We start from the raw sequence: 54,317 nt of genomic DNA, 5'->3' as shown, positions 1-54,317 counted from the left end.
TGCGCATGAAGGCCGCGTTCCCCGACTGGAAGATGCCGCGCGCCTCCTCCTCGCCGTAGGTCGTCACGCCCGCCGGGCTGATGTTGCGAATCCAGCTCGCGGCGGTGTCGAGGGCCTGGGCGGCCTTGGGGTTGTTGATGGTGACCTTGCCGGTGTTGTCCACGATGGTCCCGCCGCCGAAGGAGTTCACCCACTCCAGCGCGTCACAGGTCAGGCCCTCGTAGTTCTTGCCCTGGAAGACGAAGCCCGCGAAGGTCTGGTTCGCCGGGCGCTCGCCGTCCTGGATCTTCTTCGCCATGGTGGCGAGTTCGGCCCAGGTCTTGGGGGGCGCGGAGTAGCCGTACTTCTTCAGCAGGTCGGTGCGGTAGTACAGCAGCCCGGCGTCGGTGAACCAGGGCAGCGAGACCAGCTTGCCGTTCACGGTGTTGGCCTCGACGATGCGCGGGAAGAACTGGTTGATCTCGGCGGCGGGCACCTTGCCCTTGAGGTCCACGAAGTGCTGCGAGAGCAGACCGGGCCAGATCACGTCGAGCTGGTACACGTCGATGTCGCTGCTGCGCGCGGCGAGCTGCTGCTGGTACAGGCCCAGGCGGTCGTTCGTGAGGTTCGGGCTCTCGAAGATTCGAACGGTGTTCCCGGTCTTCTTGGCCCAGCGGTCGGCGCCCGCCTTGCACAGCTCGAGTTCCTGACCCACGGCCCCACAGGCCAGGGTGAGCGTCACGGCCCCGGCGTGGGTGGCGGCGCTGAACGCGGCGATGAGGCTGACGACGGCAATTGCTTTCTTCATGCGTCCTCCGGGGTGGACCCTTGCAGGCCAGAGGCCCGCCGCCTCTCTTCGGAAGCGGTTCCACCCTTAACTCGACTTTGGTCAGTGAAGGCTACACCGCTTTTGCCCCCTCAGTCAACGTGAGGAACGCAACAGATGGGTGGAAACGCCCGGTGGACCGCAGATGGACTCCGCCACGCCTGCCGTAGCCTGGGGTCATGTCCCTGCCCGCGTTCGCGCTGCCCCTGACTGACCCGGCGTTCGTGCGTGACCCCTCCCCCTGGCTGGCGCGGGTGCGCGAGGAGACGCCCGCCTTCCGCGACCCCAGGCTGGGCCGCGTCTTCCTGACCCGGCACGGGGACATCGCGGCGCTGCTGCGGGACCGCCGCTTCGGGCGCAGCGCCCTGCACCGTTACTCGCGCGACGAGCTGGGCTGGCCGCCGCCCGACTCGGCCCAGGCGAACTTCGACGCCTTCAACGGCAACCACCTCCTCGACTCCGAGCCGCCCAAGCACACCCGGCTGCGCTCGCTCGTCAGCCTCGCCTTCACGCCCCGGCGGGTGGAGGCCCTGGCGGGGCGAATCGAGGCACTGCTGGCGCGACAACTGGCGGAGGTAGGGGGGGGCCGCTTCGACCTTGTGGCCGAATACGCCGAGTCCCTGCCCGTCACGGTGATCGCCGAACTGCTGGGGGTGCCGCCGGAAGAACGTAGTCAACTGCGCCCCTGGTCGGCGGCCATCGTGCGGCTGTACGAACCTAGCTACACCCGCGAGGAGCAGGTGGCGGCGGAGCGGGCCGTGCTGGACTTCAGCGCCCTGCTGCGCGATCTCGCCCACCTTCGCCGACAGGCCCCGCGAGACGACCTGATCACCGCCCTCGTCCAGGCCGAGGAGGGCGGCGACCGCCTGACCGAGCGCGAACTCATCGACACCTGCATCCTGCTCCTGAACGCCGGGCACGAGGCGTCGGTGAACGGCCTCTCGGCGGGCGTGCTCGCGCTGTTGCGGGAGCCCGAGAAGTGGCGGACGCTCGCACAGGCCGCCCCGCGCCAGGGCAGCCTGCCCCTCTTCCGCACGGCGCTGGAGGAACTGCTGCGCTTCGACACGCCCCTGCCCCTCTTCGAGCGGTACGCGCTGGAGGAGGTCACTCTGCACGGCGAGACCGTGCGCCCCGGCGAGAAGGTGGGCCTCCTGTACGCGAGCGGCAACCGCGACCCGCGCCGCTTCGAGCGCCCGGACGAGCTGGACCTGACCCGCGACCCCAACCCGCACCTGACCTTCGGGCTGGGGACGCACTACTGCCTGGGCGCGCCTCTCGCGCGGCTCGAACTCTCTCTCAGCCTGCGCGCCCTGGCCCGCACCTTTCCGGGGCTGCGCCTCGCCGACCCGGCCTCGGAGCCCGAGTACGTGGGCGGCTTCGTGATCCGGGGCCTCCGGCGGCTGGACGTGGTGCCGGGGTGAGGCCCGAGGAGGTCGCGCGGGTCTGGGACGTGGGCGCGGTGCGGGCCGTCGCTCCGCTGGGGGGCGGGAGTATCAACGGGGCCTTCCGGGTGTGGGCGGAGGCGGGAACTTTCCACCTGCGCGTCTACCGAAGCACCGAGCAGGCGCGGGTCGAGCGGGAGCACGCGGCGATTGCCCTCGCCGTGGAGGCCGGGCTTCCCACGCCGCCGCCGCTCGTGACCCGGGCGGGGGGCACGGTGGGGCGGTCGGGGGCCGCCCTCGCCGCCCTCTTTCCCGTGGCCCCCGGGGCGCCCGTCGCGCGGGGGAGCCTGACGCCCGCCCACGCGGCGGCCCTCGGCGCCTTCCTCGCGGACCTCCATGACCGGCTCCCCTCCTCCGCGCCGTTCGACGTTCCCGGGCTCGGGGTGTCGAGCGTGGGCCGAGCGATTGAACGGCTGGAGCGCGTGCGCTCGGCCCTCCTCGCCCTGCCCCGCCCCGACGAGGTGGACGGCTGGGCGCTGGAGAGGACGGGGCAGCGGTTGGCGTACCTCGGGGCCTCGCCCTCGCCCGACTACCCTCCCGCCTTTCCCTCACGTTTCCTGCACGGCGACTACCACGACGGCAACGTGTTCTTCGGGGGCACGCGGCCCACCGCCCTGATCGACTGGGAGCAGACCCGCCGCGCCCCCCGCGCCTGGGAGGTCGTGCGCTGCCTGCACCTCAGCCTGGGACTGAACCCGGCCCTGGGCGAGCCCTTCCTGGGAGCCTACCGCGCCCGTCTGTCCCTTCCCGCCGGGGAACTGGCGGACGGCGCGGCCTTCTACGCCCTCGTGCAGGAGCGCAACGTGTGGACCTACGAGAGCGTGTACCTGGAGGGCAACCCGGGCCCGAGGATGTTCATCCGCCCGCCGTACGTTCCCTCTGGAAAGGCCTGGGCAGAGTCGGGGCTGGCCTAGGCGGTCTCAGGTCCCGTCGGCAAAACCCCGCAGCCACACCTCGCCCAGTTCCCCCGCCGTCGCCTCCGCCCGCGCCTCCTCCTTCCGCCCGAGGGCGAGCAGGGCGACCACCCGCGCCGGGCTGCGGGGCAGGCTGCGAGGCAGGGCCTTCCCCGCCGTGCGGTCCGCCTTCTCCCGACTACCGACGGAGGCCTGCGCGTGGGCGAGGACCGAAAGCAGGTGCGCGTCGGCCTGAGTCTCCGCGAGTTCGGCCACCCTCAGCCCCTCGGCGAGGGTGCGCAGAGCGGCGCGCGGGTCGGTGCGGAGGTGCAGTTCGCCGAGCAGGGTGACGGCGGCGGTCAGGGCCCCGGCGTCACCCTGGGCGCGGGCGAGGTGACGGGCGTGCGCGGCGAGGTCGGCGGCGTCCGGCCCCCCGAGCTGCCACGCGGCCCGGGCGCGCAACAGGGCGGGGCGGGCGGCGTCGGGCTGACCGTGCAAGGCCTCCAACGCGGCCCCCGGGTGGCCCAGGCGCAGGTGGGCGGCGGCGAGCGTGAGGGGGTCGTCGGCCCAGCGGACGGCGAGAGACGGCCTGCCCAGGTGCAGTGCGAGCGGGGCCGCCCGGGTCTGCTCGGAGGAGTCGAGCGTCTGCAAGGCCGCGAGCGCAGCAACGTCGTCCCCCCGTGCGAGGGCCGCGTGCAGGGCCGCGAGGCTCACGCCCCCCACCCGAACAGGACGTTCACGGGAGAGGATGCGCGCCGCTCGTGTGGAGACCAGGAGGAGCCGAGCCCCCCCATGCGGCGGCGCTCTGCGGACGCAGCTTCAGGCGCTCAGGCCGAGGTCCAGACCCAGGAAGCGCCACAGCGAGCGCCGGGGCACGCGCAGGCCGCTCGGGTGTTCGACCGCGCCGAGGCGGCCGTCCCGGATCCAGCGGCGGACGGTGCGTTCGTGGGTGCCCGTGAAGTCGGCGACCTCGCTGACCTTCAGGAGCTTCGGGAGCGTCTGGAACTGTTCGGTGAGCGTCAAGGGAAACCTCCGAAAAGCACGCGGGGCCGCCCTGACGGCAGCCCCGACCACGTTCTGCATTGACCGAGCCCACCACCCGGCCCGCCCGCACCATACGGCGGAAGGCAGAGTGGCAAGGCGGCGAGACAGGTCAACTTGGGGGAAGCGTACCACGCCACGCGTCACCCCCACGTCAAGCCTAAAGGGGGCATCAGGGGAGTCCTCCCCCCCGACGAAGTGCAAGGCCCGTCGTCCAGGTCGGGCATGAGGGGAGAGAAGCCCTGTAGTTCCTTGCCCTGTTTCGGGCCTGGGCTGGACCCTTCCCCCCAAGCCCTCGGTGTCACCTCGTGTGAAGACCTTCACAGCCCCCACATCCTGCTCACACCCTCCGCTCTACGCTCCGCCTGCTCCTCCAACTGTTCGTCCGCACGAACGTGTAAGCCCTTTCCCGGGGCTCTTCTGCCCGCGTCCCTCGCCCCTTGACCCGGAGGTCTCCCCATGTCCCGACTCCCCCTCAGCGCCGCTGCCCTCGCCCTGACCGCCCTGCTCGCCTCGTGCGGGGGCCAGAACCGGGAGGCGGGCGTGCAGGCGCCGACCGCCGCACAGGAGGGCGCCGTGTTGCCCGGCGTCGCTGCCCTGCCGCTCGACCCGTACCTCAGCGCCGGGCCGGTGGGCGAGCAGGCGACCGAGGCCTACAACATCACCCTGCGCTTCGCCGCCGGAAGCGACGCGAGCGTGGTAAACGCGATGAACGCCGCCGCGAGCCGCTGGCAGGGCGTGATCACCCAGGGGCTGCCGAGCGTGACGGCGAACGTCCCCGCCAATTCCTGCGGCAGCAACGCGGCGTTCTCGGGCACCATCGACGACATCCTGGTGTTCACGGGCAACAAGAGCATCGACGGCCCCGGCGGCGTCCTCGCCCAGAGCGGCCCGTGCTCCATCCGCTCGTCGAGCGGTCTGACGACCTACTCGACCCTGGTCTTCGACACCGCCGACCTCGGGCAGTTCAGCTCGCAGCTCGCCGACATCGCCGTGCACGAACTCGGGCACTCGCTGGGGATCGGGAGCCTGTGGCGGACCTTCGGCCTCGTGAGCGGGACCGGCACCACCAACCCCGTCTATACCGGCACCAACGGGGTGCGCGAGTACCGCGCCTTCGGCGGCACGCTGAGCACCGTGCCCGTCGAGAACCAGGGCGGCTCGGGCACGGCGGGCGCGCACTGGCGCGAGACCACCTTCAAGAACGAGCTGATGACCGGCTACCTCAACAGCGGTGTCAAGAACCCGCTCTCGCGCCTGAGCATCGGCTCCTTGCAGGACATGGGCTACGCGGTGAACTACGGCGCGGCGGACGCCTACAGCCTGACGACCGCGCAGGCGGTGACCGAGCAGCTCGACCTCGGCGGGCGCGAGGAGATCATCACGCCGAAGTACCGCAGCCAGTAATCCCCGCCCTCCTCCCGGGCACCGCCTCGCCCCACCGGGCCGGGGCGGTGTTCTTTGCACGCGGCGCTAGGCTGGTCGCCGATGAGCCTCCTCTCGCAAGTCTCCGGCACCCTGATCAACGTGGCCGCCGTTCTGCTGGGCACCCTGCTGGGGCTCACCCTCGGCGGGCGGCTTCCCGAGCGCACCCAGCGCACCCTGCTGCAAACGCTCAGCCTGGTCACCCTCTTCATCGGGCTCGACATGGCGGGGAGCCTCAACCGGGTGACGGGCGGGGTCGTCCCCGGCGTGATCCTCGCGCTGATCAGCCTCGCGCTGGGGGCCGTGATCGGCGAGGCGCTGGGCATCGAGGAGGGGCTGACCCGGCTGGGCGAGCGGTTGAGGCGGCGCTTCCAGGGGGGCGGGCGCTTCACGGAAGGTTTTGTCGCCGCCAGCCTGCTCTTCTGCGTCGGGCCGATGACGGTGGTGGGGGGCCTCCAGAACGGCCTGACCGGGGACAGCGGCACCTACGTCCTCAAGAGCACCCTCGACGGCATCGCCTCGCTCGCGCTGGCGGGGGCGTACGGCATCGGGGTGGGCTTCAGCGTGATCACCGTGCTCGTCCTCCAGGGGGGCCTCAGCCTCGCGGCGGGGGCCTTCGCGGCCGGGCTGCTCGGCGGGGCGGACCCGGGCGTCCTGAAGACGAACGCCTACGTCCTGATGATCACCGGGGCGGGCGGCCTGATCATCTCCGGCATCAGTTGGAACCTGATGCTCGCCGGACTGGGCTGGGAGGACCGCCGGGTGCGGGTGGGGAGTATGCTTCCGGCCCTCGTCGTCGCGCCGCTCGCGCTGTGGGTGGCGGGGCGGCTGGGGTAGGGGAGGGGGCCGAAGATCGGCGGTTCATGAGATGGCGGGGAAATTCGTGTAGCGCCCTGTCAGAGCACCGTCAGCATCTATATCTACCCTGGCAACCATCACCAGACCGTGCCGATCCCGACCTCCCCACCCTCCTGATCCCCCGAGCCGGGTGTGATTGCCGGGGACCCTTCCCCGTCCCTCGCCCGGCCTGAAGCCTCCCGCGCCCCCCTCTCCACGTTCTCCCCGGGCCGGGTCACAATGTCGGCGCGCCCGCAGGCGGCGAATCCCGCCCCCGGCGCAGGTTCGGAGCCTCCTGTTTCCAGAAGAAGCGTCCCCGCCGGGAGTGGCGGGACGTTTCTTTTGGGTTGCTCTTGGGCTGGTAAGTTGGCCGCCCTATGCCAACACTTCACGGAAAGGTCGCCCTCGTCACCGGGGCCAGCCGGGGCGTCGGGCGCGGGGTCGCCCTGGGGCTGGGGGAGGCCGGGGCCACGGTCTACGTGACGGGCCGCACCCTCGGCGGGCGCCACCCCGAGATGCCCTTCCTGGTGGGCAGCCTGGAGGAAACGGCGGCGGACGTGACCGCTCTCGGCGGGCAGGGCGTCCCGGTCCAGTGCGACCACCGTGACGACGCGCAGACTCGCGCTGTGATCGAGCGAATCACGGAAGAATACGGCCACCTCGACGTGCTCGTGAACAACGTCTGGGGCGGCTACGAGGGCCTGCACCGCTGGGACGAGCGCGGGCAGGCGTGGAACGCGCCGTTCTGGGAGCAACCGCTCTCGATCTGGAACGACATGTTCGACTCGGGCGTGCGGGCCCACTACGTCACCACTGCGCTCGCCGCGCCCCTCCTGATCGCGGCCCGGGGGCTCGTCGTCAACATCAGCTTCTTCGCGGGGGGGCGGCACCGGGGCAGCGAGAACATTCCCTATTTCCTCGCCAAGAACGCGGACGACCGGATGGCGGAGGCGTTCGCCAACCACCTGCGCCCGCACCGGGTCGCCGCCGTGTCGCTCTACCCCGGCCTCGTCCGCACCGAGGGCGTGCTCCTCGCCCCCGAGGGCGCCTTCGACCTCTCCAACTCGGAGTCGCCGCAGTTCCTGGGCCGCGCCGTCGCCCACCTCGCCGCCGACCCGGGCGTGCTGGACCGCACGGGCCAGGTGCTCGTCGCCGCAGAACTCGCCGGGGAGTACGGCTTCACCGACATAGACGGCAGGCGGCCCCGGTCGATTCGCCCCGAGTTCGAGGCGGAGGGACCGGGGCCGGAGTCGGCGTGACGCTCAGCTCAGCTTGGCCTTGAACTCCTCGTAGCCGAACGCCTTGACCCGCTCGTAGCTCCCGCCTACGTGCAGGATGCCGATGTCGGGGTGCTTGACCCCGTTGAAGAAGGTCGTCTTGACCATCGTGTAGTGCATCATGTCGTCGAAGACCACCCGGTCGCCCACGCGCAATTCGTGGTCGAAGACGTACTCGCCCACCACGTCGCCCGCCAGGCAGGTCGTCCCGCCGATGAGGTAGGGGTGGTCGCCGCTCGCGTAGTCGTTCGCCTCGCGGTGGGTGACCTCCCCGTCGCCGGGGTCACGGGCGCCCAGGATGCGCGGGCGATAGGGCATCTCCAGCACGTCGGGCATATGCGCGCTGACGGACACGTCGAGGACGGCGATGTCTCTGACGTTGTGCACCACGTCGAGCACGCTGCTCACCAGCCAGCCCGTCTGCCACGCGAAGGCGCTGCCGGGCTCCAGCAGGACGTGGACGCCCCACTTCTGCCGGAAGGCACGCACTACGCGGATTAGCCGCTCAATGTCGTACCCCTGCCGCGTCATCAGGTGCCCGCCGCCGAAGTTCACCCACTTCATCCGGGGCAGGAACTCGCCGAAATTGCGCTCCACGACCTCTAGCGTGCGCTCCAGCGTGTCGGAGTCCTTTTCGCAGAGGGTGTGGAAGTGCAGCCCGTCGATGCCGTCGAGGAGGTCGGCTCGGAACTCGCGCCGGGTCACGCCGAGGCGGGAGAAGGGCCCGGCGGGGTTGTAGAGGTCCGTCTCGACCTCCGCGTACTCGGGGTTGACGCGGATTCCGATGTGGACCGTCTTCCCGGCGGCGCGGGCGGCCTCGACCTGGGGCTTGAAGCGTTCCCACTGGCTGAACGAGTTGAAGACGAGGTGGTCGGCGAGTTCGAGCATCTGCCCGAAGTCCTCGTCGCTGTAGGCGGGGGCGTAGACGTGGACCTCGCCCCCCATCTCCTCGCGGGCGAGCAGGGCCTCGTTCAGGCTGCTCGCGGTCGCCCCGGTGACGCCGTACTCGCGCAGGAGAGGGAAAGTGCTCCACATGGCGAAGCCCTTGAAGGCCAGGATGATCTGCGCGCCGCTCTCGCGCTGGACGTGCGAGATCAGGGCGAGGTTGCGCCGCAGCCTCGACTCGTCCAGAACGAAGGCCGGGCTGGGGATGGCCCGCCAGTCGATGTCCTCGACGGGAGTCACGGCGGGGAGCTGGAAGTCGGAGACGGTCATGGGGGACAGGGTAGCGGGTGGGGGCGGCGGACACCGTTACGGGGACTGCCCCTCACCCAGCCACGAACCGCAGCGCCCCCGCCGTCTCCTGCACCGCGTCGAGGACCGGCACCAGCGTGCTCGTGCTGACCTGCGCGGCGTGGCGCACGTCGTCCCCTAGGCCCAGGCCGGCGAGGGCCTGACCGTGCCCGCTGCTGCTGACGACCTCGATGGGGTTCCCCGCATTGCGCCGCACCGTGAGGGCGATGCGGGTGCCGTCGTCGATGGAGAAGCCGCCCATCGTCAGCAAGTATTCGGAGAGCACTCCGGCGGCGTACACGTCCTCCAGCCCGACCCGCCCGTCCGTCCCCGCGCAGACGATGGCGATCTCCTCGGTGGCGAGCGCGCGGGCGCGGCGGGAAGCGGCGTGGGCGTTCGTCAGGGCGGCGAGCAGCACGTGCTTCCCCGTCTCGGCGGCGACGTGCGCGGCCCCGGTGCCGTTCGTCGTGTTCATCACCACCGTCTTGCCCGTGAAGTTCTGTGCCGCAGCCTCGACCGGGCTGTTGCCAAAGTCGAAGCCGGGGATGGGCAGCCCGCCCCGCTCCCCGCCGAGGAGGATGCCCGCGCCGCTCTCCCGCAGGGCGAAGGCGACCTCCGGCGTGGCGGTCAGGAGCAGGGCGTCCGCCCCGCGTTCGAGGTACTGCACGGCAGTGGTGGTGGCCCGCAGCACGTCCACCACGAGCACCACGTCCGGGTAGTTCCCGTGCGGCAGGAGATCCACCCGCAGCCTCACGCCAGCGCCTCCCGCAGCCGGGAGAGTCCGGCTGTCGCCCCGTCCGGCCCGAAGACGCTGCTGCCCGCGACGAGGACGGTCGCCCCCGCGCCTTGCAGCAGGCGGGCATTGTCCGGCGTCACGCCGCCGTCCACCTCCAGCTCCGCCTCGCTGCCGATCTCGTCCAGCCAGCGCCGCAGGGTTCGAATGCGCTCCACACTCGCGGGGATGAACTTCTGTCCCCCGAACCCCGGGTTCACGCTCATCACCAGCACGAGGTCCACGTCGCCGAGGACGGGGCGCACGGCCTCCAGCGGCGTGCCCGGATTGAGCGTCACGCCCGCCCGCTTGCCGAGTTCGCGGACGGTCTGCACGGCGCGGTGCAGGTGCGGGGTCGCCTCGACGTGGACGGTCAACCCGTCCGCGCCCGCCTCCGCGAAATCGCGCAGGTAGCGTTCGGGCCGCTCGATCATCAGGTGAACGTCGAGGAAGAGGTCGGTGGCCCGCCGTGCCGCGCTCAGGATGGGCAGCCCGAAGGAGATGTTAGGCACGAACAGGCCGTCCATCACGTCCACATGGGCGTAGTCGGCCCCGGCGATGCTCGCCAGTTCCTCGCCGAGGCGGGTGAAGTCGCAGGCGAGGAGGCTGGGAGCGAGCTTGACGCCTCCCGCACGGGCCGAAAACTGGGAAGAGGCAGTCACGCCCCAGATTCTAAGGGGCCCGCGCGAGAATGAGAGAAGTGTGTGGCGGGGGATAGACCACCCCCGGAGGCCTGTTCGGGGCGTGAAGGTTAGCGCCCGTACGTCGCCGTCAGGCTCGTCTTGGCAAGCACCGCGCCATTGAGGTTGAAGCCCAGGAAGGCGGGGGAGGCCCCGGCGGGAAGGTCCAGCGTCTTGTTCAGCGCGTACAGGGTGAAGACGTAGCGGTGCGGCGCGTCGCCGGGAGGCGGGCAGGCGCCGGTGAAGCCGGGCTGGCCGCCATCGTTGTTCAGTTGCGCGGCCCCGGCGGGCAACGTGCCGCCCGGGTTGCCCGCCCCCTGCGCGAGTCCCGTGGCCGTGGCGGGGATGTTGTAGACGATCCAGTGCCAGAAGCCGCTGCCCGTGGGGGCGTCGGGGTCGTACTTGGTGAGCACGAGGCTCTGCGTCCCGGCGGGCACGCCCGTCCAGCCCAGCGCCGGGCTGAGGTTCTGGCCCGTGCAGCCGAAGCCGTTCGCCACCTGGGCGTCGGGGTAGCGGCCCCCGTCCCTGAAGGTGGGGCTGGTGAGCCGCAGGGTCCCCGCCGTGCTTGCCGGGCTGGGCTGCGCCACACTCAGGCGCGCGGCGGGGTTCAGGCCCCCATTGGCGAGGTTGCCCTCCGCCGCCCCGTTCATGGCGGGGGCGCAGGCGGCGAGCGGGGCGACGAGGGTGAGGAGGGTGGCAGCTTTGAAGGGCGTGTTCATGGTCGAACCTCCGGGGGACACGGGGCTCAGTCCCTTTGACATGAAACGAGGTGTGTCCACCGTCCTCCCGCCGGGCCTCACAATTTGAACGGTTGATGGACGGTCCAGGGGGGGAGCCTGTCCCGTGTCCCCAGTCACCAAACGCCCGTTTGGTCTGCGCGTGGCATCATGGCCCCACACCGACACGGAGGCCGCATGACCGCACCGCACGACCTGTCCGCCTGGAAGGCCCTCGCCCGCAAGGACCTGCGCGGCGCGGACCCGGAAACGCTCAACCGCCCGACCCCCGAGGGGCTGACCCTCAAAGCCCTGTACACCGCCGCCGACGTGGAGGGCCTCGACCCCGGCCTGCCCGGCCTGCCGCCCTTCGTCCGGGGCCCGCGCGCCACGATGTACGCCGCCCGCCCGTGGACGATCCGGCAGTACGCGGGTTTCTCGACCGCCGAGGAGAGCAACGCCTTCTACCGCCGCAACCTCGCCGCCGGGCAAAAGGGCCTGTCCGTCGCCTTCGACCTCGCTACCCACCGGGGCTACGACTCCGACCACCCGCGCGTGGTGGGCGACGTGGGCAAGGCGGGCGTCGCCATCGACTCGGTCGAGGACATGAAGGTCCTCTTCGATGGCATCCCCCTTTCCGAGATGTCCGTCTCCATGACCATGAACGGGGCGGTGCTGCCCATCCTCGCCGGGTACGTCGTGGCGGGGCAGGAACAGGGGGCGACGCTGGGTCAGCTTTCGGGCACCATCCAGAACGACATCCTCAAAGAGTTCATGGTGCGCAACACTTACATCTACCCGCCCGGGCCCTCCATGCGGGTCGTCGCCGACATCATCGAGTTCACGGCGCGGGAGATGCCGCGCTTCAACTCCATCTCCATCAGCGGGTATCACCTCCAGGAGGCGGGGGCGAACGCGGCCCTCGAACTCGCCTATACCCTCGCGGACGGGCTGGAGTACGTGCGCGCGGCGCTTGCCAAGGGGCTCGACATCGACGAGTTCGCCCCCCGGCTGAGCTTCTTCTTCGCCATCGGGATGAACTTCTACACGGAGGTCGCCAAGCTCCGCGCCGCCCGGCTGCTGTGGTCGGAACTCATGGCCCAGTTCAACCCCAAAAACTCGATGAGCCGCGCCCTGCGGACCCACTGCCAGACCTCGGGCTGGTCGCTCACCGAGCAGGACCCGTACAACAACGTCGTTCGCACGGCGGTAGAGGCGATGGCGGCGGTCTTCGGCGGCACCCAGAGCCTGCACACGAACGCCTTCGACGAGGCGATTGGCCTGCCCACCGACTTCTCGGCCCGCATCGCGCGCAACACGCAGCTTGTCATCCAGGAGGAGACGGGCATTCCCCACGTCATCGACCCCTGGGGCGGGTCGTACCTGATGGAGAGATTGACCGCCGACCTCGCCGAGGAGGCCCGCAAGCTCATCGCGGAGGTCGAGGCGCTGGGCGGTATGGCGAAGGCGGTGGAGTCGGGGACGCCCAAGCTGAGAATCGAGGAGTCGGCGGCGCGCAAACAGGCCCGCATCGACCGGGGTGAGGACGTGATCGTGGGGGTGAACAAGTACCGCCCCGAGGTCGAGACGCACGTGGACGTGCTCAACATCGACAACGCCAGCGTTCGGGAAGGGCAGATTCGCCGCCTGGAGACGCTGCGGGCGACCCGGGATCAGGCCGATGTGGACCGGACCCTCACCGCTCTGTTGGAGTGCGCCCGGACGGGAGAGGGCAACCTCCTCGCCCTGAGTATCGAGGGGATGCGCGCCCGTGCGACGGTGGGCGAGGTGAGCGCCGCCCTGGAGAGCGTGTGGGGCCGCCACCAGGCCGAGGTGCGGACGCTGAGCGGCGTCTACGCGCAGGGCTACGCGGGGGATGAGGGCTTCTCGGCCCTGCAATCCGAGATCGCGGCGTTCGCCGCCGCCGAGGGCCGCCGTCCCCGGATGCTCGTGGTGAAGATGGGGCAGGACGGGCACGACCGGGGGGCGAAGGTGATCGCCACGGGCTTCGCGGACCTCGGCTTCGACGTGGACGTAGGCCCCCTCTTCCAGACGCCCGAGGAGGCCGCGCGGCAGGCCATTGAAAACGACGTTCACGTCATCGGCGTGAGCAGCCAGGCGGCAGGGCACGGCACGCTGATCCCCGCGCTGATCGGGGCGCTGCGGGCCCAGGGGGCGGACGACATCCTCGTGATCGCGGGTGGGGTAATTCCTCAGCAGGACTACGCGGCCCTGAAGGCGGCGGGGGTGGCGGGCATCTTCGGGCCGGGCACGCCGATCCTGACCTCGGCGCGGGAGGTCTTGCGGCTGCTGCGGGAGCGCCATCACGAGATGCCGCTGACGCCCTGAGATGAAAGCGACCCGCACCCCCGCCTCACTCCCATCGGGTAAAAGGAAACCATGAATTCCCGCAGCCTGGCCGCGCCCCTCGCCTCCTTGCTGCTCGCCGCCCTGTCCCCCCTCGCCCCGGCCCAAACGTCTCCCCGGCAGCCCACGGCCCTCCAGCAGGCCCGGGTGCTCGTCGCCCGAGAGACGGCGCAGGTGCGGTTGCTGGAGCGCACGGGGCTGCTCCACCCCCTGCGGGTGTCGCGGCGCTGTGCCGACCGCCTGGGCCGGGTGCGGCTGACGGTGCTGGCCGACGTGAGGAACACGCCGCGCATCGTGCGGTACCGCCGCGCCCTGCCGGGCAACAACGTGCAGTTCACGGGGTACTACGACGCCACCGGAAGGCTGCGCTACGCGACTGCCCGCGCCTCGGGCTCCTCGGGTGTGCGGTACAACCTCGCCGCCGAGTACGACGTGCGGGGACGCCTGCTGCGCGAGACGGGCATCCGCCGTCCCGGGTACGTCACCGAACTGCGGCGGCAGCCTGGCCTCCACGTAGAGTCGCTGCGCCGGGGGCTCTGCCCGGGCTGAGGGTAGGGTGGGTCCAACGCGTCCCGTGTCTGTGAACCCCTCTTTACCCCGGCAGCGGCACCGCCTCCAGGTCCGCGCGGGTCGGCGCGTAGGCGCCTGGGCGGGCGCAGGCGGCGGCGGCGGCGCGCAACCCCATTCGCAGGTGGTCGGTCCACAGCGCCTCGGGGCGCTCGATGGCGCTCACGAGCAGACCGGCGCACAGGGCGTCCCCGGCGCCCACCGTGTCGGCCACGGTCACGGGCGCGGTGGGAAGGTCGGCGCGTCCGGCGGGCTGGTAGAGGGTCGCCCCCTGCGCCCCGCGCGTGATCACGATGGGGCAGCGGGCGTTCATGCCGCGCAACTCCCGCAGCGCATCCTCCTCGGATCGTCCCGGGAAGAAGAAGGCAAGGTCCTCGTCGCTGAGCTTCATCAGATCCGAGAGCCCCGCCACGCGCCGGAAGACCGCCGGGTAGTCCGGGTGGCGGTGGGTGATTCGGGCGTTGGGATCGAAGCTGACCCGCACCCCCGCTGCCTTCGCCGCCTGGGTCACGCCGAGCAGCGTGTCGGCGAGCGGCCAGCGGCTCAGGCTGATGCCGCCGACGTGCAGCCAGCGCACGGCCCCCAGCCAGTCCTCGGGCAAGCGTCCCGGGTCGAACTGGAGGTCGGCGCTGTTCTCGCCCAGGAAGCGGTAGGCGGGCGGCGTGAGCCGGTACACGACCGCGAGCAGGGTGGGGGCGGGCACCCTCTGGAGGAAACGGAGGTCGAGCCCCGCCGCCTCGCTCGCCGCCGCGAGGTCGTCCCCGAAGTTATCCTGCCCGACCGCCCCCGCAAAGGCGCTGGGGATCCCTAGCCGCGTGCAGGCCCGCGCGACGTTCCACCCCGCGCCGCCCGGGTGTGCCACCCAGCGGTTCTCCCCGGCGGTCACGAGGTCGGTCAGCGCCTCCCCGGCGCTCACGATCAGGGGCAGTTGGGCAGGGCTGGTCATCCGGCACAGAGTAAACCAGCGGGTGCGGGAGGGTCCGCGCTCGGCTGGACGGGTCGGAACTGGACGGGCCCCCGGGCACGACCTTGAACACACGACCTTGAACAAAGGTCGAACAAAGTGGGGATCAGCCCTGCCCGACCGCCCCCCTTGCCCGAGACTGCCGGGGTGCCCGCGCCCGCCTCCGACTCCCCCTTTCTCCACCCCTTCCGGGCCTACACCCCGGCCTCGTACACCTTCCCCCTGCCGGAGGGCCACCGTTTCCCGGCGTACAAGTACGCGGGGGTCCGCGACCGGCTGGCGGGCCTGCTCCCCGTGCTGGAGACGCCCGCCCTGCGCTGGGCCGACGCCGCGCGCGTGCACGATCCCGAGTGGTTGCGGCGCTGGCGTCGGGGAGAGGTGACGGCCGCCGAGCAGCGCGCCTTCGGGCTGCCCTGGAGCCCCGGGGTGGTCGAGCGGGCGCGGCGGGCGGCGGGGGGCAGCCTCGCGGCCCTGCACGACGCCCTGGAGTGCGGCTGGGGCGCCAACCTCGCGGGCGGCACCCATCACGCCTTCGCCGACCGCGCCGAGGGTTTTTGCCTCGTCAACGACGCCGCGATCCTCACCCGCCTCGCGTTGGACGAGGGGTGGGCGAACCGGGTCGCCGTGCTCGACCTCGACGTTCATCAGGGCAACGGCACGGCGGCCCTCCTCGCCGGGGAGGAGCGGGCCTTTACCCTCAGCGTTCACGGTGAACGCAACTACCCCTTCCGCAAGGAGAGGAGCAGCCTCGACCTCAGCCTCCCCGACGGGGTCACCGACGTCGAGTACCTGCGGGTGCTGCGCGAGTCGGCCCTGCCCGCCCTGGACGCCTTCCGCCCCGACCTGCTCCTCTACCTCGCGGGGGCGGACGTACTCGCCGGGGACCGCTTCGGCCGCTTCGCCCTGACCCTGGACGGCGTGCGAGAGCGCAACCGGGCCGTGCTGACCTGGGCCCGGGAGGTGGACGTGCCCGTCGTGACCATGATGGCGGGCGGCTACAACCGCGACCACGCCCTCACCGTCGAGGCACACGCGAGCGTCGTTCTGGACGGCCTGGAGGTCTTCGCTTGAGGTCCAGCGCGGGGGGCAGATCCGTCCCCTCCCCTTCGTCTCACGCCCCAACCGTTTGTGCATGAAGAAAGGGTGAGGGCGCCGCACCCCCCGCGAAGGGTTAAGGAGGTCAACGTCGAACGAAAGGTGGGAAGAAGGACGTGCCTGCCACCCTTCTCGCGCGCGTCCCCGGTGCCCCCACCTCCCCCCGCCTTATCAAGGACTTCATAATGTTCGGCCCGAACGTTCAAAGGTTGGACAAACTTTGTACAGTTCGGGCGTCTCGGAATCCGGTTGTTCGCTGTCCGCCGCCCCGTCCTTCCCTGTCCCAAGGAGTCCGTCATGACGTTGTACAGCACCCCCCCGGTCAGTTCCGACCTTCGCAGCAGGCCACTGCGCCGTGGTGACACGCTGTACTACGCGGGCGACTCGGCGCCCACCCTCTACCGCCTCGACAGCGGCCTTCTGCGTGCCGTGCGCCTGACGCCCCAGGGCCGCAACCTGACCGTGCGCCACGTGCTGCCGGGCGATATCTTCGGCGAGGAGACCCTGCACGGGTTGCCGCGCAGCCACCAGATGATCGCCCTCACCGACGCCAGCCTCACGCCCATCCACATTCAGCACCTCAGCGCCGCCGAGCTGTGGGAGGTCACCCGCAGCCTCAGCGCCCAGCTCCAGCGGGTGATGAACGACGGCGTGCACATCCAGGACGGCGAACTGCGCGAGCGCATCGCCCGCTACCTCCTGAGCCTCGCCGACTCCAGCCTGGGCGGTGTCCACGAGGGCGGCCAGCGTTTCGTGCGCGCCACCCACGAACTCATCGCCGAGGGCACCGGGGCCACGCGCGAGAGCGTAAGCAAACTCATCGGCGAGATGCGCGACGACGGCCTGCTGACCCCCGCCTACCGCTGCCTGACCCTGACCGACGAGGCGCGGCTGCGGGAGTTGAGCGGGTATCACGGCTGAGAGCAGAGGAGAGAACAGGGCGCGTCCGGTGAGGGGAACCGGGCGCTTCTTTTTTGGGTTGTAGGTCGTGGGTCGTGGGTTGGAGGAAGAGCACCCTCTTTTCCTCCAACCTGTGCCCCACAGCCCACGACCCCGACCTACAATGCCCCCCATGCGGATTCGCCTTGACCCCTGGCCCGTGGACATCGAGGGCGGGCAACTCGGCCTGCAACGCTTCGAGGGCGATCTGATCGACATCGAGACGCCCCGCTGGGCGGCGGTGGCGGCGAAACCCGTCCCCGAGCGTCTGCACACGGTCCATGTCGTGGACGGCAAGCGGCGGATGGAATCGCGCGTCTTCATCGAGGACGAGGCGGGCGAGGCGGGCATGGGCGGCTTCGGGGCCTACGTGGTGGGCGCGGTGCGGATGTGCCCGCACGGGTCGCGGCCCGCCGAGCTGACCGACGTACGGGCGCGGCGCCTCCTCGCCCACGCGCCGGGGCTGCGGGTGGACCCCTACCGCCTCTCGCCGCGCGACCCGCACACGGGAACGCTGCAATACACGCCCATCGTCACTGAGAGCGCCGATCCCCTCGCGCCGCTCCACAAGTTGCAACAGGTCATGCTGGCGGAGGAACAGAATCTCTCCCACGGCCTCGCCTCGCAGGTGCCCTTCTCCGAGGAGGACGACCGGGAGGCCCTGACCTCGCTGACGATCCAGGACGGCACCCTGCGCTCGAAGAACCTGGGCGGCGCCGTCGTGGGCTGCGTAAAGACGATGCAGACCCAGTACCTCCCCGCCGACCGCGCCTCGCTGCTCTCGGAACTGCGGCCTGGCGAGCGCACGCCCATCCTGCACATGAAGTACGCCAACAGCCCCTACACCCGCTTCATCTGGTACGTGCGGCTGTGCGAGGCCGCCTTCTACCAGCACCCCATGTCCGGCGTGATGCGGCTGGAGATGTACGCCCCCGACGACTCCGACTTCCTGCCGCCCATCGTGCGCGAGGTGGCGAACGTCAGCGGCCATCTCCTGTGCCGCCTCGCCAGCCGGGCGCACAAGGACCCCCGTGCCCCCCAGAACCTGATCCCGACCGCCGCCCTGGAGAGCGCCATGACCCGCGCGATGGGCAGCGCCGACCTCGTGACCCGCCGCCTAAGGGCCCATATTGCCAGAGAGCTTGGGGTGGTCGCGTGACCTTTGGGGAAGGCGGCGAGCGCCTGGGCCGCGTGCTCGGCACCGAGGACGTGACGCCCACCGTCTTCTGGTTCGCGGTGGCGCCGGGGGCGAGCGTGGGGCTGGACGATCTCGTGGTGGTGCGGACCCTCAAGCCGGACGGGCGGGAGGTGCGCTTCTACGGCCTAGTGGATAACGTCCGCAAGCGGCACGAGGGCGTGACCTTCGAGTCGGACGTGGAGGACGTGGTGGCGGGGGTGCTGCCCGCCTCTGTGAGCTACGCGGCGCGGGTGCTGGTGACCCGGGTGGACCCCGAGCACTTCATCCCGCCCCAGCCCGGCGACGAGGTGCGCCGCGCGCACGGGGCGGACCTCGACATGGCCCTCAGCGCCGACAAGATGAAGGAGGCGGCCTTCCCGGCGGGCCTGCTCGCGGACGGGCAGCCCCTGCCGCTGAACTTCCGTTTCGTGAACGGCGAGAGCGGCGGCCACATCAACATCAGCGGCATCTCGGGCGTGGCGACGAAGACGAGTTACGCCCTCTTCCTGCTGCACTCGATCTTCCGCAGCGGCGTGATGGACCGTGTGGCCCGGGCGGGCGGCGGCCACACGGCGGGGACGGCGGGCGGCAAGGCGATCATCTTCAACGTGAAGGGCGAGGACCTGCTCTTCCTCGACCAGCCCAACGGCAGGGTGCAGGAACGCGAGGCCGAGGCCCAGGCTGCCAAGGGCCTGAGCGCGGACCGCTACACGCTGATGGGGCTGCCCATGTCCCCCTTCCGGGACGCGCAGTTCCTCGCGCCGCCTCGCCCGGGTGCTTCAAACAATGCCATTGTGCCCCACACCGACCAGCGGGCGCAGGGGGTGACCCCCTTCGTCTTCACCCTGCGTGAGTTCTGCGAGCGGCGGATGCTGCCCTACGTCTTCTCGGACGCCGGAGGCAGCCTGAACATCGGGTTCGTGATCGGGAACATCGAGGAAAAGCTCTTCAAGCTCGCCCAGACGCAGGCCTCGGCGGGAGCGGGCCTCGGCGTCACGGACTGGAAGGTCGAGGAGAGTTCCAACATCCCCGAGAACATCGACTTCAGCGATGTGGGGGCCGTCAACATCCAGACCTTCGACCAGCTCATCTCCTACCTCGAATACAAGCTGCTCGACGAGAACGAGGGGCTGGGCGACAAGAGGTGGGTCCTCGGCCAGACCCAGGGCACCCTGCGCGCCTTCGTGCGGCGGCTGCGCGGGGTGCAAAAACACCTCTCGCCCCTGGTGCGCGGCGACCTCAGCGAGGCGCAGGCCCGTCAGTACCGCCCCAATCTCCTCGGCGGGACGCAACTGAGCGTGGTGGACATCCACAACCTCTCCGGCCCGGCGCAGATGTTCGTGGTGGGCGTGCTGCTGCGCGAGGTGTTCGAGCACAAGGAGAAATACGGGCGGCAGAACACCGTCTTCGTGGTGCTGGACGAGCTGAACAAGTACGCCCCGCGCGACGAGGGCAGCCCCATCAAGGACGTGCTGCTGGAGATCGCCGAACGGGGCCGCTCCCTGGGGATCATCCTGATCGGCGCTCAGCAGACGGCCTCGGAGGTCGAGCGGCGCATCGTGTCGAACGCGGCGATCCGGGTGGTGGGGCGCCTCGACCTCGCGGAGGCCGAGCGGCCCGAGTACCGCTTCCTGCCGCAGAGCTTCCGGGCGCGGGCGGGCATCCTCCAGCCGGGGACCATGCTCGTCTCCCAGCCCGACGTGCCCAACCCGGTCCTTGTGAACTACCCCTTCCCCGCCTGGGCCACCCGCCGCGACGAGGTGGCCGAGGAGGTGGGGCAGAGCGTGGAGGAGGTGGGCGAGGACTGGCTGGGATACTGAGGCCCATGCCCGACCTGCGTCCCCTTGCTCCTGCCGACGCCGCCCTGGCCCTCCCCGCCCTGCGCGAGCTGCGCCCGCACGCGCCCGCCACCGCCGGGGTCAGCGAACTCGCCGCCTACCTGCATTCGGTGGAGGCCAAGGGCTACCGACTGGTCGGTGTCTTCGAATCGGGCCGGACCGAGGCGGCGGCGGTGGCGGGATACCGTGTCTACACCATGCTCGCCTTCGGGCGGGCACTGTACGTGGACGACCTCTCGACGCTGCCGGACGCCCGGGGGAGGGGACACGCCCGCGCGCTGCTGGCCTGGCTGGAGGCCGAGGCGAGGCGGCTGGGCTGCGACAGCCTGCAACTCGACTCCGGGGTGGGGGAAAGGCGCTGGACCGCGCACCGCCTGTATCTCTCCACGGGGTTCAACATCTCCTGCCACCACTTCGAGAAGGGGCTGACGTGAGAGGCCACGGCCATGAGGAGACGGGGAGCGACCGGCGGGGCCTTGGGGAAGTGGAGGGGGCAGTTCCCCCAACACCGCTCATCTGCGTGGGGAGACGCCCTGCCCGCCCTCTAGAGTCGCCCCATGCTCGGAAAAAGTCTCCTCCCGCTTGCCCTTTCGCTGCTGCTGCTCACGCCCGCCCGGGCCCTGGGCCTCGACCGCTCGGCCAGACAGGGGATCGATGCCCACGCCTTCAGCTTCTCGGGTCGCCACTGCGCGGGCGGGATCGAGGCCAGACCCGGCTCCGGGGCCACGCCCGGGCAGTTCAAGATCGCGGCCCTCATCATGGACGAGGCGATGAAGGACGCCGCCGCCAAGGACAAGACGGTGGGATACCGCTCCAGCTTCAACGACAAGGACCTCTACCGCGCCGCCGTGACCACGCCGAAGGGCTCGACGTTCGTGATGCTGTACCTCAGCGGCGGCAAGACGTTCATGTACAGGTGCGACCTGAAGTAGCCGTCTCGCCACGCGGCAATGAAGCTTTCCCCGGGAACTCCCCCCGGTTTTCTCGCCAAGAGCCCCCGGTCCTGGAGTCGAATACGGGCCGAGGTGTCTCATGACGGACGGACGGGAGAAGGGCCAGGACGATCAGGCAAAGACGGCGCAGGAAGGCACCATGACCGAACACGGACGCTGGACCCCCGAAGTGTCGAAAGCCGCCGACCGCGAGTTGCGCGAGCTGGCGTGGGAGTCGCCCGAAGCGGAACTGGGGCCTGCGACGGAGGGGGTGGACAAGTCCGACCTCAGCCTGCCGACCGAGCGGCACGGGGGAGACCACTGACCAGGGCTCTCCGTCACCCCGGCAGGACGACGTGCGGCACGAAGGTCGCCCGGTTGTCCGTTACCCGTGTGCGCCCCTCCCGGATGCCCAGCCCGCACACCTCGTCCCCGGCGACCCACACGCCCAGGACCGGGTAACGCGGCCCGTCCTTCGCGTCGAAGGCGGGCAACTCCGCGTATGCCTGCTCGATGGTCGGGAGGTCACCGTAGACGCCGGGTGTGGCAGATGCGCCGGGCAGGGCGACGTTCTGCCCCTCGCGGGAGTACAGGGGCTTGCGGACCACCCCGGAACCTAGCGCGCCGGGCATCAGGGTCGCCGGGAGCACCAGTCCGCTGTCCGGGTAACGCCCGTGGAGGAGGGCGAGGAGTCCCTTGCTCCCCGTGACCGCCTTCCACAGCGGCTCGATGAAGCGGGTCCCGGTGCTCGCCAGGAAGGCCGCGTCCCGCGACTCCCAGGCGTACTCGAAGGGCCACAGCCACATCAGATGGCGGATGGGCAGGGACCACGTGTCGAGCAGATACGACTCGCCCGGGCTCGTGCCGATCTCGTCCGCCGCGAGGAAGGACCCGCTCACCCCCGCCGCGAGGGCGAGGTCACGCAGGTAGGTGACGGTGGCGATGTCCTCGACCTCACGGGCGGCGCTGAAGTGCGCCTGGGTCACGCCCCGCTCGCGCATCAGGTACGCCCACTGCTCGCCCAGCCCCTCGTGGATGGTGTTCCACTGGGTCGCCCCGGGGGGCAACTCCCCCGACGCCAGCCGGTCCTCAAGCCAGTGCCACTGGCTGACCGCCGCCTCGATGAGCGAGGTGGGCGTCTGCGCGTTCACCTCCAGCAGCCGGGCGTGCCCCTGCCCGTCGTAGGCGAGGTCCAGGCGCATGTAGACGGTCGGGTCGTCGCGGTCCCAGGACTCGCGCACCGCCCCGTGGAGGAAGGCGGGGATGCCCAGTTCGCCCGGCCTCCCCGCCAGGATGGCCGCCCCGGTCGTCTCCAGTACCATGTCGGTGAGGTCCTGGGCGTCACGCCGGAGGCCCTCGATCTGCGCGGGGGTGAAGGCGTAGCAGGCGTCCTCGCCCCAGTAGGGGACGGGGTGCTCTGGAGTGGGGGCGTACCACGTGAAGCCAACCTCCTGAAGCCGGGCTTCCCAGTTCGGTCGCTCGCGGAAGGTGAGGCGCCGCATCAGCCGCCGAAGCTGCCGGACGAGGAGCTGCCCGCGCGGCCCGTGCTTGTGAACCCGCCCCGGCTGACGGGCGCCTTGAAGCTGCCGTAGGTGCCCCGCTTGCTGTCGTGGGTCAGGCCGGTGGGGGCGACGCCGCCCGAGGACGTGTAGCCCACGTAGCGGGTGAGGCCCGACCCCAGCAGGATGTACGGGCCGTAGAAACCGCCGCTCGTCTTCTGGCAGGGATTTCGCAGGCCCTGGCGGATGACGTCCTGGTTGGCCAGCCGACACTGCTCGTAGGACGTGTACTTCGTGCGCTTGTAGCGGTCGAGGTCGAGGTCGTTGTCCCCGCAGGCGGCGAGCAGGGCGGGCAGCGTGGCGAGCAGCGGCAGGTGGAAGGTCTTGCTCATGTCCCTTCCTACGCGCAGGGGCACTCGAATGTTCCGTTCTTTCCCCTGGGGTGGATGCCGCGCCTGCCTCCAACCTGCCCGGCTGGACACGCGCCCTTTTTTCCCGGCCCCGAGCCCCTAGACTGGACTCCAACAGGAGGTCGAACGTGACCGCACAGGGTGAAGCGAAGCAAGGAAGCGCGAGCAAGTGGCTGAACGCCGAGCTGCAATACGACTCCGGCGTCTACAACAAGCATCAGGTCGTGATGGTGCGCGGTCAGGGCGCGACCGTCTGGGACGAGCAGGGGCGGTCCTACATCGACTGTGTGGCCGGGTACGGGGTGGCGAACATCGGCCACTGCCACCCCGACGTGGTGCGGGCAATCAAGGAGCAGGCCGAGAAGCTGATCGTGATGCCCCAGACCCTCCCCAACGACAAGCGCGCCGAGTTCCTGACCGAACTCGTGAGCGTGCTGCCGCAGGGCCTGGGGCGGGTATTCCTGTGCAACTCGGGCACCGAGGCGATGGAGGCGGCCAAGAAGTTCGCCATCACGGCGACGGGCCGCCAGCGGTTCGTGAGCATGCGCCGGGGCTTTTCAGGCCGTACGCTGGGCGCCCTCGCCTTCACCTGGGAGCCCAAGTACCGCGAGCCCTTCGGCGACGCGGTGGACAACCGGAACGTCGACTTCATCACCTACGGCAGCGTCGAGGAACTGCGTGCGGCGGTGACGGACCAGACCGCCGCCGTGATCCTCGAACCCGTGCAGGGCGAGGGCGGCGTGCGGCCCGCTTCCCCCGAGTTCATCCAGGAGGCCCGCCGCATTACCCGCGAGCGGGGCGCCCTGCTGATCCTCGACGAGATTCAGACGGGCTTTTGCCGCACGGGCAAGATGTTCGCCTGTGAGCACTCGGGCGTGATCCCCGACGGCATGACGCTGGCGAAGGCGATGGCGGGCGGCGTGCCGGTGGGTGCCTTCGCCATGACCGCCGAGGTCGCCGACCGGATGCCGGGGGGCGGTCACGGCACGACCTTCGGGGGCAACCCGCTGGCGATGGCGGCTGGAGTCGCCGCCATCCGGGCAATGAAGCGCGAGGGGATGGCCGAGCAGGCGCGCGAGAAGGGCGCGTATTTCATGGAGCGGCTGCGCGCCATCCGCTCTCCGAAAATCCGCGAGGTGCGCGGTCTGGGCCTGATGATCGGGGTGGAACTCAAGGAGAAGAGTGCGCCCTACATCTCGGCCCTGGAGCATGAGGAAGGCGTGCTAGCCCTCGCCGCCACGCCCCTCGTCGTGCGCTTCCTGCCGCCCGTGACGATCAGCAAGGAGCAGATCGATCAGGTGGTCGCCGCCTTCGAGCGGGTGCTCGGCAGCGTCAATCCGCGCGAGGGGCGTCAGGCCGAACTCGCCGGGGTCCGGGAGGAGAAGCAGACGGAGTAGCAGGAAGGGAAAGAGGCGGGCCGAGAGAAGATTACCCCCGACGGGTGGTGCCACAACTTCGCTTCACCGGCCGCATCTCCCTCTTTAGTCTTTCGGACGTGAAGAAGATATTGGTGGTTTCCCTCGCCGCGCTCCTGTCCGCGTGCGCGCCCTCTCAGATGGGAGTGGGTGTCTCGGCCCCGCAGGTGATGGCCTCACCTATGACCCCGGTCACGGTGAGGCCGGGGCAGGCTCTGTACGTGAGGTACAGCTACCCGCGCACGCTGCTCAAGGTCGATGACGCCCCCTTCAGGGCGTTGGAGATCGACTTCGGGAGTCGGGACAACAGCAGCAACGTGCATTCGGCCAGCTCGCCCGTGTCCTGGCTGTCGGTGACGCCCCAGGACCTGCCACCGGGTGTGGACGTGGCGCTGGCGCAGGCCTTTGTCGCCAAGGAGATTGTGGGTACCACCCATCCCTCCTCCGGGGCGACTTCGGTCAACTACTACGAGCGCGTCTGGGTGACCCTGAAAGTGACCGCCGCGCCCACCGCCCGAGCTGGCGCGCCCAAGGTCGGCACCCTGGTCTACTCGCACGACGGGACCCAGAGCGAGGTGCCCCTGCTTGTGCGCGTGGACGGGGGCGGAACGGGCAGCCCCAGCGTGCAGTAACGCGGGGACCATGCGAAGGGCCGGAGCTTGTGCAGTTCCGGCCCTTCCTGTTTGAACTCCGGCTAGCCCTCCAGCATCTCCCGCAGCCGCCCCACGCTCAGCTCCCGCGCCGGGGCGTCCAGCGCCACCTCGCCCCCGCGCAGGGCCACCACCCGCTGCCCCAGCGCCAGCGCCTCCTCCAGGTTGTGCGTGACGAAGACGACGGTGACCTTCCGCTCCCACCAGATGCCGAGCAACTCGTCGGCAAGGACTGTGCGCGTGCGGTCGTCGAGGGCGCTGAAAGGCTCGTCGAGGAGCAGGAGCCTCGGCTGCACGGCGAGGGCGCGGGCGAGGCTCACCCGCTGGCGCTGCCCGCCGGAAAGCTGGTGGACGCGCCGGGGGCCGTACCCCTCCAGCCCCACGAGGCGCAGCGTCTCCTGCACCCGGGCGTCCCGCTCGGCTCGGGGAAAGCGGCGACGCTCCAGCCCGAAGGCGACGTTCCCCGTCACCGTGCGCCAGGGGAAGAGGGCCGGTTCCTGCTGCACGAGGGTCAGGCGCGGGTCGGGGCCGGTGACGGGCGTGTCGCCCAGCCGAATCTCGCCCGCCTGGGGCCGCAGGAAGCCCGCCAGCAGCGAGAGCAGCGTGCTCTTGCCGCTCCCCGAGGGCCCGACCACGCACAGGAACTCGCCGGGCTGGACGTGCAGGGTCACCGGGCCCAGTCCGGGCCTTCCCCGCCCGTAGCGGTAGGTCACCCCGTCAAGCGTCAGGCTGACCCCCTGGGGGGAGGCGCTGGCAGCCTGGGCGGGGCGGGTCATCGTGGCGGTCATTGTTGCACCTCCAGTCCGTAGTCGCGCCGCACGCGAGTCTCCAGGGCGCGCAGCACGGCGTCAAATATTCCCCCGATCACGCCGATGGTCAGGATGGTGGCGATCACCAGCGCCATGTTCGCCGTGTTGCGCCCGATCTCCAGTTGAGAGCCCAGGCTGGCGCTCGCGCTGACGAGCAGTTCCGCCCCCACCAGCGCCCGCCACGCGAAGCTCCACGCGGTCCGCAGCCCCGTCAGGATGCTGGGCACCGCACTGGGCAGCAGCACGCCGGTCGTGAGGTCCAGCCCACGCGCCCCCAGCGTCCGGCCCGCCACCCGCAGCGCCGGGGGCACGTTCATCAGCGCGCCCGAGACGGCGAGCGCCACCGGTATAAAGCCCTCCAGAATCACCACGAACAGCACCGCCCGCTCGTTCAGCCCGAAAAAGAGGATGGCGAAGGGCACGAAGGCGATGGAGGGCACGCTCTGGATGCCGGTCAGGTACGCGCCGAGGGTGTCGCGCAGGGGCCGCCAAGCGCCCATCAGCAGGCCGACCACGCCGCCGAGCAGCACGGCGCTGACGTAACCGACGAGCACCCGCCGCAGGCTGTTGCCGATCCCGGCGAGCAGCTTGCCGTCCTGCGGCCCGGTGCCCCACAGGCCGTAGCTGATCTCGGTCCATACGGCGCGCGGGCTGGGGAAGACGTAGGGCGGGTAGAGCCTCAGCACGTCGGTGACCAGCCACCACAGGGCGAGCAGCAGCCCGAGCCCGAGGAGTTGCCAGACGAACATTCGCCAGCGGGAGGGGCGGCGGACGGGGGTGGGGGTGCCCAGGGAGGTCGTCGTCATGGCCTCACCGCTTCTGAAAGCCCGGGTTGAGGAAGGGGGCGAGGTTGACGGTGCCCCGGGCGTACCCGGCCTCGACGTTGAGGGCCGCGTACTCGTTCAGGGCCGCCGGGTCGAGCGCCGTCGTGAAGCGGGTGCGGTTCATGGCCCGTTGCAGGACGCGCGGGTCGATCTTCTGCCCGGTCAGCGCCTCCAGCTCCCTGTTCACCGAGGCGGCGGCGGCAGCGGGCTTGCCCGTCAGGAAGGCCACCGCCTTCCCGTGCGCCCCCAGAAAGGCCGCGACGAGCGCCGGGTTGGCCTGCGCGAACTTCGTGTTCACGATCACGACGGTCGTGGGATACGCGCCCCCGCGCCACACCGTCTTCTCGTTGCCGATCAGGAGGTGTCCCTGCGCCTCCAGCGCCGCGCCCCAGGGCTCGGGCACCAGCGTGGCGTCCACCCGGTTCGCCGCGAAGGCGGCCAGCACGTCGGCGGGCGCAACCGGGGTCACGGTCACGTTGCCGCCGTCCGTCTGCGCCCCCAGGCCCTGTTCCTTGAGGATGTGCCGCAGGCTGATGTCCTGGGTGTTGCCCAGGCTGGGCACCGCCACCCGCTTCCCCGCGAGGTCCTTGTACGTCCTGATCCCGCTGCCCTTGCGCGCGATGAGCACCGCGCCCGCCTCGCTCGCCCCCGCGACGATCTGGAGGGGCATCCCCCGCGCCGCCGCATTGATCGCCGGGCCCGGGCCGATGTACGCGATGTCGATCTGCCCCGCCGCGAAGGCTTCCGTCAGCGTCGTCCCCGAGACGAATTCCTTGGGTTCCAGCTTCACCTTCCCGAGCGCCTTCTGGAAGGTGCCGCGCTCCAGCCCCACAAGTGCGGGCGCGTGGGTCAGGTTGGGAAAGTAACCGAGCCGCACGGTCGTCGCCCCCTGGGCAGCGGCGGTCGGAGCGAGGAGGGCGAGGCTCAGGGCCAACAACGTCGGTCTTGGGGTCATTAGTCCCTCCTGTGGGGTCAATTTTCGTAGTGAACCCGCCCCGGGTGAGGGGCGCACGCCGGTCGCATCGGGAAGGGGTTAAGGCTGCCGGGTGTAGGCCTCGCGCAGAACCTCGGCCACTTCCGGGCGGGTGAATTCGGGGGGCAGATCCTCGCCAGCACGCAGCTTTTCGCGCACCTTGGTGCCGCTGAGGACGAGGTGGTGCTCGCTGCCGTGGGGGCAGGTGCGCGGGCTGACGAGCTGGCCGCAGGTCCGGCAATAGAAGGTGTGCTCGAACTTGAGAATCTGAATACCCAGCTCCTCGCGGGTGAAGTTGCCGAAGATCTCCTGCGCGTCGTAGGTCCCGTAATAGTTCCCCACCCCCGCGTGGTCGCGCCCCACGATGAAGTGCGTCACCCCGTAGTTGCGCCTTGAGAGCGCGTGCAAGATCGCCTCGCGCGGCCCGGCGTAGCGCATGGCGGCGGGGTACACGCTGAGCAGGGTCCTGGCCTGCGGGTAGTAGCGGTCGAGCAGCACCTCATAGGCCTGCACGCGGGTGGAGGCGGGCACGTCGTCCCCCTTCGTCTGCCCGACGAGCGGGTGCAGCAGCAGGCCGTCCACGAGTTCCAGCGTGACCTTGTGCAGGTATTCGTGCGCCCGGTGAATCGGATTGCGCGTCTGGAAGGCCACCGACGTGCGCCAGCCCCGCGCCTCGATCACCTCGCGCGTTTCAAAGGGGGTGCGGTGGTGCAGCGGGAAGGCGCCGCGCGGCACCTCGAAGAGGGTCACGGGCCCGCTCAAGTTCACGTCCCCCTGGGTGTAGAGCGCCGCTACGCCGGGGTGCGCGGGGTCCTCCGTCCGGTAGACCTCCCGCGCCTCGAAGCCCTTGCGCGCCTCGTACCGCTCCTCCACGTCCAGCGTCCCGACCGCCTTGCCGCCACGGGTGAGCACCACGCGGCCCGTGTACCGCCCCGCCTCCTCACGGGCGACGGGCAGGGTGATCGGGATGCTCCAGGGAGTGCCGTCCGCCAAGCGCATGTGCTCGATCACGCTCAGGTAGTCGGCCTCGCCGAGAAAGCCCTTCAGCGGCGAGTACGCGCCCGTCGCCAGCATCTCCAGGTCGGCGTACGAGCGGTCGGAGAGTTCCAGCCGGGGCAGGCCCTCCAGCTCGGCGGGGTCGAAGTCGTGCCCGGCCCGCCGCACGCGGTTGACGAGGGTGCCGCCGAGGGGTGCGGGCAGGAGGATGGGGGAGGGGTTGGGGAGCGTCGTCATGCGTGGGCCTTTCAAACAATCAGTGGATGAAGTTGGTCAACTTTTGAGCGAAGAAGAGTGGGAGTGCTAGAGCTTGCTCTCCCCGACCCACAGCCCGCATTCCGTCTTGCCCTTGCCCGCCCAGCGTCCGGCGCGGGCGTCCTCGCCGGGGCGCACGGCCCGCGTGCAGGTCCAGCAGCCCACGGACAGGAAGCCGTCGAAATACAGTGGGTTGACGGGAAGGCTGTGCTCGGCTGCGTACGCCTCCAGCCGCTCGCGCGTCCAGTGGGCGAGGGGGTTGATCTTCACACGCGCCCCGCCCGTCTCCACGAAGGGAATGTCTGCGCGGGTGGCGGCCTGATCACGGCTGCGGCCATTGAGGAGGGCCGAGAGCTTCTTCTCGCGTAGATGGGTCTGGAGGGGTGCCACCTTCCGAACCGCGCAACATGCGTCGGGATCGCTCGCGTACAGGTCGGGCGGCGTCTGCCCGTCCTCCGGGTTCGCGCCCTCGTTCAGCGTCACGAAGGTCATCTCGGGGTAACGCGCGGCGAGCCGGTCCTTGGTTTGCAGCGTCTCGGGAAAGTGGTAGCCCGTGTCCACGAACACGACCTCGCCCCGGTAGCCCGCCCGCGCCGCGAGGTCGAGCAGCACGACGCCGTTGAGGTTGAAGGCACTCGGCATCAGCAGGTCGGGGTGGGCCCCCAGCGCCCAGCGGATCACGTCGAGGGGATCAGTCTCGGGCGTGAACTCGGGGGCGGTCGCGTCAGGCACGCCGGGCGCCTCGCGGGGAGCGCGCGGCTCGGTGGTCAGCGGCACGCCCCCCTGCTCGGGGGTCCGCACCTCGGGTCGGTCGTTCAGGGCGGTCATGCCTCGTACCCCAGGTGTCGGAGGAGTTGACCCAGGCCCTCCTCCACGCCGATGCGGTCGGTGCGCAGGTGCAGATCGGGCGTCTCGGGCGCCTCGTAGGGGTCGGAGACGCCCGTGAAGTGCGGGATTTCCCCGGCGAGCGCCCTGAGGTACAGGCCCTTCACGTCGCGCTGGGTGACAACCTCCAGCGGGGCGTCCACGAACACTTCGGTCGGGTTGGGCAGGCCATTCAGCACCTCACGCCGGGTGTCCGCGTAGGGGCTGATCGCGCTCACGAGCACGGTCACCCCGTGCCTAGCGAGCAGCCCCGCCACGAAGGCGATGCGCCGGACGTTGGTGTCGCGGTCCTGCCTGGAAAAGCCCAGCCCCTTGCTCAGGTTCTCGCGCACCGCGTCCCCGTCGAGGAGTTCGACCGGCACACCACGGGCAGTGAGTTCTTCGTACAGGGCGCTCGCCAGCGTGCTCTTGCCCGCGCCGGAGAGGCCGGTGAACCACACCACCCGGCCCGTGCCGACCTCGGGACGGTTGAGGGTGGCGGTCATGCGCCCACGACCTCACGCTCGGGCTTGAGGATCGCGTCGGGGGCGAAGCGCTCGTGGCCCACCCGGTCGGCGTACTCCACGAAGCTCTCGCCGGGGAGCTTGCCCGACCGGAAGTCGCCCAGCACCGCCTCCGTGTACTCGTTCAGCCGCACGGCGGGCACGAAGCCCTTGAGCTTGTCCCCGGTGCGCTGCGCCTGCCCGATGCTCCCGGCGAGGTGGACGTTGTACACCTCTTCCTCACCGCGCAACGCGCCCATGAAGCCCAGGTCGGCGACCTGGTAGCGCGTGCAGGCGTTCGAGCAGCCCGTCAGGTTGATCGTGAAGGGCACGTCGAGGTCGGCGAACTTCGCCTCGATGTGGTCCACGAGGTTGGCGGTCCGCGCCTTCGTTTCCGTCAGCGCCAGGCGGCAGAACTGGGTCCCCGTGCAGGCGATGGTCGTGCCCCGCAGGGTGGTCTTCGGCGCGAGGTCGATGGCCTCCAGCTCGGCGGTCAGCTCGGCGATGTCCTCGCTGCGGACGTGCGGGATCATCATGTTCTGGAAGGCGGTGGTGCGCAGCACGCCCTTGCCGTAACGGTCGGCGAGGTCGGCGAGCCTGCGGGCCTTGTACGGGTCGATGCGGCCCACGGTGGTCGCCACGACGACGTAGTTCAGGCCGTCACCTTGCGGGTTGACGCCGAGAACGTCGTTGCCGCCGAAGCGGGCGACGGGCGCGGCGGGGCCGTCTTGCAGCCTGCGGCCCAGGTAGTCGTTCTCCACGATCTCGCGGAACTTCTCGACGCCGATGTCCTTGATCAGGAACTTCAGGCGGCTCTTCTTGCGGCTCACGCGGTAGCCGTGGTCGCGGTACGCCCCGGCGATAGCGCGGCCCACCTCCACCACTTCCTCGGGCCGGATGAACACGCCGAGGCGCTTGGCGAGGTGCGCCACCGCGCCCAGGCCGCCGCCCACCCACACGTCGAAGCCGACCTCGCCACCCACCCGGTGGGCCAGGAAGCCGATGTCGTTGATCATATGGATGCCCTCAAGCTCGGGCGTGGCGGTGATCGAGATCTTGAACTTGCGCGGCAGGTCCTGAAAGTCGGGGTTGCCGCTGAGCGTCCCCTCCATCGCCGCCGCGATGGGCCGCACGTCGATGACCTCGCGGGCGTCGAGGCCAGCCAGGGGCGAGGCGATCACGGCGCGCACGGTGTCGCCGCAAGCGCCTTTGGTGTGCAGGCCGATGGGCTCCAGGCGGTCGAAAATCTGCGGCACCTTGTCGATGGTCAGCCAGTGGAACTGGAAGGCCTGCCGGTCGGTCACGTCGAGGAAGCCCCGCCCGAAGTCCTCGGAGATACTCGCCACCACGCGCAGGGTCTCGGAGGAGAACTCGGCGGTGGGGACCTTGACGCGCATCATCAGGAAGCCGTCTTCCTGGGGCCGCTGGGGGTAGATGCCCGCCCACTTCAGCAGGTCGGTCATCTCCGGGTCAATGGCGCCCGCCTCGGCGTACTGGGGGATCAGGTCGAAGATTTGGAAGGGGGGAACTTCTTTTTTCAGCGCTTCGAGGTCGCTCATGGGGTCTCCAGGAAAGGGGGACGAGGGGTCAGGGCTGGAGCGGCAGGGGAGTCGAAGAACATCGGAAGCCGGGCTCCAGAAGACTCATGCCCCCCAGAATACCCGAAAGATGACAAGATTACTCAACTTGTCTCGACGGCGGAGACAGCCAAGTCGCTTAGCCGGGCTTAGGCGTTCGGCTTGAGCAGATGCCTCAGGCAGTGCCCGTAGCTCACGCCCTGCCGCGCGTCCACCACGAGGTCCTGCACGCTGAATTCCTGCAAGACGGCGAGCATCGCGTCGCGCATCCGCTTGTAGACGGTGGCGCGGGCGTGGCAGCGGTCTTCTTCCACGCACGGCTCGTGCCAGTTGAGGCTGATGCACGAGAGGGGCGCGACCGGGCCGTCGATGGCGCGCACGACCTCGCACAGGCTGATCAGGTGCGGTTTGCGGGCCAGCGTGTAGCCGCCGCCGATGCCCTTCTTGCTCTTGACGATGCCCTTGGCCGTGAGCGCCGCCAGAATCCGCACGAGGTAGGGGCGGTGGACGCCGGTCGCGTCGCTGATCTCCTCGCTGGCGACCCAGCGCGCCGGGTCCTGCATCCCCAGGAAGCCGAGCGCCTGGAAGGCGTACACGTCGGTGGCGGAAAGCCGCATGGGGAAAAGCTATCAGCTCTCAGCTTTCAGCCGTCAGCAGGAGCCCCCTTTCCTGAGAGCTGACCGCTGACGGCTGAGTGCTCCCCTCACTCCCCGAACCGTTCCCGCAGGTACTCCAGCGCCACCGGGTCGAACCTTCCCCCCGGCACCCAGCGTTCCTCCAGATTCTCGGTGCCGAAGAGGGCCCAGACGGCAGCCTCGGTGTCGGGGTCCCACTCGCCTCCGGGAAGGGAACTGGCGTAGTCCTGGCGGATCAGGAGGGCCCGCAGCCAGCGCCGCCCGTCCTCGTCGAGTTCCACGGTCGTCTCGGGGCGTCCGAAGAGGAGGTCGTAGATTCCGAGCAGGCGTTCGAGTTCGGCGCAGGGGTCGGGGTGGTCGTCCGCGCGCAGGTTCACCCAGTCGTCGGTGAGGCCGCCGTAGCCGCGCCCCGGCCCGACGCACAGCAGGGCCGCCGATTGTCTCCCCCTGCGGTCGCCGCCCGCCGCGTCCCCGGCCCGCAGCGCCCCGAGCAATCGGCGGGGGAGGGGCTGCCCGGCGCCCGCCTCCCACCCCGCGACCATCGCGTCCACGACCTCCGGCCCGACCAGGATGTTGCCCTGGATCGCCACGTCCGTCCCGGTGAAGCCGCCCGCCCAGGCGTGGCAGCCCGCGCCGCTGTAGGTGACGCTCCGCCCGTCCGCCCCCACGATCCCGAACTGCCGCTGGGCGATGTCGGCGTCCTCGGCCTGGAAGCGCGCGGCGACCTCCTCCGGGCCCAGCCCCTCGGCGAGGAGCCGCAACCCGTCCGGCCCGAAGTTGGGGTTCACGTAGCTCTGGGTCGCCACCGCACCTACGCCCGAGCGCGCGAAGGGGACGAGGGCGCCGACCGCCAGGAACTTGCTCGCCACCGCCACGCCCAGGTCGCCCGTGGCGGGGTCGCGGCCCACGATGGAAAAGGTCATGGGGGGAGGGTAACGGGCGGCGGCTGCCGGTAGGCTGACATCATGCTCCTGAAAGCCTGCCTGAACGGGGGTCGTCCCGTGGGAAGCCACCCGACCCTGCCCGTCACCCCGGACGAGCTCGCGGACTCGGCGCGGGAGGCGGTGGCGGCGGGAGCCGGGGCGTTGCACCTGCACCCGCGCGACGAGGGGGGCCGCGAGTCGCTGGAGGCGGGGGTCGTGGCCGCTGCCCTGAACGCCGTCCGTGCCGCCTGCCCCGGCATCCCCGTCGGCACTTCCAGCGGCTTCTGGATTCTGCCGGACGTGGAGGGGCAACTCTCCGCCGCCCGTGCCTGGACGGTGCGCCCCGACTTTGTATCGGTGAACTGGCACGAGCCACATGCCGTTCCCTTCGCGGAGACGTTGCTGGAGTTGGGTGTGGGCGTGGAGGCTGGGCTCTGGACCGTGGCGGCGACCCGTGCCTTCCTCGGCTGGCCCTCCCGCGACCGGGCGCTGCGGGTCCTGGTGGAGGTGATGGACCGGGAGCCGCAGGAGGCGTCGACGGAGGCTGCCGCCATCCTCGCCCTGCTCGACGAGGCCGAAGTCACGCTGCCCCGCCTGCTGCACGGCACGGGGGTGAGTGTGTGGCCCCTCCTCCACGAGGCCGCCCGCCGGGGACTCGACACCCGCATCGGCCTGGAGGACACCCTGACCCTCCCGGACGGCACGCCCGCGCGGGACAACGCCCACCTCGTGAGGACCGCGCGGGACGTGTTGGCCTCACCCCGGCTGAGGGCTGAGAGCTGATAGCTTTCTTCCCCGATGACCTTCGCCGCCGCCCTCACCGAGCGCACCCGCCGCCTCCAGACCCGGCTGTGCGTGGGCCTCGACCCCCGCCCCGGCGCGTACCGGGACGCGGCTCACCTGCGGGCGCACACGCTCGACGTGCTGGAGGTGACCGCTCCCTTCGCCGCCTGCGTCAAGCCGCAACTCGCCTTTTTCGAGGCGCTGGGCCTGCCCGGCTTCGCGCTGTTGGAGGAGGTCTGCGCGGCGGCGCGGTTGCTCGGCCTGCCCGTGATCCTCGACGGCAAGCGGGGGGACATCGGCTCGACGGCACAGGCCTACGCGCAGGGGTGGCTGAGCGGCCCTCACGCCGGGGACGCGCTGACCGTTAATCCCTTCCTGGGCTTCGGGACGCTGACCCCATTCGTGGAGGCGGCCCGGGCGAACGGCGGCGCGGTCTTCGTCCTCGTGAAGACGAGCAATCCCGATCAAGCGGACCTCCAGGGTGGGGGCGTCAGCGAGCGCGTGGCCGCCGAGGTCGCCCGCCTGGGGGCCGGGGAGGAGGGGGAATACGCGGGCGTGGGGGCGGTCGTCGGCGCGACCCATCCGCGCGACCTCGCCGCCTTCCGAGCCTTGATGCCCCGCGCCCTGCTGCTGCTGCCCGGGTTGGGCGCGCAGGGCGGGGCCGCCGCCGAACTCGCCCCGGCCTTCCACCCCGGGGGAACGGGGGCGCTGGCGAGCGCGAGCCGGGCGGTGGGGTACGCGGACGGGCTGGACGTAACGGCGAGCCGGGAGGCGGCGCGGCGGCTGCGGGACGAGTTGAACGCGGCGCTGGGCTGACCTACCGCAAGCGGTCGTCCGTCGGGTGGACGGCGAAGACACCGCCCCAGGGCCGGTAGCGGCTGAGCAGGCGGTCGGTCAGAATCCGTCCATCCTTCATCCGCACCTGACGGGCAAGCTCCACCCTCATCCCGGAGGCGGGCATGTCCACCCGCCGCGTCTCGCCGGGGGCGAGCTTTGGATCGGCCAGGAAGGTCGGCGGGAGGGCCGCCCGGCGGGCGCTGACGCGGGGTTCCGAGAGCCGGACCTGCCGGTCGGGGGGCCCGCCGAACAGGTCCACGCGCAGGGTCTGCCGTTTCAGGTTCCACGAGACCTGCACCAGCAGGGGCCTGCCCGTGTCGTTGCGAAAGCGCAGGTTCTTGCTCGGCGCGTACACGGTCGCCTCGAACCCCACGGGGTCGTAGTAGGCGACCTGATGGGAGTGCGCGTGCCGCTCGACGATAGGGAGCCCCGCCAGATACGCGGCGCGGAAGACGGTCGTGCTCACCTGGCAGATGCCGCCGCCGTCCTCCAGCGCGAGGGTGCCCCCCGCGATCACGTACCCCGGCACGAAGCCGCGCTCCCGGTTGATGGGCCCGGTGCGGGCATTGAAGTCGAAGACGGCGCCCGGCTCCACCCACCCCCCGTGCAGCCTGCCTCCCCCGACCCGGATGTTGTGGATCCGGAAGTCCGGGCTGCCCGCGAAGCTCGACTCGCCCGCCGCGAGATGGGCGACGACTCCCCGCTCCCGCAGCGTCCGCACGCTCCTCGCGGGAGGGGTGAGGCCGACCTCGACCTGGGCCGTGCGCCGCCCTTCCCGCAGGGCGCCCAGCAGCGCCCGCTCCGTCACGTCGCGCTGGACCGTCCACCCGGTCTGCGCCTGGGCGGTCCAGATGCCGCCCACGTTGCGGAATACCGCGTCGCGCGGCTCGCGGGCGTTGATCTTCGCGTAGACGGCCTCCAGTGCGGCCCCCAGGGGCTCCACCGACTCCCCCTCCCGAGCCTGCCGGGCCTGCTCGGGGGTGAGGGTCAGGACGTACTTCCCCTGGATGAGGGGCCGCTCGACCTTCCCGCCCCGCAGGAGGGGCTCGGGGGCGCTGACCTGGAGGGTGAAGGGCAGGGGAGGGGCCGGGCGTGGCGGGCGGCTCGTCGCCGGGGCGAGGCCTGCCGACCCCACGGCGCCCACGACGCCACCCAGCAGCAGAAGCCGCAGCGTGAGTCCGAAGGGGAACGGGCCCCGGCGGGCGGTTCTGGTCACGGGTTCGGCCTCCTGTTCATGCTTCTCCCCAGCACGAAGGGGGAAACAGGCAGGGCGCACCTGTCTCCCCCTCGCTTCACCTCTCTCCCGGCGCTAGCTCGGCGGCAGCAGCACCGTGTCGATGACGTGGATCACGCCGTTGCTCGCGGGCACGTCGGCCTGGGTCACGGTCGCGTCGTTGATCCGCACCGTGCCGCCGCTCGCGCTGACGTTGAGCGTGCCGCCCTGCACCGTCCGGGCGCTGCTCAGGCCCGCGACCTGCGCCGAGGTGACCCGCCCGGGCACGACGTGGTAGAGCAGGACGGCCCGGAGCCGCGCCGGGTCGTTCAGGAGGGCCTGAAGCTGGTCCTGCGGCACCTTGGCGAAGGCCGCGTTCGTGGGCGCGAAGACCGTGAATGGCCCGCTTCCCGACAGGGTCTGCGTGAGCCCCGCCGCCTGCACCGCCGAGAGCAGGGTGCTGAAATTGGGATCGTTCGACACGACCGCCGCAATGGTGTTCCCGGTCGGCACATTGCCTCCGCCACCCGCTATGGCAGACCCCGACAGAAGAAGGGCGGCCCCCGTCAACATCACATGCTTCCTCACTTATTCCTCCTTGTACTCCGGCACGAGAGAAGGGAACACGCCGTCATGAAAGCCAGCACTTCCATTTACTAGAACGGCTTTGTCAGCATCCGACCTTCGCCCTTCTTTCGTTGTCGCCCAGCGTAAAAGAGGAAATGGTCGTGGTGCGTATCTCCCCGTACAGTCGCCTTTGAATGTGAAGCCTGCCTCCTCCTGCCGTCAGAGGAGTCTCATGGACCGAGGAAGAGGAGGGTTGAACGGGAAAGAGGCCGCGCTTGGGACGGGGAGACACGCCCCCCGAAGCACTCGGGCAAGAGTTCAGCCACCGTCCATCGCTGGGTCACCGAGGAATCAGGCGGTGTAGAAGCTGACTATTTGGAAACATGCACTCCTGGAGCACCACCGAGGCAGAGACTTAAAAGAAGAGGGCGTCGAATGCCTCCAGGTGGCGGCGCCTGAGGAGAACGGGAGCCTTGCCCTCATCTCCGGGGCTCTGTCGCAGGCGCACTTCCCCGTGATGCTCGCGTCCTCAACCGTCCGTGCGCGCTTTACGCCCCCTCCTCCCCCTCCCCGTGCGCCTCCCGCAGCCTCCGCCACCGCTCGGCCACCCGCGCCTCCCAGCCCTCGCCCGTGGGCTCGTAGAGGTCCAGGCGCACGCCGTCGGGGAGGTAGTTCTGGGCGAAGCTGCCCTCCGGGTCGTCGAAGTAGTAGGCGTACCCGGTGCCGTACCCCTGCTGTCTCATCAGGGCGGTCGGCGCGTTGCGAAGGTGCAGGGGCACGGGCAACGTCTTGCCCTCGCGCACGGCTTCCCGGACCTTATTCCAGGCCACGTACACGCTGTTGCTCTTGGGGGCCAGGGCGAGGTACACGACCGCCTGCGCGAGGGCGAGGTCTCCCTCCGGGCTCCCCAGGAACTCCGCCGTGTCACGGGCGGCGACGGCCAGCCGCAGCGCTTGGGGGTCGGCGAGCCCGATGTCCTCGGCGGCCATGCGGACGATCCGGCGGGCGACGTACATCGTGTCCGCCCCGCCCTCGATCATGCGCGCGAGCCAGTACAGAGAAGCGTCCACATGCGAGCCGCGTACCGACTTGTGCAGCGCCGAGATCAGGTTGTAGAAGTCCTCCCCGTTCTTGTCCATCGCCGGGAGGTGACGCCCGAAGGCCTCCCGCACGGCGTCCTCGTTCACGGGGTCGGCCAGGGTCGAGGCGATCTCCAGCGTGCTCAGCGCCCGCCGCGCGTCGCCGTCCGCCAGCCGGGCGATCAGGTCGAGGGCCCCCGGCTCGGCGCCCACCCCCGGCAGCCCGCGCGGGTCCGTCAGCGCCCGGTCGAGGAGAGCGCGGACGTCCTCCTGCGTGAGGGCTTCGAGCACCAGCGTCCGTGCCCGGGAGCGCAGGGCCGGGTTGACCTCGAAGCTCGGGTTCTCGGTCGTTGCGCCGATGAGCGTCAGGAGACCCGACTCGACGTGGGGGAGCAGGGCGTCCTGCTGCGCCTTGTTGAAACGGTGAATCTCGTCCAGGAAGAGGATCGTGCGCTGCCCCCGGCCCCGCAGCCGCTCGGCCTCCACCACCGCCTCGCGCACGTCCTTCACGCCCGCCGTCACCGCCGAGAGGGGGATGAAGTGTGCGCCGACCTCGCCCGCCACCAGCCGCGCCAGCGTCGTCTTGCCCACCCCCGGCGGCCCCCACAGGATCAGCGAGCCCAGCCGCCCGGATTCCAGCAGTCGGGTGAGGGGTCTCCCCGGCCCCAGCAGGTGCCGCTGCCCCACCACCTCGGCGAGCGTGCGGGGGCGCAGGCGTTCGGCCAGGGGGGCGGGCGGGTCGAAGAGGGTCACCCGGGGAGGATAGCGGGGTGGGGGCGGGGCAAACGGAAGGCCGTCGGCTTCCGGCCCGGCCGCGCCGCCGCCCTTCCGCCGGGGCCTTATCCTCCCCCTATGGACATCGCCGAACGTTATATCCGTCTCGCCCACGCCATCGACGCGCACATGGAAGGCTTCGTGGACGGTTACGGGGGCCCGCAGGAATGGGCCGACCGGACGCGGCGCGACCCCGCCGAACTGCGCGCCGACGCTGGGGCCCTCCTCGAAGGGGTGGCGGAGGTGGAGGACGACGCGCGCCGGGCCTTCCTGGGCGTGCAGGCGCGGGCTATGGACACCATGACGCGCCTGATCGCGGGCGAGGCGCTGCCCTACGCGGACGAGGTGCGCGGGCTGTACGACATCGAGCCGAGGCGGGCGAGGGTGGAGGACCTGGAAAAGGCCCTCTCGGCATTGGACGCCGCCCTGCCCGGCACGGGTTCCCTGGTCGAGCGAGAGGAGGCGTTGCGTTCCCGGGTGGCGATCCCCAGGGACGACATCCTGCGGGTGGCCGGGCCCATCCTGGCGCAACTCCGCGACCGGACGCGCGAACGCTTCGGCCTCCCCGAGGGCGAGAACTTCACCATCGGGCTCGTCCAGGACAGGCCGTGGTCGGGGTACAACTGGCCGCTGGGGAACCTGAGAAGCCGCATCGACATCAACACCGACCTCCCCGTCCTGCTCCCGAACCTGCCCGACCTGCTCGCCCACGAGGGCTACCCCGGCCACCACACCGAGCACGCGACGAAGGAGGCGCGGCTCGTGCGGGAGCGCGGCTGGCTGGAACACTCCGTTCAACTCCTCGCCGCCCCCGAGTGTGTCGTCAGCGAGGGCATCGCCACGAACGCCCTGCGCGCCCTGATGACCCGGGGGGAGCTAGAGGGGTGGCTGACGGGCGAACTCGCCGGGGTGGCGGGCCTCGACCCCCGGGATGTGGCCGCCTTCCTGGCCGCGAGCCGCGCCCGTGAGGACCTGGAGGGCGTCAGCGGCACCGCCGCCCTGATGCTGTACGAGGACGGGGCGCCCGAGGCCGAGGTGCTGGACTTCCTGCGGCGCTACAGCCCGGCGAGCGAGGGGCGGGCCCGCCAGAGCCTGCGCTTCATCTCGCAGCCCACCTTCCGGGCGTACATCTTCACCTACAGCGTGGGCAGCGACCTCGTCGAGGGGGTGCTGGAGCGCGAGGGCACGCCGGGCTTCGCACGGCTCCTGCAACAGCCCGTCACGCCGGGGCAACTCCGGGAGGGGGAGACTACCCAAGCCGGGGCACAATGACGGGATGGACCTTCAGGCGCAGATCGAGCACGCGGACTTTCCGGGGGAGGTCGAGGTCCGCGCCTTCGGCGAGGCGCAGGGGCGCGTCTTCCGGGTGACGGGCCCGGGGGAGCGCGGTTTCGAAATCCTGCTGACCGACGACGCCGTGCGGCTCTACGGCGAGGGGCCGACCGTGGCCCTGGTCCTGAAACGCCTGCGTGAGCGGGTCGAGGAGGGCCTGCCGCCCGCCAGCGCCCCCGGCGAGTACGAGCGGCAGGTCTTCGTGGGGGACTGACCCCCTACCGCCCGAACACGTCCGAAAGCGCCGCCCGCGCCGCCCAGTACCCGGGCATGCCGTGGATGCCGCCGCCCGGGGGCGTGGAACTGCTGCACAGGTACACCCCGGGCGCGGGCGTGCGGTAGGGGGTCGGGGTAGGCACGGGCCGGGCGAGCAACCCCCACAGGTCCCCCCGCCCGCCGTTCACGTCGCCGCCCCGGTAGACTGGGCTGAAGGCCTCCAGTTGCCGCGCGTTGGTCAACGTCCGGGCCAGGATCAGGTCCCGGAACCCCGGCGCCGCCCGCTCGATCTGCGCCTCGACCGTCTCCGCGTAGCTGTCGGGCGTGCCCGGCGGCGTGTGCGCGTAGGCCCAGAAGGTGTGACACCCGGCGGGCGCCCGGGTGGGGTCGAACAGGGTGTGCTGCGCGGCGAGAATGTAGGGCCGTTCCGGTGCCTCGCCCCGCGCCACGCTCGCCTCGGCCTGGGCGATGTCCTCCAGCGTGCCGCCCAGATGCACGGTGCCCGCCCGCGCCAGCGCCGGATCACGCCAGGGGACAGGGCCGCTCAGGGCGTAGTCGAGTTTCAGGATGCCGGGCCCGTAGCGGTAACGGCGCACCCAGGCGCGGTAGGTCGGCGTAGCCCGGTCCCCCAGCAGTCCGAGCAGCACGCCGGGGCTGGAGTCCACCAGGACGGCGCGGGCGGGCGGTATGTCGCGCACCGAGCGCACCTCCACCCCCGTCTCGATCTCGCCCCCCAGGAAGCGGAGATAAGAGGCCAGAGCGTCCGCGAGACTCCGCGCGCCCCCGCGTGGGAACGGCCACCCGACCGCGTGCGCGAGCGTGCCGAGGAGCAGGGCCGCCGCCCCGGTGCCCGGAGTCGAGAGCGGGAGATTGACGTGTGCCGCCAACCCCGCCCACGCCGCCCGCGCCTCCGGGGTTTGAAAGAGCCGCGCCGTCAGCGTCGAGGGGGGCACGCCCCGCAATCCGAAGCGGGCGAGCGTGAAGGGGTGCCGGGGCAGGCGGGGCAGGGGGCGAAGAACGTCGTCCAGCAAGCCTTCCCACCCCGTCACCAATGGCCCGAACAGCGCCCGCCACGTCCCCGCGTCCCGCCCGAAGCCCGCCGCCGCCCCCGCTAGATCGCGCTCCACGACCACGCCCGTGCCGTCGGGCATGACGTGGCCGGAAGGAGCGTCCGGCCACACCCACTCCAGCCCGAAGGCGTGCAGAGGCCAGTCCCGGAAGGCGGGCGAGGCGTAGCCCAGCGGGTGAATCGCGCTCCCCACGTCGTGAACGAAGCCCGGCAGGGTGAGCGGCGCGCTGCTCAGCCCGCCGCCCACCCCCGGGTGCCGCTCCAAGACCCGCACCCGCAGCCCCGCCCGCGCGAGCGTGACCGCCGCCGCGAGTCCGTTCGGCCCGGCCCCCACGACCACCGCGTCCAGCCTCCCGAAAGGCGTCATGGGGCCAGGGTAAGGGGAGGAGGTGGGCGGAAAAAGCGGCGGATGGACTGTTCCCCGTCCACCGCGCGAAGCTCGGGCGCTTACGTCCCCGGCAGCCAGCGCCGCAGCAGCCTGGGCACCCCCTCCACCGCGACGACCACCAGGAGGGCGTACCGCAGCGCCCGCACGAGGCCGATGTCCTTGACCGCCTGCGGCAGCGCCCCCAGCCCGAAGAACACGGCGAAGACGATCAGGAGGCCGACGACGCCGACGATCACCCGCCCGGCCGCGTCGCGCGGGGGGGCGAAGGTGGGCCGCACGAACCAGAACCCGGCGAGCAGGCCCAGGGACGTGCCGTACTCGCGCGGCGTCCCGGCGGGCAGGAAGGCGGCGAGCGCGAGGAGGATCAGGGGAATGAGCCACCGCAGCGCCCCCTCCTGAGGGAAGTGCCCCCGGAAGGCGAGTGCCGCGAACACCGCCCCCAGCAGCAGGCCGACAATCACGTCGATGGGGTAGTGGACGTTCAGCGCGATGCGCGAATAGGCGATCAGCGCGATCAGGACGAGGGCGAGAATCCACATCCCCCTCCGCCCCACCTGCGCCGCGATCCCGCCCCAGAGGGTCGCCGCCATCTGCGCGTGGCCGCTGGGGAGTCCGGGACCGCCTGCCGTCCGCCGCGCCGCCTCGCTCGCCAGGCCGGGGTCGTTCGTGAAGGGGCGGCCCAGGTCGAAGCCGAACTTGACCGCCGTGTTGACGAGGTACGAGAGGGCGAAGGCGACGCCGAGGTCGCGGCCCCCGCGCGGGTTCACCAGCCAGGTGTACAGCGCGAGCGCCACGATGAAGACCTCGTCGCGCCCCAGGTTCGTGACGGCCAGCCAGAAGGATTCCATGCCGAGTATTGTGACGCTTCCCTCGTTTGGTGGGGCCGAAAGATGTGGGGTCTACACTGGGGGCATGACCGTCCAGACTCCTGAGGTGCTTCACGAGGTGCGGCACAATTCCGAGTACGCGCTGGAGTTGCGCGGCATCACCAAACGCTTTCCCCTGGTCCTCGCCAACGACGACATCAGCATGGCGGTGAGGTGGGGCTCTGTGCACGCCCTGTGCGGCGAGAACGGCGCGGGCAAGAGCACCCTGATGAAGATCGTCTACGGCGCCCAGCCCCCCACCTCGGGCGAGATCGTCGTGGACGGCGAGGTGGTGAACTTCACCGACCCCTCCCAGGCCATCGCGCGCGGCATCGGCATGGTCTTCCAGCACTTCATGCTGGTGGACACCCTCAGCGTCACCGAGAACGTGATCCTGGGGGCTGAACCGACGGCTGGCACCTCCATCGACTACGGGCGGGCGCGGCGGCGGGTCGCCGAACTCATCAAGCAGTTCAACTTCGACCTGCGGCCCGACGCCCTCGTCGGCGACCTCCCCGTCGGCCTCCAGCAGAAGGTCGAGATCCTCAAGACGCTCTACCGGGGGGCGCGCATCCTGATCCTCGACGAGCCCACCGCCGTCCTCACGCCCAGCGAGACGGACGAGCTGTTCGACTTCCTGAAAAACCAGTACGCGGCGAGCGGCAACGCCGTCATCTTCATCAGCCACAAGCTCCACGAGGTGCTGCACATCAGCGACACCATCAGCGTGATCCGCGACGGCAAGATGATCGGCACCATCCCCGCGCAGGGCGCGACCACCGAGACCCTCGCCCGCATGATGGTGGGCCGCGAGGTGAGCCTCAAGGTGCAGAAAGCACCCGCCCGGCCGGGTCAGGTCGCCCTCGACGTGCGCGGTGTGACCGTGAAGGGCCCGCACGGCAACGCGGTGGACAACGTCTCCTTCCAGGTGCGGGCGGGCGAGATCGTGGGCATCGCGGGGGTGGAGGGCAACGGCCAGAGCGAACTCGTGGAGGCGATCACGGGGCTCACGCCGGTCAGTTCCGGGGAGATCACCTACCTCGGCAAGCCCGCGCGGGGGGTGCGCGAGGTCGAGGAGAGCGGCGTGTCGCACATCCCGGAAGACCGAAACGAGCGCGGGCTGGTGCTCGACATGACGACCGCCGAGAATTACATCCTGGGCGAGCACGACCGCCCCCCTTTCGCCGGGCCGCTGGGCTTTCTCAACCTCGACGTGATCAACGAGACCGCCCGCGAACTCAGCGAGCGGTACGACGTGCGCCCGCGCAGCGCCAGCCTCCAGGTAGGACGCTACAGCGGCGGCAACGCGCAGAAGCTCATCGTCGCCCGCGAGATGCGCAAGGGGCCCAAGATTCTGGTCGCCTCGCAGCCCACACGCGGGGTGGACATCGGCGCCATCGAGTTCATCCACGCCCGCATCGTCGAGGCGCGCGACCAGGGCCTCGCCGTCCTCCTGATCAGCGCCGACCTGGGGGAAGTCATGAACCTCGCCGACCGCATCCTCGTGATGTACGAGGGCCGGGTCGTGGGCGAGGTGGACGCCGCCACCGCTACAGAAACGCAACTCGGCCTGCTGATGACGGGCAGCGGGAACACCGGCGGGCGCAGCGGCGCGGTGAGCGAGACGCAGGAGACGGGCGAACGCTGAGGTCGGGAAAAGAAGAGAGGCCGCCTCCGATGTGGGGCGGCCTCTTTCCTTGAGGGTCGGAAGCTTACACGTCCTCGCCGGTCACGGAGACCACCGTGCAGTTGGGGTACACCAGCACATTGCCGCCCGCGATATTCCGGCTGGAGAAGTTGTAGGTGGCCGTCCCCGTGTTGACGGTCAACCGGGTGTGGAAGCTGCCGGCCGCCTGCTGATCCACGCTGACGATCTTCACCTTCGCGCGGGTCGGCGTGACGACGATGGATTGGGGAAGGAAGCCGCCGGTCGCAGGGTTCGCGTTGAAGGTCAGGCGGTAGTTCCCCGACGTATCGACGGTGTAGAGTTGCTCCCCCGTGACCGTCGTGTTGTAGTTCGCGTCGTACTGGCTGCTGTTGTTGCCGTAAAGACCTACGTTTACGTTTTGGACACTGCCCGACACGCTGAAGTACACGGAGACCTGCGTGGTGGCGACCGCGTTGTTCACGTTGTCACACGCGGCGAAGGGCCCCGTCACACTGCCCACGCGGTACTCCGTCCGCACCGCCGACACCCGGCCGGAACCACTCCCGTCCGGCGCCACTCCGGTCCCGCAACTTGCCAGCAATGCGCTCAAGCCGACCGCTCCCAACAGCATTTTCTTCATGCCTCTCAATGTGCGGGGCGAAACTGACGTGGGCGTGATGTGCCCTTGAGCATTCGTGAGGGGATTACAAATGAGACGGAGGCCGGGGTGGTGTGCCCTCCCGGCCTCTCGTCCGCAGATTCGAGCTTTACACCATCTGGAGCGGGCTGCTCAGCCCCGCCGCCTCCGGGCTCAGGCGCGGCAGCTCGGGCAGCTCGCGGCCCTGCGCGTCCACCAGCCTGCCATAGAGCATGTGCGGCGTGGCGTGCTCGATGCGGACGTGGTGAATGCCCGCACCCGTCACGCCGATGGCCTTGGGTACCACGGTGGGGTGGTTGCCCCGCGTGTGGCCCTCCAGGAAGCCGGAGTCGTGGGCGTCGCCGCGCAGCAGCACCTCCTGGAGGGTGCCCACCCTCAAAGCGTTCTTGCGGGCGCTCCACTCCTTCTGCTTCACGATCAGGCGTTGCAGGCGTTCGGTCTTCACCTCGCGGGGCAAATCCTGGAAGTGCCTGTAACTCGGGGTGCCGGGGCGCGCGGAGTAGATGAACATGTACGCGCTGTCGTACCCGACCTCGTCGTAGAGGCTCAGCGTCTCCTGAAAATCCTCCTCCGTCTCGCCGGGGAAGCCCACGATGATGTCGGTCGCCAGGACCACGTTCGGCAGGTGCCGCTTGATCTCCGCGATGTGCCCCAGGTACTTCTCGCGGGTGTACTCGCGGGCCATACGGCGCAGCACCCGGCTGGAGCCGCTCTGCACCGGCAGGTGGACGAACTCGCACACGGCGGGCGTCTCGGCCATCGCGGCGGCCACGTCCTCGGTGAAGTTCATGGGGTGGCTCGTCGTGAACTTGATCCGGCGCACGCCGCTCCGGCCCACCAGCCGCAGCAGGTCGGCAAAACTGGGATACCCGGCCAGCCGCGCCCCCTGGTCCACCCCGTAGGCGTTCACGTTCTGCCCGAGCAGCGTGACCTCCTGCACCCCGGCGGCAAGCTGCATGTCGAGTTCACGCAGGATCGAGTCGGGGTGGCGGCTGACCTGCGGCCCGCGTGTGGTGGGCACGATGCAGTAGGTGCAGTGGTGGTCGCAGCCGCGCATGATCGTGAGGTGCGCCTGCAGCTTCCCGGCGGGCGGCGGGGGGATGTGGTCGTGCAGTTCATCCTTGAACTGGAGGCCCCAGAAGCGTTCATTGCTCTCCAGCGCCTTCCCGATGTCGAGGAGGCTGCCTGGCCCGAGAAGAATGTCCACCTCGAACTTGCGGGCGATCTGCTGGCCTTCTTCGAGCTGCGCGAGACACCCCATCATTCCGACGACGAGCGGCCTTTGTGCCTTCTGCCTCCGCAGGTCGCCGAGGAGGCTTCTCACCTTGTCCACCGGCTTGCCACGCACCGCGCAGGTGTTGACGAGGACGAAATCGGCCTCGTCGATGCTGCCGACGAGATCGGCGCCGAAGCTCACAAGCTGCGACTCGACGAGGTGCGTGTCGTATTCGTTCATCTGACACCCGTAGGTGATCAGGTGTGCCTTCATGCCGTGCCTCCCGGGCCTGACGGAGGGATTCCGGGGCCCCTCTGTTCTCGCGGGCGGCCTGGGGGACCTCTCCCGCGAACGGGGGAGAGTCTAGCGCCCCGGCTCAGGGCACGGTGGGAACGGGCGTCACGGGGGCCGGGAGGGCGGGAGTCGGCGCGGGACTCGTCTCCCCGGTCTGCTTCTCCAGCGTCACGTTGTAGCCCAGGAGTTCGCGGCCCAGCAGGACGGTTCGCAGCACGCCGCTGAACCTGTTCCCGGTGATCCGGCCGCGCAGGGTGCCCCGGTACTTGTTGCCCTCCTCGAACAGGCCCACGTCTATCCCGCCGCCATTCTCGACTCGCTGGAACTTGCCGCTCACCGCGTAGGCCTTGCGGCTTTCCAGATTCGTCATCACGCCGCTCGCCCTCCCCTCACGCTCCTGCACGCTCAGGACGAGTCGGTACGGCACCCGGCCCGTGCCCCCCACGCCGATGCCCTCGTAGGTGCCGCCCACCATGCGCTCCAGCGGCGTGGTCGGGCTGATGTACGCGCCGAGGGCGCACCCGGTCAGGGCGGTCAGGAGGGCGGCGGCGGACAGGAGACGGAGCGGGACTGGCGAGAACATGCCGGAGATTATGGCCCGCCCATGAAGCGGGTCTGACAGGGTGAAAGGTGCGGCTCAGGGTCCACCGGGTCGCCTGAGCGGATACCTGTCGCTGTTCACGACCTGCAAGCGGCCCTCGGGCTGGGCGTACGTCGCGTTGATCAACCCCGTGCGGTGCTGGCGGAACCAGTCGCGCAGGGCGGGGGACTTCGTGAAGACCTGCGCCGCGAGGACCGCCTCGGCCCGGGTGCCCTGCCCGGCCAGGATCATGTTCGCGTAGTAGCCGCCCAGGCGGGCCTTGAGGTTGCTCGGGTCGTCGGCGGTGGGGGGAGCTTTCAACCCGTTCAGCAACTCGCGCAGGTTCCGCGCCGCCTCCTGCGCGGGCACGTAGGGATAGGCGCGGGTGCGGTCGGCGAGGCGCACGCCGTCCCATCCAAAGACGGTCAGCAGGAACGGGCTCTCGGCGAAGCTCCAGTCGTAGTAGGCGAGGGTGTTGCTGCCCAGAATGATCTCCCGTGTGCCGTCGCCGTTCAGGTCGGCGAAGCGCAGGCCGTAGTCCCCCCCGTCGATGATGCCGAGGTTCTCCACCGGCCCCGTGTCCCGCGTGAACACGTAGGTCGTGAAGCAGCAGTGCGCGCCGCCCGAGAAGGCGGTGAGCACCAGTTCGGGTTCTCCGCCGGGGCGCAGGGGTTGGAACTCCGCCTTCACGTCCCAGCCGGTGACGGCCAGCACGGTGCGGGCGCCCTGCCTCACGACCGCGCGGGCCTGTGCCTCGGGGTTGGAGGCGTTTTGCGGGCGGGGCGTGACCGTCACCGTCATCGGCCCCCACGTCAGCGTTCGTGGAGCCTCCTGCGCGCCCGCGAAGGGAAGGAGGGAGAGCAGCACCAACAGGAACACCCGCGCCCGCGTCATGCCAGCCATCCTAGCCCTCCAGGGTCAGCGCCAAGCCCAGCAGGCGGTCGTCCTCCCCGTGGCGCCCGACGAGCTGCACGCCCGCGAAGGGCACGCGGCTCGGCAGCGAGGCGGTAGGGGCGCCCAGCAGGCTGAAGGGCGCGGTCAGGCGCAATACGGCGCGGCGCAGGGGGGCGCGGCCCTCCCGGAGGTCCACGTCGTCCTGCCCGATGAGGGGGGGCGAGGTGGGCACGGCGGGCGCAAGGAGCACGTCGCAGCGGGTAAGGAGGGCGTCCAACTGGGCCCGGTACACGGCACGACGCTCGTGGGCCGCCTCCACCTCCACCTCGGTGAGCGCCTGTCCCTGCCGCAGCAGGCCGAGGGTGAAGGGGGTGAAGCCGGGATCGTCCTGTTCCAGGGCCTTGCTGTGGACCCGCGCCGCCTCGCTCAGCACGATGGGGGAATAGGCGTCGAGGACTTCGGGGAAGTCCGCCTCCTCAGGCGTCGCGCCCAGTCGCTCCAGGCCCGAGGCGAACTCCCGAACCGCCCCCCACACCGCGTCGTCCACCCAGCCCTCCGGCAGCCACACCCCTACCCTCACGCCCGCCCAGTCCTGGGGCGCGATCTCCCGCCCCGTCAGCGCCTCGTGGACGCGCACGATGGTCCCCACGTCCCGGGCAAGCGGCCCGGCGTGGTCGCATGTCCACGAGAGCGGCAGCACACCCTCGGTGCTCCACGCCGGGTGGTCCTTCGTCGCCTTGTACCCGGCCACCCCGCACCACGCCGCCGGAACGCGGATGGAGCCGCCCGTGTCGGTTCCCAGCGCGAAATCGACCTGCCCGAGCGCCACGCTCACCGCCGCGCCGCTGCTGCTGCCCCCCGGCACCCGCTCCGGGTCGAAGGGGTGCGTCGTCCCCCCGAAACCGTTCATGCCCGTGATTCCCAGGGCGATCTCGTGCAGGTGCGTCTTGCCGACCGCCGAGGCGCCCAGGTCGAGGAGCCGCCGCACGAGCACGCTCTCGCCGGGATCGGGGACGGGGGCGTGCGTGCTCGCCCTCAGCGGCCACCCCGCCACCCCGTACAGGTCCTTGACGCTGAAGCTGAGCCCCGCGAGCGGCTCCCCTGAGTCGCCGGACAGGGGAGAGGTCGGGCGATAGGCCCAGGCACGCTGAGGATCGGGAAAGTCGGGGAGGGTCACGCGGCCCAGGGTAAAGGGTCGCCCGCCTCCTTGCTGACGGCTGAAAGCTGAGGGCTGACGGCTCCCCTCAGAACGGCAGGATCGCCGCTTGTTGCCACACCCCCTGCGCCAGCGTGAAGGGCCCGAAGGTCGGGCGCCCCAGCACGCCCAGGTCGGCGGTGAAGGTGCCGTCCACCCGGTAGGCGGTCTGCTGTCCCCGGGCGACCTTCAGGAACGCCCCGGCGGTCTGGAGGGTGACGGGGAGGCCCAGGTTCGCGCTCTGGACGGTGCCGCCCCGCGCGGGCAGGTTCACGTTGGGCAGGTCCAGGCGGCCCACGTCCGCCCCGTCGATCAGGAGCCGCGCCGCGAAGTTGGCGAGGCGCACGGGGACGGGGTTCGGGTTCTCGACCCGCAGCCGCAGGGTGAGGTTGGCGACGGCGGGGTTGGGCCCGCTCGGCAGCGTGAGGCTGGTCAGCCGGACCTGTTCGACCTCGAAGGTGGGGACCTGGATGACGGACTGTCGGGGAGCGCAGGCGCCCAGCAGGGGGACGAGGAGGGAAGCGAGGAGAAGCGTTCTCATGGGCGCCACGTTACCCGCTTCCGTGCGCCGAAGTCTGACCTCCCGAAACGGGCTACCCTGCCCCCCATGACACGGATGACGACGGCCCTGGCCCTCGCCGCGCTGTCGGGGGGGGCGCAGGCTCTGAACCTCGACTTCGGCGTGACGTACCGCAGCGGAGGCGCAGCCTTACGAGACAACGGCCTCGTGCGCTTCGGCGTGAGCGACGTTTCCCTGGGGCGGGGCACGCTCTCGGCGGGGGTGTCGAACCAGGCGCTGGAGGTTGGGGTCACCCAGGGGTTCGGCCTTCCTCTGGTCGGGGCCGTCAGTGGAGCCGCCGACGCCGCCGTGACCTGGGGGGGCGGCGTGCGGCTGACCTCCCGGGTGAACGCGACCCTCGGCCCGGTCGCCCTGAACGCGGGGGGCGCCTTCTTCACGGCGGGGGCGACGGCGGTGGACCCTCTCGCCGCGTGGACCCTCGCCCCGACCGACCTCAGAGAGCGAGGCTGGAACGCGGACGTGACGGCCCGCTACCGGGTCAGCCGCACCCTGATCGCCGTCGCCGGGGGCGAGTTCGGCGCCCAGCCCCAGGTGGCGGCGGGGGTGGAGTGGCGGCACGACCTCACCCGCGCCTTGCCCCCCGCCGAGGGGGACGACCCGGAGGCCAAGCCCGCCACCGAGCGGACCGGCAGCGTCACCCTGCGGCTGGGGGCGCGGGCGGGCCGGGACGTGCTCGGCGCGACGGGCGGCGTCACCTACAGCGCGGAGTCAGGAGTCACGCTCGCCCTCGACGCCCTGGCGGGAACGGGGGTGGGGGGAGCGGCCGCCTGGGGGGCCTCGGGCAGCCTGGGGGCCCCGGACCTGCTCGGCGAGGGCAGTCTCGCGCAGGTGTACGTCGCCTACGAACCCTGGCGGACGGCGAGCGCGCCGCTGCGTGTGGGGACGGAGCTGAGGGTGCCCACGGGAAGCGGCACCCTCAGCGTGGACGTGCGGGGCGGGCGGTTCGCGGACGGCTCGGCGGGTTTCGGGGCCCGGGTGGGCTACTCCTTCCCGCTGGGCGGGCCGCCCGAGGAACCGGGGGAGGAGCCCTGAGCGCGCCCGCGCGGCGGTGAACCCCCCGTCAGCGTCCGCCCGCCCTTCTCATGAGGGGGGGTGGAAGACTTCCGGCGTGAAGCGAACCCTCTCCCTCCTGACCCTCGCCGCGCTCCTTCCGGGCGCGAGCGCGCAAACTGCCCAGGACATCCTGAACCGCGTGGACGCCGCCCAGAAGGCCGCCAAGGACGTGACCTTCCGCCTCAGCGGCAACGCCACCCTGGAAGGCGGCCCCCAGAAGATCGACCTCACGGTCAAGAGCATCCCCACCCAGGGCGTCGCCCGGCTGCAATTCGCGGCCCCCGACGCCCTCGCCGACAACGTGGTCGTGGCGGACAAGAACGAGATTCGCCAGTACCTCTTCCTGACCAATCAGGTCACCGTCACGCCCACGAAGGCCGCCGCCGCGAACACAGGCCTGGGTGGACTGGACTTCACCGGGCTCACGAACGCCGCCACGCTGCTGAACACCTACACCGTGCGCCTGCTCGGCACGAGCACGGTGGCGGGCAAGAAGGTCTACCAGCTGGAGGCGACTCCCAAGGGCACCGGCAGCACCGACCGCGCCCGCGTCTGGATCACCGAGGCGGGCTGGCGCCCCACCCGCGTGCAGCTCGTCGGGAGCGGCAACCGGGTCCTCGCCGACCTGAACGTCACGAACTACCGGGTGAACAGCGGCCTGACCGTCTCGGGGCTCAAGGCGCTGCCGAAAGACGCCCAGGTCATCCGGCAGTAAACGGCAGACGACCGCCTGGAAGGGGGAGCGGGAATCATCCTGCTCCCCCTCCGCCTTGTTGCCCCGACGGCGAAACGCCCCGGCCGGGCGGCGGGGTTCAGCTCAGGACGCGGCGGGCGCCGACGTAGCGCCTGGCCCAGTAGGCGTTGCCGAAAAGCGGCTCGATGACGGTGCGGCCCTTGAAGCTGTTGGCGTTCGCCATCAGGCCGTTGCCGATGTAGATGCCCACGTGGCTGGCGAGCTGCCCGGTGGTGTTGAAAAACACGAGGTCCCCCGCCCGCAGGTCGCGTCGGCTCACGCTGGCCCCCATCTTCCACTGGGCGGCGGCGGTGCGCGGCAGCCGGATGCCGAGTTGCCCGAACACCCGCATCGTGAAGCCCGAGCAGTCCAGGCCCCGCCCGCTCGTGCCCCCCAGCGCGTAGCGAATGCCCAGGAAGCGGGTGGCCGCCGTGCGGATGAACGCGTTGCCCCCTCCCGAAACGGGCGCCTGGGCACTGGGCCGCTGAGCGACCGAGCCCTGAGGAGCGGGGGCTGGGGCCTTCGTCTGCCCGGAGGGGCCGGCCGGGCGCGCGGCGGTCGGGGCGGGAGAGGCCTCCTCCGCGCCGCCGACCTCCAGCTTCTGACCGACCTGGAGGGTGGGGCTGGGCAGCCCGTTGAGCTGCATCACCTGCACGGGCTCCATCCCGTATTTCTCGGCGACGCTGTAGAGCGTGTCACCGGCCTTGACCGTGTACGTGGCGGCGAGGGAGGCCCCGCTCGTCAGGGCACCGGCAATCAGGAGGGTACGCAACGCATTCATCGACCGGCCGAGTTTAACCCAGCTTTATTTTATTTGCCCTTCATTCTTGGGCGAAACGGGTTTATTTATGCGCCTATACGGCTTTTATACTGTCTGATCACCGCGTCAGAAACGCGAGAAACCCGACACTATCTCAGTTTTCTCAAAGGAGGACTCATCTTGGCCCTTCTCCCCAAGCACTCGCTCCTGACGGGGCCGAACGTGTCCCGATGCAGGTTACTGAACTCACGTTTCTAATCTTACAGCCCAGGGTGGATGCGGAAGGTGTCGGCGCGGGTCGTGGCAGCCGCCCAGCCTATACTCAGCGCCAGCAGCGCAGGCCGATTCGCCCCTTTCTCGCCGGAGGAGTCATGAAAGAACAGATGACCACCGACCAGCTCCTGCAGGGCCTCAAGCATTACCGCCGGATTGCCCGCCAGGACATGCTGCGTGCGCCCGAGACGCCCCACCCCGAGGCCTTCCTGACCCACGCGGAGAGCCGCCGCGAGGTGTACGTCGACCTCAGCGCGTACGCCGGGGAGCACGCGCCCGACGACGTGACCCTGTACGCCCTCGACCTGTACCGACGCCTGCCCTTCGTGACGGGCACGCCCGAGGCCGAGCACCCCGACATCAAGGGCCGCGAGAATGCCCTGGAAAATTTCTTCCTGCTCGTCGGCCTCGACCCCAAGACCCGGCGCGAGGCGCGCAGCAAGCGGCCCAAGCTCGGCGCCGCGCCGGAGGAGGCGGCCTCCGAGCCCAGCGAGACCCCGGCGACGGGCGGCTGAGACGCCGACCCTCTGACTCTCTTCCAACCGTGCTCCTGTCGCCGCCGCGCCTTCCCGGGCGGCGGTACGCTGTGGCCCATGCTTTCTCGCATCTTCCGGGGGCGTGCGTGACGGGCGAAGGCGTCGCCGCTCTCCAGGCCCTCGAAGCCCGCGCCAGGGGCTGCACCGCCTGCAAGCTGCGCCCCGGCTGCTCCCAGGTCGTCGTGGCGGACGGCCACCCGGCGGCCCCCCTCCTGATCGTGGGCGAGGGCCCCGGCGGCGACGAGGACCGGGTGGGCCTGCCCTTCGTGGGCCGCGCCGGGCAGCTCCTCGACAAGATCCTGGCCGCCGTGGGGCTCACCCGGCAGGACGCTTACATCACCAACGTGGTCAAGTGCCGCCCACCCGGCAACCGCACCCCCGGGCCCGACGAGACCCTGGCCTGCACGCGGCTGTGGCTCGAACCCCAGCTCTCGCTGTTGCGCCCGCGCGTGATCCTGACCCTGGGGAACACGCCCACCGGGTACCTGCTCGGCACCCGCCTGGGCATCACCAAGACGCGCGGCACCTGGCACCCCTACCGCCACGACGACGGGGGGGGTGGCACATACGAGGCCCTGCTCATGCCGATGTTCCACCCCGCCTACCTGCTCCGCAACGACACCCGCACCCCCGGCGGTCCCAAGAGCCTGACCTGGCGCGACATCCGCGAGGCCGCCGCCGTGCTGCGCGGCGAGAAGGAGCCGGAGGGGCCGGTGAAGGCTCAGCCGAAGCCCGAGGGCAACCAGCCCACGCTGTTCTGAGCGGGCGGGGGTTCCCCGAGTCGGTTACGCTGGGGCATGACTGAGGGGCGGACGGGAGACGAGCGGGCGGTGGACCTCCTCACGGCGGAGGTCCTGCTGGAGATTCGGGACCTGTTGCGGGACATCCGGCAGAGGCTGGCGGGGGAGGGAGTGGCGGACCTACCGGCAGGGGATGTGAATGGGGAGTTGCGGCGGGTGCGGGCGTCTCTGGAGGCAGCGGACACGGTTGAACCGTTACCCGGCGACGCAGTAGCCGCCAAACCCGAATCCGACCGCTCGGTGATCTCCGAGAGCTAGAACTCCTCCTGGCCCCGGCTGAGAGGAGGGGTGGAGGGTCTGCCAACGCTGCTCTACTCCTGAAGAAAGCGTCGCTGGAGTGCGGCAAGGTCAGCTTCTGCGAAATACTCCCTAGCGTCGCCCAACCCGTCCAAAGCGTGTTCGATCGACTCGCGCCGGACCTCCCCATCACTCAGGAGATACTCCTCGACGATCAGTTCCCGGTCGATGCTCAGCGTGGACAGGAGTGCCGCTGTGGCGACACCGGTTCGGTCCTTCCCCGACGTGCAGTGGAGCATAAGGGGCAGGCGGACCTCCGGGGAAGCTATGGCCCTCACCACTCGGTTCAACCACCGTCTCACAACGGGATTACATGTCTCGTAGTTCTCAATGCCGTCGTTTG

The 54,317-nt window shown here is 70.6% G+C and carries 58 protein-coding genes (2 of these 58 cut by a window edge); 26 read left to right on the top strand and 32 right to left on the bottom strand.

From position 1 onward, the window contains the following. Window positions 1–787, bottom strand: the 5' portion of a protein-coding gene (locus tag DAETH_RS11515) for an ABC transporter substrate-binding protein (RefSeq protein ID WP_264775034.1). 476 nt of this gene lie to the left of the window's left edge; the window shows 787 of its 1,263 coding nt (coding positions 1–787); it begins with the start codon at window positions 785–787; its stop codon lies beyond the left edge, outside the window. Window positions 788–984: 197 nt separating this feature from the next. Here DAETH_RS11515 and DAETH_RS11510 point away from each other — a divergent pair, with 197 nt between their 5' ends. Next, a complete protein-coding gene (locus DAETH_RS11510) occupies window positions 985–2,226 on the top strand; it encodes a cytochrome P450 (protein WP_264775033.1) in 1,242 nt (413 codons plus the stop codon). Further along, window positions 2,223–3,161, top strand: coding sequence for a phosphotransferase enzyme family protein (locus tag DAETH_RS11505; protein ID WP_264775032.1), 939 nt, complete (start codon window positions 2,223–2,225; stop codon window positions 3,159–3,161). The genes DAETH_RS11510 and DAETH_RS11505 overlap by 4 nt, the downstream gene beginning before the upstream one ends. Window positions 3,162–3,167: 6 nt before the next feature. On the opposite strand, the gene DAETH_RS11500 is transcribed toward DAETH_RS11505, so the two are convergent. Further along, complete coding sequence (locus DAETH_RS11500) at window positions 3,168–3,854, bottom strand: hypothetical protein (protein ID WP_264775031.1); 687 nt, start codon at window positions 3,852–3,854, stop codon at window positions 3,168–3,170. Between the two features lie 105 nt (window positions 3,855–3,959). Then, the gene (locus DAETH_RS11495) at window positions 3,960–4,163 is read right to left on the bottom strand and encodes a helix-turn-helix domain-containing protein (RefSeq protein WP_102128235.1); all 204 of its coding nucleotides are present in this window, start codon (window positions 4,161–4,163) and stop codon (window positions 3,960–3,962) included. 477 nt (window positions 4,164–4,640) lie between these two features. Here DAETH_RS11495 and DAETH_RS11490 point away from each other — a divergent pair, with 477 nt between their 5' ends. From DAETH_RS11490 to DAETH_RS11480, 3 genes are all read left to right on the top strand, one after another. After that, window positions 4,641–5,588 (top strand): leishmanolysin-related zinc metalloendopeptidase, encoded by a 948-nt coding sequence (locus DAETH_RS11490; RefSeq protein ID WP_264775030.1) that lies wholly within the window; start codon window positions 4,641–4,643, stop codon window positions 5,586–5,588. Window positions 5,589–5,669: 81 nt separating this feature from the next. Continuing rightward, window positions 5,670–6,443 (top strand): DUF554 domain-containing protein, encoded by a 774-nt coding sequence (locus DAETH_RS11485; protein ID WP_264775029.1) that lies wholly within the window; start codon window positions 5,670–5,672, stop codon window positions 6,441–6,443. Between the two features lie 377 nt (window positions 6,444–6,820). Further along, window positions 6,821–7,702: an SDR family NAD(P)-dependent oxidoreductase gene (locus DAETH_RS11480; RefSeq protein WP_264775028.1), complete on the top strand. Its 882-nt coding sequence runs from the start codon at window positions 6,821–6,823 to the stop codon at window positions 7,700–7,702. Between the two features lie 3 nt (window positions 7,703–7,705). On the opposite strand, the gene nspC is transcribed toward DAETH_RS11480, so the two are convergent. The 4 genes from nspC to DAETH_RS11460 form a co-directional block, all read right to left on the bottom strand. Then, window positions 7,706–8,935: a carboxynorspermidine decarboxylase gene (nspC, locus tag DAETH_RS11475; RefSeq protein WP_264775027.1), complete on the bottom strand. Its 1,230-nt coding sequence runs from the start codon at window positions 8,933–8,935 to the stop codon at window positions 7,706–7,708. Between the two features lie 52 nt (window positions 8,936–8,987). After that, complete coding sequence (locus DAETH_RS11470) at window positions 8,988–9,707, bottom strand: 2-phosphosulfolactate phosphatase (RefSeq protein WP_264775026.1); 720 nt, start codon at window positions 9,705–9,707, stop codon at window positions 8,988–8,990. Further along, on the bottom strand, window positions 9,704–10,387 hold the full coding sequence (rpe, locus tag DAETH_RS11465; protein ID WP_264775025.1) for a ribulose-phosphate 3-epimerase: 684 nt from the start codon (window positions 10,385–10,387) through the stop codon (window positions 9,704–9,706). Before rpe ends, DAETH_RS11470 begins: the two co-directional genes overlap by 4 nt. An 89-nt stretch (window positions 10,388–10,476) precedes the next feature. Then, window positions 10,477–11,124: a YbhB/YbcL family Raf kinase inhibitor-like protein gene (locus DAETH_RS11460; RefSeq protein ID WP_264775024.1), complete on the bottom strand. Its 648-nt coding sequence runs from the start codon at window positions 11,122–11,124 to the stop codon at window positions 10,477–10,479. A gap of 195 nt (window positions 11,125–11,319) precedes the next feature. Between DAETH_RS11460 and scpA the strand changes: the two genes are divergently transcribed. Further along, window positions 11,320–13,470, top strand: a complete 2,151-nt coding sequence (scpA, locus tag DAETH_RS11455) for a methylmalonyl-CoA mutase (protein ID WP_264775023.1) — start codon at window positions 11,320–11,322, stop codon at window positions 13,468–13,470. Window positions 13,471–13,521: 51 nt separating this feature from the next. Then, on the top strand, window positions 13,522–14,037 hold the full coding sequence (locus tag DAETH_RS11450; protein ID WP_264775022.1) for a hypothetical protein: 516 nt from the start codon (window positions 13,522–13,524) through the stop codon (window positions 14,035–14,037). 43 nt (window positions 14,038–14,080) lie between these two features. Here the strand turns inward: DAETH_RS11450 and DAETH_RS11445 are convergent, their stop codons facing one another. Further along, a complete protein-coding gene (locus DAETH_RS11445) occupies window positions 14,081–15,001 on the bottom strand; it encodes a carbohydrate kinase family protein (RefSeq protein WP_264775021.1) in 921 nt (306 codons plus the stop codon). A 165-nt stretch (window positions 15,002–15,166) separates the two neighbouring features. On the opposite strand from DAETH_RS11445, the gene DAETH_RS11440 reads away from it, so the two are divergent. The 7 genes from DAETH_RS11440 (at window position 15,167) to DAETH_RS11410 (ending at window position 21,325) form a co-directional block, all read left to right on the top strand. Beyond that, window positions 15,167–16,090 (top strand): histone deacetylase family protein, encoded by a 924-nt coding sequence (locus tag DAETH_RS11440; RefSeq protein WP_264775020.1) that lies wholly within the window; start codon window positions 15,167–15,169, stop codon window positions 16,088–16,090. 321 nt (window positions 16,091–16,411) lie between these two features. Beyond that, window positions 16,412–17,035 (top strand): Crp/Fnr family transcriptional regulator, encoded by a 624-nt coding sequence (locus tag DAETH_RS11435; RefSeq protein ID WP_264775019.1) that lies wholly within the window; start codon window positions 16,412–16,414, stop codon window positions 17,033–17,035. Between the two features lie 142 nt (window positions 17,036–17,177). Continuing rightward, window positions 17,178–18,212 (top strand): DNA double-strand break repair nuclease NurA, encoded by a 1,035-nt coding sequence (locus tag DAETH_RS11430; protein ID WP_264775018.1) that lies wholly within the window; start codon window positions 17,178–17,180, stop codon window positions 18,210–18,212. Next, on the top strand, window positions 18,209–20,050 hold the full coding sequence (locus DAETH_RS11425; RefSeq protein ID WP_264775017.1) for an ATP-binding protein: 1,842 nt from the start codon (window positions 18,209–18,211) through the stop codon (window positions 20,048–20,050). Before DAETH_RS11430 ends, DAETH_RS11425 begins: the two co-directional genes overlap by 4 nt. Before the next feature lie 5 nt (window positions 20,051–20,055). Further along, entirely contained in the window at window positions 20,056–20,502 is a 447-nt protein-coding gene (locus DAETH_RS11420; RefSeq protein WP_264775016.1) for a GNAT family N-acetyltransferase, read from the top strand. 123 nt (window positions 20,503–20,625) lie between these two features. Further along, a complete protein-coding gene (locus DAETH_RS11415; RefSeq protein ID WP_264775015.1) occupies window positions 20,626–21,000 on the top strand; it encodes a hypothetical protein in 375 nt (124 codons plus the stop codon). 100 nt (window positions 21,001–21,100) lie between these two features. Beyond that, window positions 21,101–21,325 (top strand): hypothetical protein, encoded by a 225-nt coding sequence (locus DAETH_RS11410; protein ID WP_264775014.1) that lies wholly within the window; start codon window positions 21,101–21,103, stop codon window positions 21,323–21,325. 13 nt (window positions 21,326–21,338) lie between these two features. Here the strand turns inward: DAETH_RS11410 and DAETH_RS11405 are convergent, their stop codons facing one another. Then, the gene (locus DAETH_RS11405) at window positions 21,339–22,502 is read right to left on the bottom strand and encodes a glutathionylspermidine synthase family protein (RefSeq protein ID WP_264775013.1); all 1,164 of its coding nucleotides are present in this window, start codon (window positions 22,500–22,502) and stop codon (window positions 21,339–21,341) included. After that, entirely contained in the window at window positions 22,502–22,891 is a 390-nt protein-coding gene (locus DAETH_RS11400) for a hypothetical protein (protein WP_264775012.1), read from the bottom strand. Before DAETH_RS11400 ends, DAETH_RS11405 begins: the two co-directional genes overlap by 1 nt. Before the next feature lie 146 nt (window positions 22,892–23,037). On the opposite strand from DAETH_RS11400, the gene DAETH_RS11395 reads away from it, so the two are divergent. Beyond that, window positions 23,038–24,306 carry an acetylornithine/succinylornithine family transaminase gene (locus DAETH_RS11395; RefSeq protein ID WP_264775011.1) on the top strand — a complete coding sequence of 423 codons (1,269 nt, stop codon included), beginning with the start codon at window positions 23,038–23,040 and terminating at the stop codon, window positions 24,304–24,306. Between the two features lie 98 nt (window positions 24,307–24,404). Next, window positions 24,405–24,956: a hypothetical protein gene (locus DAETH_RS11390; protein WP_264775010.1), complete on the top strand. Its 552-nt coding sequence runs from the start codon at window positions 24,405–24,407 to the stop codon at window positions 24,954–24,956. Between the two features lie 62 nt (window positions 24,957–25,018). On the opposite strand, the gene DAETH_RS11385 is transcribed toward DAETH_RS11390, so the two are convergent. The 9 genes from DAETH_RS11385 to DAETH_RS11345 all read right to left on the bottom strand — a co-directional run bounded on the left by DAETH_RS11385 (window position 25,019) and on the right by DAETH_RS11345 (window position 33,333). After that, window positions 25,019–25,762, bottom strand: coding sequence for an ABC transporter ATP-binding protein (locus tag DAETH_RS11385; RefSeq protein ID WP_264775009.1), 744 nt, complete (start codon window positions 25,760–25,762; stop codon window positions 25,019–25,021). Continuing rightward, window positions 25,759–26,589 (bottom strand): ABC transporter permease, encoded by an 831-nt coding sequence (locus DAETH_RS11380; protein WP_264775008.1) that lies wholly within the window; start codon window positions 26,587–26,589, stop codon window positions 25,759–25,761. Before DAETH_RS11380 ends, DAETH_RS11385 begins: the two co-directional genes overlap by 4 nt. A gap of 4 nt (window positions 26,590–26,593) precedes the next feature. Further along, window positions 26,594–27,562, bottom strand: coding sequence for an aliphatic sulfonate ABC transporter substrate-binding protein (locus DAETH_RS11375; RefSeq protein WP_264775007.1), 969 nt, complete (start codon window positions 27,560–27,562; stop codon window positions 26,594–26,596). Between the two features lie 78 nt (window positions 27,563–27,640). Continuing rightward, entirely contained in the window at window positions 27,641–28,813 is a 1,173-nt protein-coding gene (gene sat, locus DAETH_RS11370) for a sulfate adenylyltransferase (RefSeq protein WP_264775006.1), read from the bottom strand. A 66-nt stretch (window positions 28,814–28,879) separates the two neighbouring features. Further along, window positions 28,880–29,659, bottom strand: coding sequence for a phosphoadenylyl-sulfate reductase (locus DAETH_RS11365; RefSeq protein ID WP_264775005.1), 780 nt, complete (start codon window positions 29,657–29,659; stop codon window positions 28,880–28,882). Next, entirely contained in the window at window positions 29,656–30,201 is a 546-nt protein-coding gene (cysC, locus tag DAETH_RS11360) for an adenylyl-sulfate kinase (RefSeq protein WP_264775004.1), read from the bottom strand. Before cysC ends, DAETH_RS11365 begins: the two co-directional genes overlap by 4 nt. Continuing rightward, a complete protein-coding gene (locus tag DAETH_RS11355) occupies window positions 30,198–31,757 on the bottom strand; it encodes a nitrite/sulfite reductase (RefSeq protein WP_264775003.1) in 1,560 nt (519 codons plus the stop codon). The genes cysC and DAETH_RS11355 overlap by 4 nt, the downstream gene beginning before the upstream one ends. A 167-nt stretch (window positions 31,758–31,924) precedes the next feature. Next, the gene (locus DAETH_RS11350; protein WP_264775002.1) at window positions 31,925–32,392 is read right to left on the bottom strand and encodes an Rrf2 family transcriptional regulator; all 468 of its coding nucleotides are present in this window, start codon (window positions 32,390–32,392) and stop codon (window positions 31,925–31,927) included. 86 nt (window positions 32,393–32,478) lie between these two features. Beyond that, complete coding sequence (locus DAETH_RS11345) at window positions 32,479–33,333, bottom strand: DUF1028 domain-containing protein (protein ID WP_264775001.1); 855 nt, start codon at window positions 33,331–33,333, stop codon at window positions 32,479–32,481. 42 nt (window positions 33,334–33,375) lie between these two features. Here DAETH_RS11345 and DAETH_RS11340 point away from each other — a divergent pair, with 42 nt between their 5' ends. Further along, a complete protein-coding gene (locus DAETH_RS11340) occupies window positions 33,376–34,116 on the top strand; it encodes a 3-keto-5-aminohexanoate cleavage protein (RefSeq protein WP_264775000.1) in 741 nt (246 codons plus the stop codon). Window positions 34,117–34,131: 15 nt separating this feature from the next. After that, window positions 34,132–34,932, top strand: a complete 801-nt coding sequence (gene pyrF / locus DAETH_RS11335) for an orotidine-5'-phosphate decarboxylase (protein ID WP_264774999.1) — start codon at window positions 34,132–34,134, stop codon at window positions 34,930–34,932. 1 nt (window position 34,933) lies between these two features. On the opposite strand, the gene DAETH_RS11330 is transcribed toward pyrF, so the two are convergent. From DAETH_RS11330 to DAETH_RS11320, 3 genes are all read right to left on the bottom strand, one after another. Continuing rightward, complete coding sequence (locus DAETH_RS11330) at window positions 34,934–36,169, bottom strand: VanW family protein (RefSeq protein ID WP_264774998.1); 1,236 nt, start codon at window positions 36,167–36,169, stop codon at window positions 34,934–34,936. Window positions 36,170–36,262: 93 nt separating this feature from the next. After that, window positions 36,263–36,679 carry a fasciclin domain-containing protein gene (locus tag DAETH_RS11325; protein WP_264774997.1) on the bottom strand — a complete coding sequence of 139 codons (417 nt, stop codon included), beginning with the start codon at window positions 36,677–36,679 and terminating at the stop codon, window positions 36,263–36,265. A gap of 602 nt (window positions 36,680–37,281) precedes the next feature. Next, window positions 37,282–38,565: a replication-associated recombination protein A gene (locus DAETH_RS11320; RefSeq protein WP_264774996.1), complete on the bottom strand. Its 1,284-nt coding sequence runs from the start codon at window positions 38,563–38,565 to the stop codon at window positions 37,282–37,284. A gap of 99 nt (window positions 38,566–38,664) precedes the next feature. Between DAETH_RS11320 and DAETH_RS11315 the strand changes: the two genes are divergently transcribed. Continuing rightward, a complete protein-coding gene (locus DAETH_RS11315; RefSeq protein WP_264774995.1) occupies window positions 38,665–39,858 on the top strand; it encodes a DUF885 domain-containing protein in 1,194 nt (397 codons plus the stop codon). Between the two features lie 4 nt (window positions 39,859–39,862). After that, entirely contained in the window at window positions 39,863–40,132 is a 270-nt protein-coding gene (locus DAETH_RS11310; protein ID WP_264774994.1) for a hypothetical protein, read from the top strand. 4 nt (window positions 40,133–40,136) lie between these two features. Here DAETH_RS11310 and DAETH_RS11305 read toward each other — a convergent pair whose 3' ends face one another. Together DAETH_RS11305 and DAETH_RS11300 are read right to left on the bottom strand one after the other, a co-directional pair. Further along, window positions 40,137–41,570: a phytoene desaturase family protein gene (locus DAETH_RS11305; RefSeq protein WP_264774993.1), complete on the bottom strand. Its 1,434-nt coding sequence runs from the start codon at window positions 41,568–41,570 to the stop codon at window positions 40,137–40,139. Between the two features lie 80 nt (window positions 41,571–41,650). After that, window positions 41,651–42,439 (bottom strand): phosphatase PAP2 family protein, encoded by a 789-nt coding sequence (locus DAETH_RS11300; RefSeq protein WP_264774992.1) that lies wholly within the window; start codon window positions 42,437–42,439, stop codon window positions 41,651–41,653. Window positions 42,440–42,503: 64 nt separating this feature from the next. Here DAETH_RS11300 and DAETH_RS11295 point away from each other — a divergent pair, with 64 nt between their 5' ends. Then, the gene (locus tag DAETH_RS11295; protein WP_264774991.1) at window positions 42,504–44,105 is read left to right on the top strand and encodes an ABC transporter ATP-binding protein; all 1,602 of its coding nucleotides are present in this window, start codon (window positions 42,504–42,506) and stop codon (window positions 44,103–44,105) included. Between the two features lie 64 nt (window positions 44,106–44,169). Here DAETH_RS11295 and DAETH_RS11290 read toward each other — a convergent pair whose 3' ends face one another. From DAETH_RS11290 to DAETH_RS11265, 6 genes are all read right to left on the bottom strand, one after another. Continuing rightward, on the bottom strand, window positions 44,170–44,745 hold the full coding sequence (locus tag DAETH_RS11290; RefSeq protein WP_264774990.1) for a hypothetical protein: 576 nt from the start codon (window positions 44,743–44,745) through the stop codon (window positions 44,170–44,172). A 127-nt stretch (window positions 44,746–44,872) separates the two neighbouring features. After that, on the bottom strand, window positions 44,873–46,252 hold the full coding sequence (miaB, locus tag DAETH_RS11285; protein ID WP_264774989.1) for a tRNA (N6-isopentenyl adenosine(37)-C2)-methylthiotransferase MiaB: 1,380 nt from the start codon (window positions 46,250–46,252) through the stop codon (window positions 44,873–44,875). 103 nt (window positions 46,253–46,355) lie between these two features. Next, window positions 46,356–46,856, bottom strand: coding sequence for a hypothetical protein (locus DAETH_RS11280; RefSeq protein WP_264774988.1), 501 nt, complete (start codon window positions 46,854–46,856; stop codon window positions 46,356–46,358). Between the two features lie 54 nt (window positions 46,857–46,910). Continuing rightward, window positions 46,911–47,756 (bottom strand): hypothetical protein, encoded by an 846-nt coding sequence (locus DAETH_RS11275; protein WP_264774987.1) that lies wholly within the window; start codon window positions 47,754–47,756, stop codon window positions 46,911–46,913. Window position 47,757: 1 nt separating this feature from the next. Beyond that, window positions 47,758–48,924, bottom strand: a complete 1,167-nt coding sequence (locus tag DAETH_RS11270) for an amidase (protein ID WP_264774986.1) — start codon at window positions 48,922–48,924, stop codon at window positions 47,758–47,760. A 67-nt stretch (window positions 48,925–48,991) separates the two neighbouring features. Continuing rightward, window positions 48,992–49,483, bottom strand: coding sequence for an NDR1/HIN1-like protein (locus tag DAETH_RS11265; protein ID WP_264774985.1), 492 nt, complete (start codon window positions 49,481–49,483; stop codon window positions 48,992–48,994). Window positions 49,484–49,549: 66 nt separating this feature from the next. Between DAETH_RS11265 and DAETH_RS11260 the strand changes: the two genes are divergently transcribed. Both DAETH_RS11260 and DAETH_RS11255 read left to right on the top strand, forming a co-directional pair. Next, entirely contained in the window at window positions 49,550–50,554 is a 1,005-nt protein-coding gene (locus DAETH_RS11260; RefSeq protein ID WP_264774984.1) for a hypothetical protein, read from the top strand. Between the two features lie 76 nt (window positions 50,555–50,630). Continuing rightward, entirely contained in the window at window positions 50,631–51,290 is a 660-nt protein-coding gene (locus DAETH_RS11255) for an outer membrane lipoprotein carrier protein LolA (RefSeq protein ID WP_264774983.1), read from the top strand. A gap of 97 nt (window positions 51,291–51,387) precedes the next feature. On the opposite strand, the gene DAETH_RS11250 is transcribed toward DAETH_RS11255, so the two are convergent. After that, the gene (locus DAETH_RS11250; protein WP_264774982.1) at window positions 51,388–52,089 is read right to left on the bottom strand and encodes a C40 family peptidase; all 702 of its coding nucleotides are present in this window, start codon (window positions 52,087–52,089) and stop codon (window positions 51,388–51,390) included. A 350-nt stretch (window positions 52,090–52,439) separates the two neighbouring features. Here DAETH_RS11250 and DAETH_RS11245 point away from each other — a divergent pair, with 350 nt between their 5' ends. From DAETH_RS11245 to DAETH_RS11235, 3 genes are all read left to right on the top strand, one after another. Continuing rightward, a complete protein-coding gene (locus DAETH_RS11245) occupies window positions 52,440–52,856 on the top strand; it encodes a hypothetical protein (protein WP_264774981.1) in 417 nt (138 codons plus the stop codon). A gap of 107 nt (window positions 52,857–52,963) precedes the next feature. Then, the gene (locus DAETH_RS11240) at window positions 52,964–53,638 is read left to right on the top strand and encodes a uracil-DNA glycosylase (protein ID WP_264774980.1); all 675 of its coding nucleotides are present in this window, start codon (window positions 52,964–52,966) and stop codon (window positions 53,636–53,638) included. A 36-nt stretch (window positions 53,639–53,674) separates the two neighbouring features. Further along, window positions 53,675–53,935 (top strand): hypothetical protein, encoded by a 261-nt coding sequence (locus DAETH_RS11235; RefSeq protein ID WP_264774979.1) that lies wholly within the window; start codon window positions 53,675–53,677, stop codon window positions 53,933–53,935. Window positions 53,936–53,988: 53 nt separating this feature from the next. Here DAETH_RS11235 and DAETH_RS11230 read toward each other — a convergent pair whose 3' ends face one another. Further along, window positions 53,989–54,317, bottom strand: partial view of a tyrosine-protein phosphatase gene (locus DAETH_RS11230; RefSeq protein WP_264774978.1) — the 3' portion only. It continues 232 nt past the right edge of the window; the window shows 329 of its 561 coding nt (coding positions 233–561); its start codon lies beyond the right edge, outside the window; the stop codon is at window positions 53,989–53,991.

The sequence above is a fragment of the Deinococcus aetherius genome, from assembly GCF_025997855.1.
GTDB classification, from domain to species: domain Bacteria; phylum Deinococcota; class Deinococci; order Deinococcales; family Deinococcaceae; genus Deinococcus; species Deinococcus aetherius.
The sequence above is the reverse complement of the archived record's forward strand: the minus strand, read 5'-3'. Positions and strand labels throughout refer to the sequence as shown.

Excerpts from the sequence above, each read along its gene's own strand:
- DAETH_RS11510 (WP_264775033.1), top strand. The coding sequence starts at position 985 with ATGTCCCTGCCCGCGTTCGCGCTGCCCCTGACTGACCCGGCGTTCGTG.
- DAETH_RS11490 (WP_264775030.1), top strand. The coding sequence starts at position 4,641 with ATGTCCCGACTCCCCCTCAGCGCCGCTGCCCTCGCCCTGACCGCCCTG.
- DAETH_RS11485 (WP_264775029.1), top strand. The coding sequence starts at position 5,670 with ATGAGCCTCCTCTCGCAAGTCTCCGGCACCCTGATCAACGTGGCCGCC.
- DAETH_RS11480 (WP_264775028.1), top strand. The coding sequence starts at position 6,821 with ATGCCAACACTTCACGGAAAGGTCGCCCTCGTCACCGGGGCCAGCCGG.
- nspC (WP_264775027.1), bottom strand. The coding sequence starts at position 8,935 with ATGACCGTCTCCGACTTCCAGCTCCCCGCCGTGACTCCCGTCGAGGAC.
- DAETH_RS11460 (WP_264775024.1), bottom strand. The coding sequence starts at position 11,124 with ATGAACACGCCCTTCAAAGCTGCCACCCTCCTCACCCTCGTCGCCCCG.
- scpA (WP_264775023.1), top strand. The coding sequence starts at position 11,320 with ATGACCGCACCGCACGACCTGTCCGCCTGGAAGGCCCTCGCCCGCAAG.
- DAETH_RS11450 (WP_264775022.1), top strand. The coding sequence starts at position 13,522 with ATGAATTCCCGCAGCCTGGCCGCGCCCCTCGCCTCCTTGCTGCTCGCC.
- DAETH_RS11445 (WP_264775021.1), bottom strand. The coding sequence starts at position 15,001 with ATGACCAGCCCTGCCCAACTGCCCCTGATCGTGAGCGCCGGGGAGGCG.
- DAETH_RS11435 (WP_264775019.1), top strand. The coding sequence starts at position 16,412 with ATGACGTTGTACAGCACCCCCCCGGTCAGTTCCGACCTTCGCAGCAGG.
- DAETH_RS11430 (WP_264775018.1), top strand. The coding sequence starts at position 17,178 with ATGCCCCCCATGCGGATTCGCCTTGACCCCTGGCCCGTGGACATCGAG.
- DAETH_RS11420 (WP_264775016.1), top strand. The coding sequence starts at position 20,056 with ATGCCCGACCTGCGTCCCCTTGCTCCTGCCGACGCCGCCCTGGCCCTC.
- DAETH_RS11415 (WP_264775015.1), top strand. The coding sequence starts at position 20,626 with ATGCTCGGAAAAAGTCTCCTCCCGCTTGCCCTTTCGCTGCTGCTGCTC.
- DAETH_RS11410 (WP_264775014.1), top strand. The coding sequence starts at position 21,101 with ATGACGGACGGACGGGAGAAGGGCCAGGACGATCAGGCAAAGACGGCG.
- DAETH_RS11405 (WP_264775013.1), bottom strand. The coding sequence starts at position 22,502 with ATGCGGCGCCTCACCTTCCGCGAGCGACCGAACTGGGAAGCCCGGCTT.
- DAETH_RS11400 (WP_264775012.1), bottom strand. The coding sequence starts at position 22,891 with ATGAGCAAGACCTTCCACCTGCCGCTGCTCGCCACGCTGCCCGCCCTG.
- DAETH_RS11385 (WP_264775009.1), bottom strand. The coding sequence starts at position 25,762 with ATGACCGCCACGATGACCCGCCCCGCCCAGGCTGCCAGCGCCTCCCCC.
- DAETH_RS11380 (WP_264775008.1), bottom strand. The coding sequence starts at position 26,589 with ATGACGACGACCTCCCTGGGCACCCCCACCCCCGTCCGCCGCCCCTCC.
- DAETH_RS11375 (WP_264775007.1), bottom strand. The coding sequence starts at position 27,562 with ATGACCCCAAGACCGACGTTGTTGGCCCTGAGCCTCGCCCTCCTCGCT.
- sat (WP_264775006.1), bottom strand. The coding sequence starts at position 28,813 with ATGACGACGCTCCCCAACCCCTCCCCCATCCTCCTGCCCGCACCCCTC.
- DAETH_RS11365 (WP_264775005.1), bottom strand. The coding sequence starts at position 29,659 with ATGACCGCCCTGAACGACCGACCCGAGGTGCGGACCCCCGAGCAGGGG.
- cysC (WP_264775004.1), bottom strand. The coding sequence starts at position 30,201 with ATGACCGCCACCCTCAACCGTCCCGAGGTCGGCACGGGCCGGGTGGTG.
- DAETH_RS11355 (WP_264775003.1), bottom strand. The coding sequence starts at position 31,757 with ATGAGCGACCTCGAAGCGCTGAAAAAAGAAGTTCCCCCCTTCCAAATC.
- DAETH_RS11350 (WP_264775002.1), bottom strand. The coding sequence starts at position 32,392 with ATGCGGCTTTCCGCCACCGACGTGTACGCCTTCCAGGCGCTCGGCTTC.
- DAETH_RS11345 (WP_264775001.1), bottom strand. The coding sequence starts at position 33,333 with ATGACCTTTTCCATCGTGGGCCGCGACCCCGCCACGGGCGACCTGGGC.
- DAETH_RS11340 (WP_264775000.1), top strand. The coding sequence starts at position 33,376 with ATGCTCCTGAAAGCCTGCCTGAACGGGGGTCGTCCCGTGGGAAGCCAC.
- pyrF (WP_264774999.1), top strand. The coding sequence starts at position 34,132 with ATGACCTTCGCCGCCGCCCTCACCGAGCGCACCCGCCGCCTCCAGACC.
- DAETH_RS11315 (WP_264774995.1), top strand. The coding sequence starts at position 38,665 with ATGGACATCGCCGAACGTTATATCCGTCTCGCCCACGCCATCGACGCG.
- DAETH_RS11310 (WP_264774994.1), top strand. The coding sequence starts at position 39,863 with ATGGACCTTCAGGCGCAGATCGAGCACGCGGACTTTCCGGGGGAGGTC.
- DAETH_RS11305 (WP_264774993.1), bottom strand. The coding sequence starts at position 41,570 with ATGACGCCTTTCGGGAGGCTGGACGCGGTGGTCGTGGGGGCCGGGCCG.
- DAETH_RS11300 (WP_264774992.1), bottom strand. The coding sequence starts at position 42,439 with ATGGAATCCTTCTGGCTGGCCGTCACGAACCTGGGGCGCGACGAGGTC.
- DAETH_RS11295 (WP_264774991.1), top strand. The coding sequence starts at position 42,504 with ATGACCGTCCAGACTCCTGAGGTGCTTCACGAGGTGCGGCACAATTCC.
- DAETH_RS11290 (WP_264774990.1), bottom strand. The coding sequence starts at position 44,745 with ATGAAGAAAATGCTGTTGGGAGCGGTCGGCTTGAGCGCATTGCTGGCA.
- miaB (WP_264774989.1), bottom strand. The coding sequence starts at position 46,252 with ATGAAGGCACACCTGATCACCTACGGGTGTCAGATGAACGAATACGAC.
- DAETH_RS11280 (WP_264774988.1), bottom strand. The coding sequence starts at position 46,856 with ATGTTCTCGCCAGTCCCGCTCCGTCTCCTGTCCGCCGCCGCCCTCCTG.
- DAETH_RS11275 (WP_264774987.1), bottom strand. The coding sequence starts at position 47,756 with ATGGCTGGCATGACGCGGGCGCGGGTGTTCCTGTTGGTGCTGCTCTCC.
- DAETH_RS11265 (WP_264774985.1), bottom strand. The coding sequence starts at position 49,483 with ATGAGAACGCTTCTCCTCGCTTCCCTCCTCGTCCCCCTGCTGGGCGCC.
- DAETH_RS11260 (WP_264774984.1), top strand. The coding sequence starts at position 49,550 with ATGACACGGATGACGACGGCCCTGGCCCTCGCCGCGCTGTCGGGGGGG.
- DAETH_RS11250 (WP_264774982.1), bottom strand. The coding sequence starts at position 52,089 with ATGAATGCGTTGCGTACCCTCCTGATTGCCGGTGCCCTGACGAGCGGG.
- DAETH_RS11245 (WP_264774981.1), top strand. The coding sequence starts at position 52,440 with ATGAAAGAACAGATGACCACCGACCAGCTCCTGCAGGGCCTCAAGCAT.
- DAETH_RS11235 (WP_264774979.1), top strand. The coding sequence starts at position 53,675 with ATGACTGAGGGGCGGACGGGAGACGAGCGGGCGGTGGACCTCCTCACG.